We start from the raw sequence: 56,286 nt of genomic DNA, 5'->3' as shown, positions 1-56,286 counted from the left end.
TTCGTCGGCGTTGAGCCAGCGGGGTTCGGTCATGGCTACATTCTAGGAGACTGGAAGCTTGACGATTCAACTTCAGCCGGGGCAATTCCAGAAAAGTTCCCGCCTGTCCGCGGCCAGCTACCGGTAGGCTGGCCGCATGTACGTAGTCTCCCTGACATACAAAGTCCCCGAGGACATTGTGGAGTTCCATCTTCCGGCGCACGTGACGTGGCTGCAGGCAGCCTTCGACGACGGCGTCTTCATGGTCGCGGGGCGCAAAATACCCCGCACCGGCGGCCTGTTGCTCTCCAACGCGGATCGGGCCAGCCTTGACGCTGCCTTGGCCAAGGATCCGTTCTACGTCAATGGTGTGGCTGAATTCGAGGTCATGGAGTTCCACGCCAACAGGGTGGCTCCGGGCTACGAAAACCTGCTGGACAGCTGAGTCCCGGCGGCTACCCGGCGTCGCTGCTGGCGCGCTGGTCGTGCAGCAGTTTCTTCAGCCCGCCCTTGCGCGGGACCCGCACGGGTTCGGGCCAGCGCGGCCGGAGCTGATCGCCGAGGGTGACTCCGCGGAGCTTCCGCCCGAACAACGGCAGCACCCAGTCGCGGACCCAGCGTCGCTGCCGGCGTTCCCACTCCCGCAGGCCCGGTTTCACTGGCGGCTCCCACTCCCTGGGTTTAATCTTGTGCGGCACGCCGAGGTGGTCCAGGACCTGGGAGGCGAGGTATTTGTGGCCTGCCTTGGACATATGCAGCCGGTCCGAATCCCACATCCGCGGGTCATGGAATGCGTCGAAGCACCAGTAGTCCACCAGCACCGCGCCGTACTGGCCGGCGATCTCGCGGACGCGCCGGTTGTAGAAGGCGTTACGTTTCTTCAGCGGCTCCAGCAGCGCGGAGACCTTGACGTCGAAGCCGGTGAAGAGCACCAGCGTTGCCCCCGTGTCGGCGAGCGCAGCCACCAGGGATTCGTAGTCCCGCATGAGGGCCCCGATGTCCGTGCCGAAATCCAGGATGTCGTTTCCGCCCGCGTACAACGTGACGAGCGTCGGCTCCAGGGCCACGGCGGGACCGAGCTGTTCGCCGATGATGTGGCGTAGTCGTTTGCTGCGGATGGCCAGATTGGCGTACTCCCACCCCGGTTGCGCCTTGGCCAGCTTCTCCGCGACCCGGTCGGCCCAGCCCCGCACGCCGTTGGGGAAGCGGGGATCGTAGTCCCCCACGCCCTCAGTGAAGGAATCCCCCAAGGCAACAAAGACCCGCCGCCCGCCTCGATCCGGAAGCAAAGGAATTGAAGCCACCCCGTCACCCTACCCACCCCAAAAAGCCGGCAGGGAAAGGGAGAGTTAACCCAAGATGACCGGCAGAGTGAGCCGCAACTGGAGAGTGGCAATGGTGACACCCTGGACACACGAAGGTGAGCCGACCTCAAGACCGCTGCCGATGCTTTGCAAAGGAGCGCATCGCCGACCAGAGCGGAACGAGGCCGCTCGCGGCCGAGGGTAGCGGCGGGAGGTGTCTAAGCGACGGCAAAGCACCGGCAGCGGGCGAAGCCCGCACAACGGGCACGACGGCAAAGCACCGGCAGCGGGCGAAGCCACACACCGTGAGCGACGGAAAAACTGCGATAGCAGGCGTAAGCCCGGAAGAGGCCCGACGCCGAAGACTACAGCTCGGCTTTCCCCTGCCGCCAGTACCCCATGAACGCGACCTGTTTCCGGTCAATCCCCACGTCCCGCACCAAGTACCGCCGCAACTCCTTGACGGTGCCCGCTTCGCCGGCGACCCAGGCATAGAAGGGCAGCGCGCCGGCGGGCTTGTCGGGGTTCCGGCCGGCGCTGATCGCCGTGGCGTCCATCCGGGCGGGGGTCTCCCAGAGGATGTTCTGGTCCACGTTCACGTCATCGGGTTCCGGCCCTGCCCCGCCGGCGGCGGCCTTGATGCCCACCCAGCCGGGCTCGGGAACGGCGGCGCGGACCGCCTCCTGCAGGAGTTCGCCGTGCGGACGGGAGCGGCCGATCGAGGCGCCCCGTGCCAGCCAGGTGATTTCGACGTCGGCGTCCGAGGTCAGGTCCAGGAAGTCGCCGGCCTCGGGGACCTCCAGGAACGCGTGCCCGCTCATGTACGACGGCAGGCTTTCCAGGATGGCGCTGATGGCCGGGACAGCGGTCTCGTCACCTGCAAGAAGTACGCGCTGGGCCAGGCCCGGGCGCCATTCGATGCCGGAGTAGGTCCCGGCCGTGACGCAGTGCGCGGCCCGGTTGTTGGGTCCGATGATGGTGAGGGCGTCGCCGGGCTTGGCGTTCAGGGCCCAGTTCGCGGCGGGTCCGCCGTTGCCGACGGCGTCGAAGTGCATGACGAAGTCGACGTCAATCTCCGGGTAGACGGAGTCGAGGCGTTCCTGCCGCACGGTGTAGGTGCGCATGGAGCCGCGGGTCGCGGGATCCATGGCCAGCCATTCCTGGTACCAGCCGGCCTGCTCCATGTGGAACACCGGCAGCGGCAGCTGGGTGCCGTCCCCGGCAAGGGACGGGATCATCAGCTTCACACGCAGGTCCAGGGTTTCGCCGTGGACCCCGAAGTCGCGCAGGGAGTACCCTCCGAAGGTGACGCGGCGGAAGTTGGGGCTGAGCTCCTGCACCGCGGCGACCGTCACGTCGAACGCCAGGGTCATTGGTTCGGTGGTCGGGTGGTCCCGTACCGCCGAGGGCGCCCGGCGTGCCCGCGCCTGGGAGATGTCGGCTGCCTTCCTGTCCGTTGCACTGCTGGCTCTTGCACTGCTGCTAACTGCCCTCATGGGACCAACTCCAGGGTTGCTTTTTCGGCTTTTGGGAACTCGGCGTGGTGACGGCCGAGCGGGATGATCAGTGGCGTGCCGGAAATGGGGTCGGGAAGAACCCGCGAGTCCAGGCCAAAGACGTCACGGACCAGGTCCTCGGTGACGACGTCGACGGCGGTGCCCTCGGCCACGATCCCGCCGCCCTTCATGGCGATGACGTGGTCCGCGTACCGGGCCGCCAGGTTCAGGTCGTGCAGGACGATTGCCACGGTGGTGCCGCGCTGCCGGTTCAGGTCCGTGACCAGGTCCAGGACCTCCACCTGGTGGGCCAGGTCCAGGTAGGTGGTTGGCTCGTCGAGCAGCAGGACCTCGGTTTCCTGGGCCAGCGCCATCGCGATCCAGACGCGCTGGCGCTGCCCGCCCGAGAGTTCGTCGACATTGCGCTCGGCGAGCTCCAGCGTTTCGGTGGCTTCCAGCGCGCGCTGCACAGCGAGATCGTCACCTGTGCTCCAGCTGCGGAAGAAGCCCTGGTGCGGGTAGCGTCCGCGGCCCACGAGGTCCCGGACCAGGATGCCGTCGGGGGCAGTGGGGTGCTGCGGGAGCAGGCCGAGGATGCGGGCGAGTTCCTTGGCCGGGCGGGAATGGATGTCCTTGCCGTCCAGGGCCACGGTCCCGCCGGCCGGCTTCAGCAGCCTGGACAGGCCGCGGAGGAGCGTGGATTTGCCGCAGGCATTGGCGCCCACGATCATGGTCACCTTACCCTCCGGAATCTCCGCCGTGAGCTCTTCCACCACCCGGCGCTGGCCGTACTGCAGCGTCAGGTCCTTGGCGTTCAGAACGGCCATGTCAGGCGTCCTTTCGGTTGGCTGTGACCAGGAGCCACAGCAGGAACGGTGCCCCCAACGCGCCGGTGACCACACCGACGGGAAGGACGGTGCCGTCCAGCAGCGCGGGGGCGATGTTGGCGGCGAAGTAGTCGGCGGCGAGGACAATCAGGACGCCGACGAACGCGCCGGCCGGAAGACTCGCCTTGCCGGTGAAGCGGCGTGCGATGGGACCGGCCAGGAAGGCGACGAAGGCCACGGGCCCCGCGGCTGCAGTGGCGACGGCGGCCAGGGCGACGGCAACGGCCACCACGCCCAGCCGGGTGAGGCCCACCCGGATGCCGAGTCCGGCGGCGGCGTCGTCTCCCAGTTCCAGGATCCGGAGCGGGCCCGCGAGAAGGGCGACGGCGGGGAGCAGGACCAGCAGCGCCAGGGTCAGCACTCCGGCGCGGTCCCAGTTGGCGGAGTTCAAGGATCCGTTCAGCCAGATCAGGGCCTCGGCCGCGGTGCGGATATCGGTCCGCGTCATGAGGAAGTTGACCACGGCGTTCAGTGCCGCGGCGATGCCAATTCCGGCCAGGATGAGCCGGCTTCCGGCGGCGCTGCCGCGGTTGCCACCGCCTGATCCGAGGGAACCGCTCCGCGAGATTGTGTAAATCAGGACGGCTACGGCCACGGCCCCGCACAGTGCCGCACCGGAAACCGCCGCCCCGGAGGCGCCGAAAACGACGATGGCGGTGACGGCGGCCGCACTGGCCCCGTAGCTGATGCCGATCACGTCGGGGCTGGCCAGCGGATTGCGCAGCATGGTCTGGAACAGGGTGCCCGAGAGCCCGAAGGCAATCCCGATCATGGTGCCGATGACGGCCCGCGGCAGCTTGTTTTCCATCACGATGAAGCTGGCGCCGGGGGTTCTTTCGCCACCGGTGAGGTGGGCCGTGAGGATCCTGATGAAGTCCGGGACGGTGACGGTGTAGCTGCCCAGCAGGATGCTGACGGCGAGGAGCACCACGACGGCGAAGGCCAGCAGGGCCGTCCGGCCCATCAACACACCGTCCATCAACACACTGCCCTTCAAAACACTGCCCTTCGAAACACTGCCTCTCAAAACGCTGCGCAGCGGCCTCCCATCGGCGCGGACCGGGCCGGCGGGATCTGCCGGTTCGCGCTCCGCGGGAGCGTTGTCTCCCAGCTCGCGCCTGACGTTGGCGAGGTCTGCCCTGCTCACAGTCCGGCCCCCTTTCCGCGGCGGACCAGCCACACAAAAACGGGCGCACCCACCAGGGCCGTCATGATGCCCGCAGGGACTTCGCCGGGCAGCAGGATGACACGGCCCACCACGTCCGAAAGCAGGAGCAGCACGGGCGCCGAGACCAGCGAGAAGGGCAGGATCCAGCGGTAGTCCGGGCCGGTCAGGAAGCGGACGGCGTGCGGAACCACCAGGCCGACGAATCCGATCGGCCCGGCCAGCGCCGTGGCCGAGCCGCAGAGCAGCACGACGCCTAGGGCGGTGACGCCGCGGACCAGTCCGACGCGCTGGCCCAGGCCGCGGGCGATGTCGTCGCCGAGCGCCAGGCTGTTCAGGATCCGGCCGGTGAACAGGACGATCAGCGCCCCGGCGGCCAGGAATGGCAGCCCGGGCAGCACCACCGACCAGTCCCGGCCGGCGATCCCGCCGACCTGCCAGAAGCGGAACCGGTCCAGGGTGTCCTGGCTCGAAACCAGGACGACATTCATCAGCGAATACAGCCCCGCGCTCAGGGCCGCGCCGGCCAGGGCCAGTTTGACCGGCGTCGCCCCGTCCCGTCCCATGGACGCGATCAGATAGACGACGGCGGCGGCCACCGCGGAGCCGATGAACGCGAACCAGATGTAGCCGGTCAGGGACGAGACGCCGAAGACGTAGATCCCCGTGACGACGGCGAGGGCCGCGCCCGCGTTGACGCCGATGATGCCGGGATCGGCGAGCGGGTTGCGGGCCACGCCCTGCATGGCCGCACCCGCCAGCCCGAGGGCACCGCCGGCGAGCAGGCCCAGCACGGTGCGGGGGATGCGGGCGTGGATGACGGCGTGGTCGCCGTCGGTGGGGTCGAACTGCGTCAGCGCCTGCCAGACGGCGGCGAGGGGAACCCCGCGTGCACCGACGGCCAGGGACGCCGCGCAGACCAGGACAAGTACGACGACGGCGGCCAGCAGCCAGGCGGCCTGCTTGGCGGGGGCTTTCTTCCCGGCGGGCGCGGCCGGCGCGCCGGGCACACGGCTGGCGGGCGCCGTCGTCGTACTGTTCGTCATGGAAAGGGGCTACTTCGTTACGGTGACTTTGTCCGCCGCGGCGGCCAGCTGCGGCAGGAACGTGTCCAGGGACCAGGGCAGGCTCAGCGGCGAGGAAGCGGAGATGGACAGCGTCAGAGTGTTGTTCGAGTCGGCGACCAGGGCGCCGCTCTTGATGGCGGGGATCTGGCCCAGCAGGGGGTCGGCCTTGATGGAGCCGGTGGTGGCCGCATCCGGCACCCAGGTCACGAAGATGTCCGAGTTGAGCTCGTTGGCCTTTTCGGCGGACCACGGGATGAAGAATTCCTTGGAGCCCTTGGAGTTGTCCTCCACAACAGATGCGAGCTTCATGCCGATTTCGCTGAGGAAGCGCGGGCGGTTGTCGTTGGCCGTGTAGACGTTGACGCCGTCGCTCTTGTCCGGCTCCAGGTTGCCGTAGATGAAGGACTTTCCGGCGATCTGCGGGTACTTGGAGACCTTGTCCTTGATGGTGGCCTCGGTGTCGGCGACGAGCTTGGCGGCTTCGGATTCCTTGCCAAGGGCCTTGCCGATGATGGCGGTGGAGTCCTGCCAGGAGGTGCCGTAGGCGATTTCCGGCTGGGCCACGACGGGCGCGATCTCGCTGAGCTTCTTGTAGTCCTCCTCGGTCAGGCCGGAGTAGGCGCCGAGGATGACGTCCGGGTTCAGCTTGGCGATCTCGGTGAAGTTGATTCCGTCAGCCTCGGAAAATTGGACGGGCGCCTTCTCGGAACCGAAGCCGGCGCCGAGCTTCTCCAGCGCGGCGTCCTTCCACGGCGTGGAGCCCTTGTCATTGCCGCCCCATTCGTTCTTGGGGACGCCCGCGGGAACCACGCCGAGGGCGATCGCGACGTCGTCGTTGACCCAGGAAACGGTCACAACGCGCTTGGGCTGTTCCTTGATGGTGGTCTCGCCGAAGAGGTGCTTGATGGTGACCGGGAAGGCGATGCTGACCGGCTGGCTGGGGGCGTCCGTCGCCGTCGAATTTGCCGGTCCGGTAGAGCAGGCGGTCAGGGTCAGGGCGACGGCGGCCAGAAGGGCCGCGGCCCGCCCTGCGCTCTTGCGGAGGCGGCGACCGGCGGGGCGGCCGCCTGAACGGGGAAAGAGGGCGGAAGCCACGGAACTCCTTAGGTAAGTGATGCAAACCTAAGTAAGGCTAGCCTATCCTTTGTGTAATTAAGAAAGGTTTGAGTAACGTAATTGTCTCAATTGGCCTGTGAAGTGCATCGGGGCATCGCTGCGCCCCGCGTTGCGCCACTCAAGGCACAGCAGTCGGGTTCGGAATGTGAACTGGACACGAATCCCGGGCTTTGCGAGGATGGGCTCGCCGGACAATCGGAACCGGCGATGTGCTGGGACGGGAGAAGTGAGCATGGACATCGCGACGATGACTGCTGCCACGGTTAGCGGGGTGGCCTCTGTGGCCTGCAACGCGCCCGCGCTCCTGCCAGCCCCGCCCGCATAGGCCCTTCCTACATAGGGCCTTCCTGCACAGGCCCTTCGCGCCGAGTCCCGAACCACCACGGACTAGTTACGCGAGACGCCGTGCCCCACCGGAGTCGCAGGCTGGCAGTCTTCTGCCCACAATCCGCCCGGCGCGCCGCGCGCCCGCCTGGCCGGAGCCATCCGATTTTCGAAAGTGTCCGTCATGCAAAAAATCACGGCGCAGCAGATCCGCTCGTCTTTCATCAACGCGAGCCGGTCAGAAGCCGCCAAACTCACTCTCCCCAAAAGCTTCGACACCCTGGACTGGGAAACAATGGACTTCCTGGCCTGGCGGGACGCAAAGATGCCCCTCCGCGGCTATCTCGTGGTGCAGGGGCCGAAGGGTCCCACCGGCATCATGCTCCGGGCCCCTGAAGGCGGGGCCAAGAAGAACCGTTCCGTGCTCTGCGAGCTGTGCCGGGACGTCTTCTCCAAGGACGACGTCCTGCTGTGGGTGGCCAAGCGCGCCGGGCAGTCCGGCCGCAACGGCAACACCCTGGGCACCTTGATCTGCGCCGATTTCCTTTGCTGCCGCAATGTCAGGGTGGAGCCTCCGGCCAACGAGATCAACCCTGACCCCGCCGCGGTCGTGCTGCGGCAGATCGACGGGCTGGTGGCCCGCACGGCCCAGTTCGTGGACCGCGTCCAGGGCAGCTAGCCACCGGCTTCAAGCAACGCGGGGTCAGTTACGGCCCATTAAAGCGGCGTTTATGGGCCGTACGTGACCCCGCGTTGCTTTAAGGGGAGGGCTGGGGTCAGCGCAGGACGATGTCTACCGGGTTCGCCTCGGAGCGCCAGACGCCCTCCGTGCCGGGACGCGCGGCAATCACCGGAGCCGTCAGGACGCCGGAACGGTTGGTGCGCTTGTCCCGGAGGATCTCCGTCACCGAGCCGAGGTGCCGGGAGAGGTCGATGACGTTCTCCGGCGCGGCCAGCAGGAGCTGGAAGCCGAACTCGTGCAGCGCCTTGATGCCCGCGCCGGCGAATTCCTCCGAGGCGAGGACGAACGCCTCGTCCATCATGACCGTGCCGTACGTGGTGAAGCCCTGTTCCGCGATGCCCAGCTGGTAGCTCAGCGCCGCCGCCATGATGAACGCGGTGAAGCGCTGCCGCTCGCCACCGGACATGGAGCCGGTGTCCGCGTGCATGTAGACCTCGGTCTTCTTCGCACCCTTCGCCGCCCCCTTGGGACCGGTGCCCTTGGGACCGGCACCCTGGACTTCGCGGTGTTCCTTGCACTGGATGAACAGGTGGCCGCGGACGTCCAGCACTTCGGCCCGCCAGCGGCGGTCCTCCGGGGTCTGCGAGCCCAGCCGCTTCACGAGCGTTTCGAGCGACTTGTAGCGGCTGGTGAGCTCGGCGTCGTCGTCCCCCTCCGCCCCGGACGCAGCAGTGGACGTAGCAGCGACCGCTGCAGTAACAGTCTTGCCGGGCCGGGTGTGCCGGACCTTGAGCGCGTTGTGGATGGCGTCCTTGAACTGCTTCGCCGTCGCGGGCAGCGTCTGTTTGATGTCGAGTTCCAGGAAGCTGCCCTCGTGGAAGTTGACCTCGGACAGGATTCCGTTCAGCGGCAGGATGCGGCTCGTGATGGCGCGCCGCTCCTCGTCGAGCAGGTGCAGCAGGGTGGAAAAGGATTCGTGCGTCCGCTGGTTGAAGAACTGCCGGAACTCGGCCTCCTGGGCGGGCAGCCCGTCGCTGACAATCGCGTGGTACCGGGATTCGAACTCCCCCGAGGCGCCGATCGAGGTGCCGTGGTCCGCAGAAATCGCCGTGCCCCATTCCCGGACGAAGCCCTCGAAAATGCGGGTGAGGCGCTCCGAGGTGGCCTGCCCGCGGGACTCGGCGACGTGCAGTTCGGCCAGGAGCCGGGTGCGGACCTGGTTGGCGAGGTTGTCGAGCTCGTGCATCTCCAGGACATCGCCAAAGCCGGTGAAGTACGGTTCCAGCGCGGCGACGCCGGCGTCCGACGGCGGTGCCTGCGCGAGCCGGGTGCGTGCGGCGTCGAGCAGGGCATCAGCGGCGGTCATGCGGGCATCGAGGGCCTTGTACTCGCTCTGCAGCACGGCCGCGGACTCGGTGCTGGACTGGTGCTTGTGCCGCGCGGCTTCGATGCTGGCGCGCAGCGGTTCGAGGTCGGCCTGCGCGGCGAGGGCGTCCTTGAGGCGCTGCTCGATCCGGGCGAGCTCTTCCGCGGCCACGGCGGCCGAGACCTGTTCCCAGGGCCGGTGGTCCTCGGCCACCCGGCGCAGGGCTTCAAGCTGGCGGGTCATGCCCTGGTGTGACTCTTCCCGGCTTTGGGCCAGCTCGGCGGCCTTGGCCAGCTCCTGTTGCAGGTCCTCAACCTGGGCCGCGACCAGTTCGAGCTTGGCGGCGTTGTCGAACCCGAGGACGTAATCCTGGCGGGACGTGAACCGGTCATCTTTTTCCACCGTGTGGCGGTTGCGCTTGACCACGCCGCCCAGGCTCAGGCCCTTGTCCAGGCCGGCGAGCTCGTCCGGGTCTTCCACACACGGGTAGGCGAAGTCGAGGGCAATCCGTTCGCGGAGCCAGGCACTGGCCTGCGCAAGCGCCTGGGCGTGGGGACCGGCGGGCAGCCCGGCGTCGGTGAGGAAGCTGAGCTTGGTCAGCAGATCGCGATCGGCCACGTCCTCGACGGCCAGCGCGCCGCCGGCCAGCCGCCGGGAGACGTCCACGGCGCGCAGCGCCCCGCGCACGGAATGGTCGTTGAGGTACCGGGTGACGGCCGCGAAGTGCTCGCCCGGGACCAGCAGCGTGGTGGCCAGGCTCCGCAGGGCACGCTCGGCGGCCGGGCGCCACTGTTCCTGGCCCTCGGCCAGGTCGATCAGCTCGCCGCCGAAGGGCATCTGTTCCTCGGGCACGCCCGTGGCAGCGGCAATGGCGCTCCGGTTTTCAATGCTCGACGGCGGCAGCAGCGATTTGCGCGTCTTCAGCGAGACGAGCTCCTGCTGGGCCGCGGCGAGTTCACGCTTCCTGGTGGCGTGGCCGTCAAAGGCCTCGAAGCGCAGTTCCTTGAGCGCCTCGGAATCGTCCTGGAGCTCGGCCGAGCGCGCCGCGGCGTGCTCGTGGGCCTGTTCCCAGCCGGCGGCCGACCACTGGAGTTCCAGCCCGGCGTCGGTCAGCGCCTTGCGGGTCGATGCCTCCACCTCCTGCCGGAGCTTGAGCCCCACCCTTGCGTTTTCCAGGGACTGCTCGATCGCGGAAATCGCGTTGCCGCCCTGGTTGTTGTACTCCCCCTCCAGCTGGCGCAGTTCCTTGGCGAAGCCGTCCCGGACTGCGCGTTCGGCGGCCAGGTCAGTGGCCTTCGCGTGGGCCAGTTCCTTCAGCCGCGCCAGGGTCTTCTCATGGACCGTGACCGCGAGCTGCTGCTTGTAGGCCTCGAATTCCTCGCCGGACAGGTCCCGTAGCCGGTTCGCGTCCAGCAGCGCCTGCGCGTATTCCTTGTTCAACCCGGGGACGGGAGCCAGCTGGTCGCGCTGCTGCCGGACGTCCTCGAGGCGCTGCCGGATGGACATGAGGTTGCTGAATTCCTCGACGACGTCGTCCGCCGCGGCCAGCGTGGCAGGGGCATCGAGGACCTGGTCACGGAAGAAGGTGTTGACGCTGCCGCCGAGACCCTTGCCGGCCTGGATGACGCGCAGCAGCGGAAGGGCCTGATCCGAGTTGATGCCGAGAAGGCGGCGGAAACGTTCAGCGAAGGCCTTGTGGACGTCGAAGATCTGGGCGTCCGGGAAGATCGCGTCCAGCGCTGACTTGGTGAAGCGCTTCTCCGCGATGCCCTCGATCGCCGCGAGGTCCAGCGGCTTGTTATCGATCACGTAGTACCGGCCGACGCTGGATTCCGTGCCGTTCTTGGGCAGGTCGAACAGCGCCGAAACCGTCACCCGGGTGCCGGCGGCGTTGTCGAACGTCAGAGCGACGGCGGACCAGGTCGCGCCGGGGCGCTGGAACGCACTCGCCGAGCCCTCGCCCACGGCCTTGTCGCCCACCTTGCCGCGCATGTACGTGAACGTGGTGCGCTTATCCTCGACAGCGCCGCCGGCCCGCTGTGCCGCAGCTTCGTTGGAGCGGGGACGGGCGTCGAAGACCCGAAGCATGGCATCGAACAGCGTGGACTTTCCGACGCCCGAATTGCCGGTCAGCAGTGTGCCGTTGCGGTCCACGTGCATCGTGTGGGCGCCATGGAACGTGCCCCAATTGACCACCTGGACGAGGGCCAGGCGCATCTGGCCGGGGTTGGTGAGCTCGCCCATGGGCAGCATGGTTGCGATGCTCACTTGGTTTCCTCGGCTTCTTCAGTGCGGCTGGGTGACGACGACGGCGATGCCGCCCCCGCCCCTGCGCCGCGCAGCTGATCTTCGATCAGCTCAGCGCGCGGCTCCGACAGCGGCCCCGGACTTCCCAATGCTCGCAAGCTCGCATCGGGACCCTCGTCCGGTTCCTTGGATGCCACTCCCGGGGCGGCATCGCCGTCGTCGTCTTCGTTTGTCAGGTCGCCTTGGGCGACCGCGGCATCGGCGTCGTCGGTGGTCGGGCCATCTTCGGTGGCGGCATCGGCGTCGTCGTCCGTGTCGTCCTCCGCGTTTGCCGAGGTGTCTGCGTCGAGTTCCAGGAGTGGCTCCGTTCCCGACTGGTCTGTGCTGGCCGCTACCAAAGCTTCGATTTGGGCCGGGATGTCGCCGATGTTTTCGAACGGAAGGGCCAGCGGGAGGGCGTTGGAGATGGTGTAGACCTCGTCCAGGCCCGTGGCGAGGAGGAGCTGGCGGGCCAGGAGCTTGGTGATGGCGCGATTGACGACGTCGGCATCTCGCAGGGCGTCCTGCTGGCCGGTGGGCTGGTAGTGGGCGACGAGTTCGGCGATTTCCTCGCGCGTGATCGTCGGGTCCGTCTGGGCAGTGACGTGGCGGTCCAGGAGCAGGCGCAGGCGGAGCAGGACGATCGTCTCGACCCGGCTCAGGGCACGCTGCTGGCGCAGGATGCTGGAACGGGTACTGCCGCCGATCGCCTCGGGGTCCACGGGGCGCAGGACGGCGACCTTGCGTTCGTGGTCCAGCTGCAGGGTGAGGAAGAGCTCGGAGAGGCGGCTGCGCAGGATCAGCTGGTTGTCCAGGAGCGTGGTCCACAGCTTTTCGTCGCGGCCGCCGTCGATGTACGGGCCCTTGAGCAGCTTCACGAGCGCCTGCCGCACTTTCATGGGCAGCACGCCGGTGTCGCCCGGGAAGAGCGCGGCGCCGTCAACGAACGTGTCCCGGGGAGTGACGGTGAAAGGGTCGCTCCGGACGTGGGCGCCCTCGCTGTCCGCGGGTGCTGTGGCGGGCTCGGTCGCGGACTGCAGGTCCGCCGTCGCGGTCTCTGTCTCTGTTTCTGTCTCTGTCTCTGCCAGGGTCTCGGTCACAGTCTCTTCGGTCATGGTCAATCCTTCGCGAGCGTGACGACGGGCAGGTAGGCGGTGCGGGTGGTGCCGTCGATCTGTTCGAATTCGATGGGGCCCCAGGCCCCGCGGTCGAAGCCGGCGCCTTCGTGGAGGGTCTGCGAGAGGAGGGCCCGGATGGAGTTGATGTGGCGTTCCTCCGCCGGCAGCTGCGCCCAGGCCTCGGTGAGGGTTGCAGCCCCCGCGAGCGCGGCGCGGATGGCTTCCGGCTTGGCCTTGGCGGTCCGGGGCGAGCGCGCCCGGTCCGAGTCGGAGAACGCGATGGGGTCGGCCAGTTTGGGCGGCGCCGCGAATTCGTCAGGATCGAAGAGCTTGACCATGGCCAGGGACTCGAAGCCGGCACTGAACAGCACCGGGCCGCGGACCAGGCCGGGCCGTTCGCGCTCGTACGGCAGGGAGCGGATCGCCTGCTCGGCCTCGCGCAGGACCTTGCGGAGCCGGACCGACTGCCGGAAATCGTCACTTTGGACGTAGGTGTTGAGGCTCTCGCTGAGCTTGCCGTAGATCCGCTGGATCTGGCTGTGCTGGCTGCGGAGTTCGGCCACGAGGTTCTTGAGCGTCTCGCGTTCATCATGGCTGAGCTCGTCCGCGAATTGCCGGCTCAGCACTTCGCCGATCGCCGACCGGAACCTCAGCTGCTGTTGCGGGTCCTCCAGGAACGCGGTGAAGGAGCGGAACGTCCGGCCTTCGGGGCTTTGCCGCAGCCGCTTGTCGGCCTCGAGGACTTGCGCCATGGTGGCGCCCTTGCTGAGCGATTCCTCGATGATCTGGTTGCGCAGCTCCCCCACGAGCTCTTCGATCCGGTCACGCATCTTCTTGTAGTCCGCGGGCAGGCTGGCCGCGAGATCGAGGATGTTGCCGGCGGCCTCCACGGCCTCGTCGTCGTCGAGCAGTCCGTCGAAATCCCCGGAGCTGATGTCTTCCATCAGCTGGCGGCGTTCGTCGATCTCCTCTTCGAGGGATTCAATGCGTGCGCTCTGGTCCGGGTTAGTCTCGTTGGCGAGCTTCTCCACGTCGCCGAGCAGCGTGCCGAGCCGGGAGCCGTTCAGCGTGGACCGCTCGCTGGAGAGGCTGTCCAGGAAGGCCAGGACGCGGGCAGCAGGCTCGGTGACTTCGTAAACGATCTGGCCCGACTGGTTCCGGCGGGTCAGGAAGTTCTTGCGGGTCCATTCGTCCGCGTATTTCTTTCCGGAGAGTGTGCCGTTGGCCGAGCCGCTGTGCTGCTCTCCCGTGCCCGGGGCCTGCCGGCGGAGCTGTTCGAGGAAGGCGTCGACGTCGGCGTGGAACTGTTCCAGCGGCAGCTGAGCGCGCGTGCGGGTGAAGGAAGCCTGGAGCACGGCGATCACCCACGGCGCCGAGCGCGTCAGCGCCCAGGCAGGTCCCTTGGTGAGGAGCTCAAGGTCCCGGAGCCGGGCGCTGATGGCGTCGGCTGATGACACGGCGGAACGGGACACGCGCTCTCCTTCGGCTGCCAGGGGATGGTTTGGGGTGGCGTTACGGGGCAGCGATTCGAAAAACTGCCAGCTACAAGGTTAACGCAGGGCCCCGTCCGCATTCATCGTTGTCTGCTCCCCTATGTCGGCGCACACTTGAATGACCAGCTGAAAGGAGACGATCATGCGGAAGAGAACGATCTGGATCACGGGGGCGGCCTCTGCAGCGGTAGTGCTGGGGGGAGCGTCAATTGCGGTCGGGGCCACCCAGGCCAGGGATGTCTGGTCCGGAAGTGCGGGCGCCCTCACAGCCAAGATCGGGGACTTTGAGATCGGTGACGATTCCGACGGACCGGCACTCAGCGACGCCGACCGTGCCATGGCATCAAGTGCCGCGCTGGCGAAGGTAGGCCAGGGCAGCGTCACCGAAGTGGAGCGGGATGACGATTCCGGTGCGGCCTACGAGGTCGAGGTGCGCCTCAACGACGGGTCGCAGGTCGAAGTCGCCCTCGGCGCGGACTTCCAGGTCATGAGCCAGAGCGCCCCTGAATACGACGAAGACTGACGCAAGGGCAGCATCCCGGCACTGACAAGGGAGCGACACCCGCGATTGGTGAGGGTGCCGCAACTCCGCCGTGACCTACGCCCCGGTAGCATTTCGATCCCGTATCAAGAGGCCACGAACGTCCAAAGGACCCTAGTTCAGCACACCCCCGGCACCCTACGCTCGGGCTACTGGTTCAACCGGAGCAATGGTGCAGGGGGAAGAATGCAGTTCGACCTAAGCGCAGTGGAAACCGGCACGATGGTGGTCATTGGAACCCTCGTGTTTGCCGTGATGATCGGCGCCTTCATGATGGTGTCCGCGTTCGCGGCAATGGTTTTGGTCGGCGTTGGCCGACTCGCCTGGTACCTCGTGGCCGGCGCGGTAGTAGGCCTGGTCCACGGCATCAACCACGGTTGGGACCGGCTGGTCCACCACGCCTCAACGGTCGAGTTGCCCGCCGATTTCCAGGTCGACTTCGGCACGGACTTCCGGGCCGATTATCCGGGCCAGTCCTCCCCTAGCACAGGCACTTACCCGCGAGTAGTATTGCGGGACAGCTGAAGGGTCCTCCACCCGCGGCGGATCCAGGGCTCAAGCCGGTCACCCGGTTAGAGGAGATGCCCAGTGAGCTCCGCCATTGAAGACCCCGCCACCGCGTCAGGTATTCCAGCATCAGGTACTCCGACACCGGGTACTCCAACACCAGATACTCCGAGCCCGTCGGCCGCCGGGGCGCCTGAGCACGTCGGTCCCGACGCGACGGCCGCCGATGCCCGTGCCATTGCCGAGGCCGCCCGCGAAACCAGTTGGAGCCAGCCCAGCTTCGCGAAGGGCCTCTACCTTGGCAGCTTCGATTTGTCCCTGATTCACCCGTGGCCCGAGGCCCCTGCCGACGACGTCGAACGCGGCGAGGCGTTCATGGCCCGGCTGGCCGACTACTGCCGCACGATGTCCGGACGCACCATCGAACGTGACGACCGGATCCCGGACGACTATCTCAGGGGGCTCGCCGAGCTCGGTGCGTTCGGAATGAAAATTCCCCGCGAATACGGCGGACTGGGCCTCACGCTCGTCTACTACGGCCGCGCACTGGCCCTGCTTGGCTCGGTGCACCCAAGCCTCGGCGCCCTGCTCTCCGCGCACCAGTCGATCGGCGTGCCGGAGCCCGTCAAGGTCTTTGGCACTCCGGCCCAGAAGCGTGAATACCTGCCCCGCTGCGCCGCCGGCGCCATCACCGCTTTCCTGCTCACCGAGCCCGACGTCGGCAGCGACCCGGCGCGGATGGGCAGCACGGCCGTCCTCTCCGACGACGGCGAGTCGTATCTCCTGGACGGCGTCAAACTGTGGACCACCAACGGTGTTATCGCCGAACTCGTCGTGGTCATGGCCCTGGTGCCGCCGCACACCGATGCGGACGGGACCGCCCACAAAGGCGGCATCAGCGCTTTCGTGGTCGAAATGGACAGCCCCGGCATTACCGTGGAAAACCGCAACACCTTCATGGGGCTCCGCGGGATCGAAAACGGCGTCACCCGCTTCCACCAGGTCAGGGTCCCCGCGGCCAACCGGCTGGGCCGGGAAGGGCAGGGCCTGAAAATCGCCCTCACCACGCTGAACACCGGCCGGCTCTCAATCCCCGCGCTGTGCGTCGCCACGGGCCGGTGGAGCCTGAAGATCGCCCGCGAATGGTCCGAGGCCCGCACGCAGTGGGGCCGGCCGATCGGCCAGCATGAGGCCGTGGGCAAGAAGATCGCCTTCATCGCGGCCAGCGCCTTCGCCCTGGACGCCGTGTTTGAACTCTCCGCGGAAATGGCCGACGCCGGGCAGAAGGACATCCGGATCGAGGCGGCCCTGGCCAAGCTGTGGTCCACGGAGATCAGCTGCCTCATCGCGGACGAACTCGTGCAAATCCGCGGTGGCCGGGGCTTTGAAACGGCCGACTCACTCGAGGCCCGCGGCGAACGCGCCGTCGCCGCGGAACAGCAGCTCCGCGACATGAGGATCAACCGGATCTTCGAGGGGTCCTCGGAAATCATGCGGTTGCTGATCGCCCGCGAAGCTGTGGACGCGCACCTGGCGGCCGCGGGAGACCTCGCCTCGGAGGACGCCCGCCTCTCCGACAAGGCGAAGGCCGCCGTCGGCGCCTCGGGCTTCTACGCGAAGTGGCTGCCCAAACTCGTGGCGGGCGCCGGCATGGACCCGCGGTCCTACAGCGACTTCGGCCGGCTCGCGAAACAGCTGCGCTACGTGGAGCGCTCCTCGCGGCGCCTGGCGCGGCAGACCTTCTACGGAATGGGCCGCTGGCAGGCCAAACTTGAGCACAAGCAGGCGTTCCTGGGCCGGATCGTGGACATCGGTGCGGAGCTGTTTGCCATGGCAGCCTGCTGTTCGCGCGCCGAGATGCTGCTGCGGACTCAGCCGGAACGCGGCGCCTCCGCGTATGAACTCGCCGAGGCGTACTGCGAACAGGCCCGTGTTCGCGTCGACGAATATTTCGACCGGCTGTGGCGGAACACCGACGATGCCGACCATGCCCTGGCCCGCAAGACACTTGCCGGCGACTACGCCTGGCTGGAGGCCGGGATCCTCGACCAGTCCGAAGGAACCGGTCCGTGGATCGCGGACGCCAGCCGGCGGGCGTCCGTCCGGGAGGACCTGCACCGCAAGTACCGCTGACGGGCAGCCGCCACGGATAGTAAGCATCCTTGCTAACCGGATTCTGCCGTGGTTAGGTTGACGCCAGACCGGCACCTCCAGGGTGCCCGGTCATTCAGCGAAAGTGAGCAGCCCTCATGAGCAGCACCGCAGGCCCCGACGACAAGACAACACGCCCCGCCACGCAGGAAGACGCCACGACCCGCCCGGTGACGGCAGTCCGCCACGATGACCCCGTCCGCGACGCACCCGTCGGCGACGGGGTTGCCGACACTGTCGTGGATGAGATCCCCACACGCCAGACCGTCGTGGCCCGCGAGAAGGAACAGTTCGGCGGCATCAAGGTCGGCTCGGCATTCTTCGGCTGGCTGGCGGCGACGGGTACGGCCGTGCTGCTCACCGCACTGGTCGCTGCCGGCGGCACCGCCGTCGGACTGGCTACCAACACTGATGTGAACGACGCCGTAGACCAGGCCTCCAACAACCAAACTGTCGGGCTGACCGGCATCATCGTGCTGCTCGGGATCCTCCTGGTCTCCTATTACTGCGGCGGGTATGTCGCCGGGCGGATGGCCCGCTTCAACGGCGCCCGGCAGGGCTTCATGGTCTGGATCTGGGCCCTGATCGCCGCGATCGTCGTCGCCGCGCTGGGCCTGGTCGCCGGGCAGCGCTTCAACATCCTGGCCAACCTGAACAGCTTCCCGCGCATCCCAATCAACGAGGGCGAGTTGAACACCCTGAGCATCATCGCGGCGGTTGTCGTGGCCGCGGTGGCTTTGGTGGGCGCAGTGCTGGGCGGCCTCGCGGGCATGCGCTTCCACCGCAAGGTGGACCGGGCCGGCTTCAGCCCGGCGGCAACGGTTGAGAACCACCCCGTAGGGGACAACTCAGCCACGGACACCTCGGCCGGGCGCCGCTAGCCCGACGGCGCCCGCTCCGGAAGCGTCAGCCGGCCAGGCCGCCGGACTCGTAGCCGGACAGGTAATACCAGCGCCGGTCCACCCGCACAAAGCGGCTGGTTTCGCGGTGCAGGCCGCGTTCACCCTCGTGCCGGTAGTGCGCCGCGAACTCCACCACGCCGTCGCTGTCCAGCGGGCCGCCGCGGCTGGTGGAGAGGATATCCAGGCGCCGCCACTGCAGGCCGGAATCAAACTCCAGTTCCGCGGGGCGCGTGTCCGGATGCCAGGTCCGGAGCAGGTAGCCCACGTCCCGGACCACGAAGGCGCTGTACCGGGAGCGCATGAGCTGCTCCGCCGTCGGCGCCTCGGCGTCCCCGCGATGGAACCGGCCGCAGCAGTGCACATACGCCTCGCCCGACAGGCACGGGCAGTTCCCCTCATACGGCTCGGAATATGCCGCTTCCGGAATACTCACCGACCGGTCCGTGCCAGATGCTCCGGCGGGCTCGGAATCGGCTGCTGCGGCGTGCGTCACACGGTGTCCTTCCTGCGGGCCGGACGACGCCGGCGGGGCTGTCACTGACTATAGACGCCCGGCCGGGAGGGCCCGTGCCCCGCCCGCGGATAACGGCTTTGACACATCTTCGCCACGACTGCCGGGGGCGGCACGGGGCCGGCGAAAAGTACGTATTGTTAAGGGGGCTCCTGCCCGCCACGTGCTTGCGGCAGGGACCACGCTGAAGCAGGCCGGCAAGGAGAGGTGACATGGAAGATCCAACGACCATTGCGCTGAACCTGACTTTTTTCGGGACCCTCGGCGTGGCGTTCTTCATGTTCCTCGGCCTCTTCCTGGTTTTCGCCGCCACCCTCGTGCTCGCAGGGGTCGGCCGGCTGGCGGCAGTCGTCGTCCTGGCCGCCGCCGGGCTCCTCCGCCGCAGCCCCGTACTACGGGAACCAGGGGTTGGGGAAGATGCGGCACGGGAGAATGCGGCACAGGAGCCGACGCGGCACCAGCCGGCCAAGGCCGCGAAGCCCGCGCGCCCCGCCCGGAACGCAGGCAAGAAGGAACCGGCGCTGTCCCCGGAGTGGGCGGCCGCCGTGGCCCGGGCAGATGCCCGCGCCGCCGCGAGGGCCAGAGCCGAGGCCGGCCCGGCCGTCCGGGTCACCGTCCGGGACCTGCCCAACCCCCTGGCACCGGCACAGGACATCAAGGAAGTCTCTGCCCTCGTGCAGTCGGCCACGGACACCAATGGAACACTTGGCGCCGTCCCGCGGGCATTCAAAAAGCCGCCCATGCCCGCAGCGAAGTCCCTGCTGGACACCGGATCGCTCGTGTCCCTGCGCGGAACCCTGCCGCCCGGGAAGGCCAAACAGCCGGTCCAGGAGCGCAAGGCCGGCTGAGCCCTTACCCCGGGCAGGCAAGTCCGCTACGTTGGAACCCATGGAATTCAGATACCTCGGGAACAGCGGCTTCAAGATTTCAGCAATCACGTTTGGCAACTGGCTGACCCATGGCTCCCAGGTGGAGAACGACGTCGCCACCCAGTGCGTCCGGGCCGCGCTCGACGCCGGTATCAGCACCTTCGACACGGCCGATGTGTATGCCAACACCGTGGCGGAGACGGTCCTCGGAGCTGCTTTGAAGGACGAGCGCCGCGAGTCGCTGGAAATCTTCACGAAGGTCTTCGGCCCCACCGGGCCCAAAGGCCACAACGATCTTGGGCTGTCCCGCAAGCACATCATGGAATCCATCAACGGCTCCCTCACGCGGCTGCAGACCGACTACGTGGACCTCTACCAGGCCCACCGATACGACTACGAGACGCCGCTGGAAGAGACCATGCAGGCCTTCGCAGACATCGTGCGGCAGGGCAAGGCCCTGTACATCGGGGTCAGCGAGTGGACGGCCAACCAGATCCGCGACGGCCATGCCCTCGCCAAGGAGCTGGGCTTCCAGCTGATCTCCAACCAGCCGCAGTACTCCATGCTGTGGAGGGTGATCGAGGCCGAGGTGATTCCGGCGTCGGAAGAACTGGGCCTGTCCCAGATCGTCTGGTCCCCGATTGCCCAGGGCGTGTTGAGCGGCAAGTACCATCCCGGCAAGCCTGCCCCCGAGGGCAGCCGCGCCACGGACTCCAAGGGCGGCTCGCGGATGATCGAGCGCTGGATGTCCGACGAGGTCCTCACCGGCGTCCAGCAGCTCAAGCCGATCGCGGAGGAGGCCGGGCTGACCATGGCGCAGCTCAGCATCGCCTGGGTGCTGCAGAACAAGAACGTGGCCTCGGCGATCATGGGCGCGTCCCGGCCGGAGCAAATCGAGAAAAACGTCGCGGCAGCGGGTGTGAAGCTGGACGCGGTGATCATGGACAAGATCGACGCCGTCATCGGTTCGCTGGCCGAACGCGACCCCGCGCAGACCAAGTCGCCCGCCTCCCGCGAGGCCTAGGCCCATGCCCAACGCTCCCGAGCTTGCCGTCACCGGGTCCACCGGCCAACTGGGCGGCCTGGTGGCCAGGCTGCTGGCCCACGCAGGCAGCCAGCAACGGCTCCTGGTGCGGGACGCGTCCCGGGCACCTGAGCTCGAGGGCACCGTCCCTTTCGTGACCACCTACGCCGAACCGGAGCGGGCGAAGGCGGCGCTGGCCGGGGCGAAAACGTTGTTCATGGTCTCCGCAGCCGAGGCCGAGGACCGGCTGCAGCAGCACTACGCCTTCATCGATGCGGCGGCCGCAGCCGGCGTCCAGCACATTGTGTACACCTCGTTCTTCGGCGCGGCGCCGGACTCCACCTTCACACTGGGCCGGGACCACTTTGCGACGGAGGAGCGCATCAAGGCCTCCGGCATGGACTACACGTTCCTGCGGGACAACTTCTACCTGGACTTCCTGCCGCTGCTGGCCGGCGAGGACGGCGTGATCCGCGGCCCCGCCGGGGACGGCGTGATGGCGGCCGTGGCGCGGGCGGACGTTGCCCGCTCGGCTGTCACCGTGCTGCGGGACCCATCCCTGCACGTGGGACGGACCTATGACCTGACCGGCCCGGAAGATATCTCGCTGGCCCGCGGCGCCGAACTCCTGACCGCCGGTACCGGCCGGGCCATCACCTTCCACAACGAGACCCTGGCGGAGGCCTACGCGTCCCGCGCCTCCTACGGCGCCCCGCCATGGCAGGTGGACGCCTGGGTGAGCACCTACACGGCCATCGCCGCCGGTGAACTCGCCGGTCCGACGTCGGCGGTGCATGAGCTGACGGGCCGCGAACCGCTGAGCCTCGAGCAGTTCCTGGCCGAGGCGCACACGCTGTAGCCCCTGGGTCGGAAGAGACCGGACGGGACCGGCGCGACCCGGTGTTGACGGTTTCCGGGCTGCGGCGTAGACCTGAAACCAGGTGACACCTATAAAACCGGGCTGGTCCTCCACACGTCCGGGCTGGTCCTTCAGAAGAATCGCGGCGTGCCATGCCAAAGCAAATGTCCAGACACTCTTCTGTCCTGAAGAGTCCGCGCCGGCAGGCCGGACAACGGGCGCATCCCGGCGAACCGAGCCACGGCCCGCTGACGGCGGAGGAACTCCAGCTCGCCGTGCGGAACCATTCCATGCCGCTCGAGGCCCTGCGGAACGACACCACACCGCCCGGACTGCACTACGTGCTCACCCACTTCGACATCCCGTTCATCGACGCCGAACACTGGCATCTGTGGATCGGCGGCGCCGTGCAGCGGTCCTTCGAACTGAGCCTGCGGGCTTTGCTCCGGGCACCGAGCATCACCCTCCCTGTCACCCTGGAGTGCGCCGGCAACGGCCGGTCCCTCCTGCGGCCTCGTCCGCTGAGCCAGCCGTGGGTACTCGAGGGAGTGGGGACCGCCGCATGGACCGGTGTCCCGCTCGCCTACCTGCTGACGCGCGCCGGAGTAGAGGACGACGCCGTGGAGGTGCTCTTCACCGGGGCCGACGCCGGCAGCCAGGGCGGCGTCGCCCAGCAGTACGCGCGCAGCCTGCCGATCGAGGAGGCCCTGCGGCCCGACGTCGTGCTCGCCTACCGGATGAACGGCGCTGACCTGCCGCCGCAGCACGGCTATCCGCTCCGGCTCGTGGTGCCCGGCTGGTACGGCATGGCGAGCGTGAAGTGGCTGACCTCGATCAAGGTTCTGACCAAGCCCTATGACGGTTTCCAGCAGGCGGTGGCGTACCGCTACCAGCACGATGCCGAGGATCCCGGCACCCCGGTCAACTGGATCAAGGTCCGCTCGCTCATGGTTCCCCCGGGCGTCCCGGATTTCTTCACCCGGAGCCGGATCCTGCCCCCGGGACCGGTGATGCTGACCGGCCGGGCGTGGTCCGGGCAGGGCGCCGTGCAGCGCGTCGAGGTCGGGATCGACGGAAAGTGGGCCCCGGCCCATTTGGAGCACCCGGCTGCCCCGTTCGCGTGGTGTGCGTGGTCGATGCCGTGGGTGGCCGATCCCGGCGAACATGAGCTCTCCTGCCGTGCCACCGACGCCACCGGCGCCGAACAGCCGCTGGAACCGGAATGGAACTACCAGGGCATGGGCAACAACGTGGTGCAGCGGATCAAGGTCAGCGTGGCGTAACGGCCTGGACCCCCGGGCCCGTGCCTGGCCGGGCGGCCTGGGGCAGGGCTCAGCATCCCTCGTAGCCGGTGAGCACCTTCACCTTGTCCGCCGAGGCGGACGACGGATCGAAGGTGTAGCCGATCCACTCCCGCGCCAGCCGCCGTGCCAGTTCCAGCCCCACCACGCGCTGGCCCATCGTGAGGACCTGGCAGTTGTTGGAGAGCACGGAGCGCTCCACGCTGAAGGAGTCATGGGCGGTCGCGGCCCGGATGCCGTCCACCTTGTTGGCGGCGATGGCGACACCGATCCCGGTGCCGCAGAACAGGATGGCCCGGTCTGCCTGCCCGTCCCGGATCAATTCGCCCGCGGCGATGCCCACGTACGGGTAGGGCTTGGCGAACTCCTCCGGGGCGTCGGCCCGGTTGACGCCGATGTCGATGACCTCGGCCACCCGCGGGTCCGTCCGGAGGTCCGCCAGGATCTGGTCCTTGTAATCCACTCCGGCCTCGTCCGCACCCACAATGAGCCGGATCCCTGCTGCCGGGCTCACGGGCGTGCCCCTGCAGCCTGCCGCACACCGGCAAGGTGCGGACCGAACACAGTGAACACCATTGCCAGGGACGTGGCTCCGGGGTCGGGTGTGCCCACGCTCTTTTCCGCCAGGGGCCGCGCCCGGCCCTTCAGCGGGCGCAGGGCCGCGGTGGCCTGCGCCGCGGAGGCAGCCTCCCGTGCAGCTTCCGCCCAGCCGGCATCCGCCCCCGCCCCTTCGCTGGTGAGCCGGCTGAAAGTCTCGGCAAACGGGACCAGCGCGTCCACCATAGTCTTGTCGCCGACCTCGGCCTTGCCGAGCTCGGCGATCCGGGCGGCAAAGGCTGCCACCGCTGCCGCAAGTTCGGCTGCACTGGGTGCCTGGTCGTTGCCGACGGCCTCGCCAAAGGCCCGCAGGCCGGCGCCCCACAGCACCCCGGAGGTGCCGCCGGCGTTGTCCGCCCACGCATCGCCGGCGGCGGCCAGAGCGGCACCGGCACCGGCACCGCGGGACGCAGCGTCTGCGACGGCGGCACTGGCCGCATCAATCCCGCGCACCATGCCCCGCCCGTGGTCTCCGTCGCCGGCGATGGCATCGAGGTCGCCAAGGAACTTCTCGGCGTCGTGGATGGCTTCGCGGGCTGCCGCCAGGGCGGCAACGCACTGCTGTGCATAGTCGCGTGAAGCTTCTGCCGCGGCGAAGGCCTCCGGCGCCTCCGTGTCCTCGGCCGTGGCCGACTCGTCCGCCTCGCCGCCGGGGAGTGCGGCATTCCCGCGCCGGTAGGCGGGGGTCTCGGCGGGAGCTGTCCAGAGCGGCTCGAGTTCGTCATCGAGCCACGTCACGGTCAGGGACACACCGGCCATATCCAGGCTTGTGACCAGTTCGCCGACTTCCGGCATCACCAGTGTGTAGCCGGCGGCGCGAAGCAGCGTTGCGACGCTGAGCCAGAGGACGAAGAGTTCTTCGTGCTTAGTGGAACCGAGCCCATTGAGAATGACGGCGATGCGGTCTCCCGCACCATGCGGCGTCTCAGCAAGCAGCCGGGACACGAACTCCTGTCCCAGCTCCTTCGCGGGCGGCAGATCCGTGTCAAACAGGCCGGGTTCGCCGTGAATGCCCAGGCCGAGGCCCATCTGCCGGTCCTCGAGGGTGAACAGCGGCGCCTCGGCGCCGGGGAAGGTGCAGCCGTGGAAGGCAGTGCCGATGGTGCGGGTCAGGTCGTTGGCCTTCCGGCCCAGGCGCACCACCTCGGCCAGGTCGGCGCCGGCTTCGGCGGCCGCGCCCATGATCTTGAAGACCGTGAAATCACCAGCAATGCCGCGGCGTTTTTCCGACTCCGACGGCGGCGCGCTGGCGACGTCGTCGGTCACCAGGACGTTCTCCACTTCGATCCCCTCGGCGGCGAGCCGTTCGCTGGCCATCCCGAAGTTCATGACGTCGCCCGCGTAGTTGCCATAGGTGAAGACCACCCCGGCGCCGGAATCCGCTGCCTTGGCCACGGAGTACGCCTGCTGGGCCGACGGCGAAGTGAAGATATTCCCGACGACGGCGCCGTCGGCCAGTCCGGTGCCGATCAGCCCGGCGAAGGCCGGGTAGTGCCCCGAGCCGCCGCCGGCCAGCACGGCCACCTTCGGTTGGCGGGGCCGGTGCCGCCGGACGGCGCCGCCGGGAACCTGGCGCACCAGGTTCGCATGGACGTCGCAGAAGCCGGCGAGGGCTTCCTCGGCGAAATCGGACGGGTTGTTAAATATTCTGGTCATCGTGGGCTCTTTCAGCTGCTCGCGGTCTTCTCAACGGCGGGACGGCTAGTGGATGTGGCTTCCGCCGTTGATATCGATGGTGGTGCCGGTGAGGTAGGCGGATTCCTCGGAGGACAGGAACGTGATGACGGCCGCGATTTCCTCGGTACTCGCGTTGCGCCCCAGCGGAATGCCGGCGTTGATGGCCGCTTCCTGCTCTTCGGTGCTGCCCACACGGATGTTCGTGTCCACGGCGCCGGGGGTGATGGCGTTGACGGTCACGCCGGTGCTGCCTATTTCGCGGGCCAGGGCCTTGGTGAAGCCCAGGATGGCGGCCTTGGCTGCGGAGTACGGGACCTTGCCGAAGACGCCGCCGCCGCGCTGGGCGGAAACCGAGGACATGTTCACGATCCGGCCCCAGCCGCTGGCGATCATGTCCGGCAGGAAGGCCCGGGTGACGAGGTAGGTTCCCGTCGCGTTCACGGCCATGACCTTGTTCCAGAGCTCCAGTGTGGTCTCGAGGAACGGCACCGGGGAGGTGATGCCGGCGATATTGGCCAGGGCCCCGACGGCGGGAAGGCTGCCGGAGCGGACTTCGGCGGCCACTGCGTTGTACGCGGCTGTCACGGAGTCCTCGCTGGCGACGTCGATCTCGAAGCCAAACGCGGGAACGGTGAACTCGTTGCCGATCTCCGCTGCGACCTTGGCAGACTTCTCGCCGTCGAGGTCCAGGATCACCACGGCCCAGCCCTGGCTGGCGTAGCGGCGTGCAGTGGTGATGCCGATGCCCCGGTCCGAGGTTGCCCCGGTGAGGACGGCGGTGCGCTGGATGGTGCTCATGATGCTCCTTGGGTTGGTGTTGTGTCTTGGATTGAATCGATTGCTCCAGCAGCGCCGTTTTGGGGGTCCAAAAGGGCCGTTTCGGAGCAATCGATGGTTCAGATGAGGTCTGTGATGAAGCTCGCGGCCTTGGCGGCCGCCGCGGGGCGCTCCCCGTGGGTGACGTCCCGGGTCTCCAGCTCCAGGGAGAAGTGGCCGGTGTAGCCGTCAGCCGCGAGGGCCTCCAGGCCGGCGGCGAAATCGGCCTGGCCGTTGCCGATGCTGAGGTTGATGTTCCCCGGCACTGCATCGCGCAAGTGGACGTGGGCGATCCGGCCCCGATGGCGCTTGAGGTAGTCCAACGGATCCTCGCCGGCGGCCACGATATGGCTGAAGTCCATGACGATCCCGACCCCGGAACCGGCCAGCCGCCCGGCCAGCTCTTCCGCGCGCTCAAGGTTCCAGCAGAACCTCAGGAAGTGCAGGGACTCGGTCCAGAGCTCGACGCCGAACACGTCGGCCCGCCGCTTGGCGGCGGTGAGTTGCGCGGCAATGGTGTCCAGGTCCTCGTCGAGGCTGCGGACCGGGTCGTGGCCGAGGGCGCCGCAGGGCAGGACTAGCGCCTTCGCGCCCGTGCCGGCCGCCAATGCGAGCAGCGCGTCAAGGTGCCGGTTCCGTGCTGACTGTGCGTCGGCGTCGAGCAAGGCGTTCAGGTCCCCGACGTCCCCGTTAACCGACCGGACCCGCAGCCCGGAGGGAACCACCTCGGCCGTGACGGCGGCGACGGCATCGGCGTCGAGGTCGTAGGGAACGTGGTCGCACACTCCGGGCAGGGCACCGAGATCTATTTCCTCAAAGCCGAGGCCCTCAATGGTGCGCAGGGCCTCTGGCAGGCTCTGGTGGCGGAAGCTGATGGACGAGCAGCCGAGTCGGGAATTGAACATCGTCGTTGATCCTCTGGTCGCGCCCGGAGGCGGTGGTGATATGGACCACACTACAAAATTCGACTGTCAACAGTCAACCTTTGAAGTTGACTGTTGACATTGCCTTATGGCGCGGGTCACACTGGCGTATCATCTGTTAACAGTCGACAGTGTCGGTGCGGAAGCGTCGGCAGCTCTCTTCGAAAGGGATTGACATGAGCAACGAAGCTCTGACCATGCGGGGCCCGGTGCACGGCACCAGGGAAGCGAAACGGGTCGCGATCGGCTCCAGCGTCGGCGCGGTCATCGAAACCTATGACTTCATCGGATTCGGCACGGCGGCTGCCCTGTACTTCGGTACGGCCTTCTTCCCCACCGGCGATCCCGTGACCGGAACCCTGGCTGCCTTCGCCACCCTGGGTGTCGGATTCGCGGCCCGCCCGATCGGCGGCATCATCGGCGGGCACCTCGGTGACAAAGTCGGCCGCAAGCCGGTCCTGGTGGCCTCCCTCATCCTCATGGGCATCGCCACTTTCGTCATCGGCCTGCTCCCCACCTACACCCAAGTGGGTCTGTTGGCTCCGGCTCTGCTGGTGTTCGTCCGCATCATCCAGGGCCTGGCCTTCGGCGCGGAGTGGGGCGGCGCCATCCTCATGAGCTACGAACACGCACCCTGGAAATCGAAGGGAAAGTACACCGGCATGGTTCAGGCCGGCTTCCCGGTCGGGCTGCTGCTGGCCAACCTCGTGTTCCTCTTCAGCGTCCAGCTCGGCGGCGAACTCGCCTGGCGCATTCCCTTCCTCGCCAGCATCGTGCTGGTCGTCGTCGGACTGATCATCCGTTCCAAGGTCCCCGAGTCCCCCGTCTTCGACGAGGTCAAGGACAGCGGCGACATCGTCAAGTCGCCCATCACGGAGGTCCTGAAGACCGACTGGCGCAACATCGTCAAGGGCATCGGCCTGCGCATCGCCGAGACCGCCGGCTACGCCGTGTCCATCACGTACATGATTTCCTACCTGAACAGCCAGCACCTGGCCGATAAGTCCCAGACGCTCGTGGCCTTGTGCATCGCCTCCGCAATCGGCATCTTCGCCACCCAGGCCTGGGCGCGGCTGACGGACAGGATCGGCCGGCGCCCGCTCTACATCTGGTCCTGCGCCTTCGCCGTGGCCTTCGCGGTGCCGATGTTCCTGCTGGTCAACACCGGACTGTTCATCTTCATCATCGCCACCCTCGTGATTTCCTACGCCGTCTGCCAGAACTCCCTGGCCGGAGCCCAGGGCCCGTGGTTCCCGGAGCTGTTCCAGGCCAAGACACGCGCCTCCGGCGCCTCGCTGGCCTACCAGATCTCGGCCATGGTCTCAGGGTTCACCCCGTTCATCACCACCTTGCTCTTCGTCAGCTTCGGCTGGATGGGACCGGCACTGCTCTTCGGCACCTATGCCGCCATCGGACTGTGGGCCGCCGTTGCCACCCGTGAAACCTGGGGCAAGCGCGAACGTGAACTCGCTGCCGAGGCCACCAAAAGCACCCCCACCCACGTGAGCGCGTAGAAACGCACCGCCCCGGAAGCCGTCGAAGGCATCCCGCAGCAGCTCGTCACGTCATATTTGAAAGGCAGAATTGTGGTTTCAACACAGGAAATAACAACCCGAGGCAAGGCCTCCGACGTCGAGGCAGAACGCCTGGCACGGGTCGAAGCGGCCGCCTACCGGATCCGCCACCATGCCCTGAACATGGGCGAAGTCCAGGGCCAAGGCTACGTGGGCCAGGCCCTCGGCGCGGCCGACATGCTCGCCGCGGTCTACGCGGACCAGCTCCGGTTCCGCGCCGACGATCCTGGGTGGGAGGACCGCGACCGGTTCCTGCTCTCCACCGGCCACTACGCGATCGGCCACTACGCGGCCCTCGCCGAGGCTGGAATCATCCCCGTCAAGGAACTGGAGACCTACGGCTCGGACGACTCCCGGCTGCCGATGTCCGGGATGTCCACCTACACCCCCGGTATGGAGATTTCCGGCGGCTCCCTCGGACACGGCCTCTCCATCGCCGTCGGCGCCGCCCTGGGCCTGCGCTACCAGGGTTCGGGTTCCCGGGTCTACAACTTCCTCTCCGACGGCGAACTCGACGAGGGCTCCACGTGGGAGGCCGCGATGGGCGCCCACCACCACCAGCTCGGCAACCTCACCGCCATGGTGGACATCAACGCCCTGCAGGCCGACGGCAAGACCGACACCGTGCTGCGCACCGAGCCCGTCACCGAAAAGTGGCAGGCGTTTGGCTGGTACGCCCAGCGCGTGAACGGGAACGACGTCGGCGCGCTGCTGGCCGCGTTCGACAACGCGGCCGCCCAGGCGGCCGCCGTCGGACGTCCCTCCGTGATCCTGTGCGACACGAAGGTGGGCCGCGGCGTGCCGCTGCTCGAGGACCGCGAAAAAGCCCACTTCATGCGCATCGAAGAACACGAATGGCAGCTCTGCCGCGAGCAGCTGACCGCAGGTTTCGAAGGAAAGGCCGCACGATGAGTACCGCAACAACACCGAAACTGAAGACCTCTGCCATGATCGCCTCCTTCGCGGACCCGGGCCAGAAGACCGCGTCCGCGCCGTTCGGGCACGCCCTGGTCAAGGCCGCGCAGGAGAACGACAAGATCGTGGGACTGACCGCGGACCTGGGCAAGTACACGGACATGCACATTTTCGCCCAGGCCTTCCCGGAACGCTTCTTCCAGATGGGCATGGCCGAACAGCTGCTCTTCGGCGCCGCGGCCGGCCTGGCTGAGACCGGCCTGGTCCCGTTCGCCTCGACGTACTCGGTGTTCGCTGCCCGGCGCGCCTACGATTTCCTGTGCCTGGATGCCGCCGAGCCGAACCTCAACGTCAATATCGTCGGCGGGCTCCCGGGGCTGACCACCGGGTACGGTCCAAGCCACCAGGCGACCGAGGACATGGCGATCTTCCGCGGGATGCCCAACCTGACCATCGTGGATCCCTGCGACTCGCTGGACATCGAGCAGGCGGTCCCGCAGCTGGCAGCCAGCGAGGGGCCCACATACCTGCGTCTGCTGCGCGGCAACGTCCCCACCGTGCTGGACGAGTACGACTACACCTTCGAGCTCGGCAAGGCGAAAGTCCTGCGTGGAGGCCGTGACGTCGTCTTCATCTCCAGCGGGCTCATGACCATGCGGGCCCTCCAGGCGGCCGAGGCGCTGGCAGCGCACCACGTGGATGTCGCGGTCGTCCACGCCCCCACCATCAAGCCGTTCGACACCGCGACGGTCCTCGCCGAGCTGAACACCGACCGCCTGGCGGTCACGTTGGAGAACCACAGTGTGGTGGGCGGGTTGTTCGAGACCGTGGCCTCGGCCGTGGTCACCGCGGGACTGGGCAAACGGGTGGTGCCGGTGGCGCTGCCGGACGAATTCCTGGACGCCGGCGCACTGCCCACCCTGCACGAACGCTACGGCCTCTCGGTGCAGAGGATCGTCGCCAAGGTGCTCGCCGAACTGGGCTGAGGATGTTGCGGGGCCGGGAGTCACCGGCCCCGCCCGTGCCGTACCATCAACTGTTAACACACCAACTGTAGACAGTTGACCACTGACAGGCAGTTGACCACTGAGCGTGAGGACTAACGATGGCCGGAGCAACAGCCCCGCTTCTCGGACTGGAAAAGAAGAGCCTCCGCGAGCAGGCGCTATCCGCCCTGCGCACGGCCATCACGAGCGGAGAGCTGGAGCCGGGGCGGCATCTGGTGGAGACCGAACTCTCCGACATGCTCCAGATCAGCCGCGGGACACTGCGCGAGGCCCTGCGTCAGCTGGAGCAGGAAGGACTCCTGTCGGCCGGACCGCGCGGCAGGCTGTCCGTGCGGCACCTGGACGGCAAGGAAATCCGGGACATCTTCGCCGTCCGGGCCGCGCTCGAATCGCTTGCGGTCCGGACGCTGTGTGAGTTGCCGGACCGGGCCTCCGTGATTACGTCCCTGCGCTCGGCCGTCGATGCCATGGCCGCGGCCGCCGAGGCCAGCCTGGAGGAACGGATTGAATCCGATCTGGAGTTCCACCGGACACTGTGCCGGCTCACCGGAAACGAGACCCTGCTGCACTCCTGGGAGTCGCTTGAGGGCTCCATTCGGATGTCCATCATGTTTGCCGGGATCGAGAGGGCCGTCAAGAACATGAGCGTGGACCGGCACCACGACATCGTCGCCGCGATCGAGACCGGCAACGCGACACTGGCCCGCACGACGGTCCTCGAGCACATGGACGTCGCCGCAGCCAACCTGGTGGCCTAAGCGGTCAGTAGTCCACGATCGCGCCGGCGGAGATGTTGACGGTCGCGTCCGTGATGGCCGCCGCCTTGTCCGAGACGATGAAGGATGCCACGTTACCGACATCCGCCAGCGTGGCCGTGCGGTTCAGGTGCGCGGCCCTGGCAATCTCCACCACGATCTCCTCGCGGCCCTCGGCCTGCCACGGGATGGTTTCGATAATGCCGCCGGTGACCATGGTGACCACCCTGATGCCGTGTTTTCCCAGTTCCAGGGCCCACTGCCGGCGCAGCCCCTCCATCGCGTCGAGCGCCACCTTGAAACCGCCCAGGCCGGGGATCGTCTGCGGCCCCGAGCCCCCGAACATGAGCACGACGCCGGAGCGCTGCTTAACCATGTAGGCGGCGGCCGCGCGGGTGGTCAGGAAGTGCGTCCGCGCGGCCAGGGTGATGGGCTGGGTGAAGTCATCCACATCAATTTCCATGAGTGGCTGCTGGACGTCGCCGAACGAGATCACGTTGAAGGAGATGTCGATCCTCTTGGTCTTCTTCGCCACCCGGCTTACGAAGGCATCCACCTGCTCTTCGTCCAGGGCATCGACGACGGCGGTTTCGGCGGTGCCGCCTGCCTCGCGAATGTCATTGGCAACTTTTTCCAGCCGTGATTCCGTCCTCCCGGCAATGTGCACCGTGGCGCCGTCGGCCGCGAAAGCCCTTGCCACCGCCCCGCCGACCGCTCCGCCGCCGCCGTAGATCAGGGCGGTCTTGCCGTGAAGCAAGCCGCTTTCAGGAATCCCGATGTTCACCATGGTCGCCTGCCTTGTGCCGCGGAGTACGTGAATTCCCTCAACTATGTTCTTGCGGCGGGCCGGTGGCAAGAGGACCGGGAGCAGCGCGGCATTAGCTTCTGGGCGGCCCTCCGGGTCCGGCGGCTGGTCCAGGCCCGGCGGATCCGGGTCCGGCAGGCCCGGCGGCGGGTCCTGGTCCGACCGCGGGGCCGGGTCCTGCGGGGCCTGGCCCGACCGCGGGGCCGGGTCCGGCGTATGTAGGCACCGGCAGCTCGCCCGGATCGACCGGACCCATATCGAGGTGGAACGGCGGATATTCGTCGCGCATGAGGGCGACGTAGGCCATGACGCGGTGGATCCAGCGGTTCAGGCCGAGCAGGAGGTCGAAGAGCCCCTGCCGGTATTGGCCCGTGAATAACAGGATCACGCCGGCAATGAGGACCAGCAGCCCCAGGAGAGAGATGCCCACTCCATGCTGCACCCACTCGCCGTTCCGGTACTCCCACGTCCTCGCGGTCCCCGTCAGCAGGCTGATAATCAGCAGCTGCGGAATGGCCAGCAGCCACGATTTCACCAGCACCAGGCCGCGGGACAGCCGTTCGGGATAGTCGACGTCGAAGTCCGCCGGGTAATCGGTGCGGGCCAGCGTGAAGGGGGGATAGACGTCCGTGCCGATCGCGCTGAAGGCGTAGAAGGCCACGCGCCAGTTCCAGCGGATCACGCCGACATTGAAATTGAACAGCGAGCGCGGGTAGCGCCCCGTGAACAGGATCGCGAACCACGCCACGATCGTGACCACTCCGAAGGCGAACCAGAGGATGAACAGGACGAAGTAGTGCGGGATGGCCAGGAACCACTTCACGAGCCACTTCCACCGTGACAGGTTCGGGTCGAGGTAGCCGTGGAGGCGGGCGGGGTAGACGTATGGGGTCGTCGCACCCGGCGCCACCGGATACGGAGTCCCCGGCGGGGCAGCGTAGGCCGCTACGGCACCCGGCGGGGCAGCACTGTTCTGCTGGCCCGGGGTGGCCCTGGGCGGGTAGGGACCCGCGGGATACGGCTGACCGGGCTGGCCCGGCTGGGCCGGCAGGTAGCCGGGAGGGACACCGCTGCCCGTCCCGCCTTTGCCCGGGCCGCCACGGCCGAGTCCAACGGCGCCCAGCACGATCAGGGGCACCCCGATCAGCAGCATCACAAGGCCGCCGACCAGCAGACCAATGAACACCGGCAGGAGCAGATCGGTGCGCGCCCCGGCCTGCAGATTCACGCTCACCGGAGAGGTCGCGTCGGCATTCATGACCACCACTGCCCAGGCTCCGGAGCGGAGGTCCCAGGTCAGTTCCTGTTCCCCCGGGCCCGTGGCAGTCGCGGCCCAGAAGGTCTGCTGTGCCGGATTGGACGGGATTTGGGAACCGGCCACTTCGCGGTACTGCGCATGGAAGGGGTTGAACCTGACGTCGACGATTTCGGTGCGCCGGACACCGGCCAGGTACGTCGCGACGTCGGCCCGCGGGGCAATTCCGATGAAGATTTCCTTGCCGGGATCGGTGGAGGAACCGCGGAGCAGCACGCTGCCCGCAAAGTCCACTGGAACGCCGTCGTCCACCCCGCCGCCGGTCATGAGGTCCAGCCGGGGGGTCGTTAGCGCGTAGGAATTGCCTGAAAACGGCGCCGACGGCGTGATGAAGTACCTGCCGTCGCGTTGCTGGTAGTTTACCCAGCCCGCAAAGCCGGCGCCCGCCAACAATCCCAAACCGACCAGCGCGCACAGCGAGCCGATCACCAGCATGACAATCCGGCCTGCTTTCATGGCCGCCGTCCTTTCAGATGGTCCGTTTGCCACGCCCGGCCGGGCGTGGCTTCCGGAAGCTGGCGGCCCGGGCCGCTACGGCCCGAGCGAGATCACGAACGGCTTGGCTTCGGCGATGATGCCGGCACCGCCGGCGTGGAGGACAACGAACGCGTTCATGCCGTGATGACGACTTTGAGGGCCTTCGTCTCCGCGGCGCGGGCGAAAGTGTCGTACGCCTCCATGAACTCGTCGAAGGTGAAGTGGTGGGTGGCGAAACTGTCCGCGGGGATCTTTTGCTGTGCCACGAGCTTGAGCAGCATGGGGGTGGTGTTGGTGTTGACCAGGCCCATGCTGATGTTGATGTTCCGGATCCAGAGGTCTTCGACGTGCAGTTCCACGGCTTTGCCGTGCACGCCCACGTTGGCAACGGTGCCACCGGGACGCACGATGTCGGTGCACATCGTGAAGGTCGCCGGGACGCCGACGGCCTCGATCGCCACGTCGACGCCCTGCCCGTCGGTCAGGAGCATGAGCTGCTCCTTCCAGTCGGCATCGGAAGAGAGGACCACATCGGTGGCGCCGAATTCGCGGGATTTCTCAAGCCGGTTCGCGTCGAGGTCGACGGCGATGATCGTCGCGGCGCCGTAGAGGCCGGCGGTGGAGATCGCGGCAAGTCCCACGGGGCCCGCGCCGATGACGGCGACCGTGTCGCCGGGCTTGACCCGGCCGTACTGCACGCCGATCTCAAAGCCGGTGGGGAGGATGTCGGAGAGCATGACGGCCTGTTGGTCGCTGACCCCCTCAGGCAGGAGGTGCAGGGAGTTCTCGGCGTAGGGGACGCGGACGAACTCGGCCTGCGTGCCGTCGATTAGATGTCCGAAAACCCAGCCGATGCCAGAGGTTCCCTCCTCCCCCAGGCAGTGCGAGTACAGACCTGTCTTGCAGTTGGCGCAGTGCCCGCAGGACTTGATGCACGAAATGATGACGCGGTCCCCGACCTTGAGGCTGGTCACGGACGCACCGATCTCCGTGATGGTGCCGACCCCTTCGTGGCCCAGGATGCGGCCCTTGGCCACCGCGGGAACATCGCCTTTGAGGATGTGCAGATCGGTCCCGCAGATGGTGGTGGTGTCCACTTTGACGATCACATCGCTGGGATTCTGGATTGTGGGATCAGGGACCTCGGTCCACGATTTCTCCCCGGGACCGCCATAGACGAGGGCTTTCATACGTGCTCCTTGGTTTTGAGGATGACCAGCGGGTCCACGAGGCGCAAACGGCACGGAGTCTCCGTGCCATCGATCCCCGAATACAGCAACGAGGCGCGGGCACGCTCACGGAGTTCCTCGATCGCGGCGGCCGACACCCGGGCATGGGCGAGGTCGAGCACGAGTTCGAACCCGGGAAGCTTGGTCGTGACGCGGCGGCAAACGACATACAGTGCCCGCACGTTGGCTACGGTCACCACACCATGCACCTCGATCCGAGCTGTTTCGGCGTCGGCGTTCAGGCGGATGAGCACCTTGAGTTTAGGGTCCCCCGAATGGTGATGGATACTCATGTGGCCGTGGTCTCCTGCCTTTTCCTGCTGAAGCCGGAAAGTGCAAAACGCCATTTCCTTCCCCAATTCGCGGTGAGACCCGTGCCGTATTGCGTGAAGGGTTCTTCGCTCAACACGGCCCCCAACTGGCCGTGCAGCAACCTCCCCACACACACTCAGCTTGGGGGGCGCTCGTGGCGGGGGTAAGGGGCGAAAGTCCCGTGTGCGCCTTTTGGGTCCTGCGGCGTGGCACGCCTAGCCTTGTTCTATGTCTGATCCGCTCGATCCCTGCCGCGCCCCGGATCTCGTGCTGGCCTCCGTGCGGCACCCCGGGGAGGAAATATGCCTCGACGTTCATCTTCGCGCCGGGGCCGTGTCGGCGATCATCCCGTCGCGCCGGGACTCGAGTGCGCTCCCCGCTGCAACCCGGGTGGTGGACCTGGACGGCCGCTACGTCATTCCTGGGCTGTGGGACGAGCATGTCCACATGACGCAGTGGGCGCTGGCCTCCAACCGGCTTGACCTCTCCGGTGCCGGTTCGGCGCGCGAGGCGGCCGCCGTCGTCGGGGCCCATATGGCCGGGGACACTAGCGCCGGGGCCGGAAACGGCGCCGGCGCTCCGGGTCCCATCCAGACGCTGGTGGGCGTCGGATTCCGCGATGCCATCTGGCCGGACCTGCCCAGCCTGGACCTCCTGGACGGCGTGACGCGTGGCCGGCCGACGGCGCTGATCAGCCACGACCTCCACAGTGTCTGGCTCAACTCCGCAGCCGCCCAACAGTACGGCGTGCCGGTGGATGCGGGCGGCCTGCTCCGGGAAGAACCGGCGTTCGACCTGACCCGGGAGCTCGGCCAGCTGCCGGATGCGGTGGTGGACCCATGGGTCTGGCAGGCAGGTCAGGCTGCGGCCGCGCGGGGCGTGGTCGGGATCGTGGACTTCGAGATGACGTGGAACCCCGACGCCTGGCTGCGGAGGATCTCCGGCGGCTTCGCGGCCCTGCGGGTTGAGGCGGGCGTCTATCCGCAGGATCTGGACCGGGCCGTGGCCGAGGGACTGCGGACAGGTTTGTCGGTGGCCGGCGCCGGCGGGCTCCTGAGCGTGGGCCCCCTGAAGGTGTTGATCGACGGCTCGCTCAATACCCGCACAGCGTACTGCGTTGACCCGTATCCGAACGGCGGCCACGGGCTGCTGACGGTGAGCGAGGCGGAGCTGCTCGCCCTGCTGGTCCGGGCGCGGCAGGCAGGTTTTGTGCCGGCGGTCCACGCGATTGGCGACGCGGCCAACCAAGTCGCCTTGGATGCGTTTGAGGCTGCGGGCATCGCCGGACGGGTGGAGCATGCCCAGTTTGTCCGGAGCGAGGATTTCGCCCGCTTCGGCCGGTTGGGCGTGACCGCGAGCGTCCAGCCTGCGCATGCCCTCGATGACCGGGACGCCGCCGAGGCGAACTGGCCGGGGCGCACGGACCGGTCCTTCCCGCTCCGTTCATTGCTGGCCGCCGGGGCGACTCTCGCCTTGGGCTCGGACGCTCCGGTGGCCCCGCTGGACCCGTGGATTGCCATGTCCGCCGCCACGGCGCGGGCCCGGCTGGATGGCCGCGGGCCATGGCATGCCGAGCAGGCCCTCACGCGGCAGGAGGCCCTCACGTCCTCGTCCCGCGGCCGCGGCCGTCTCCGGGTCGGGGACCCCGCCGATATTGCAGTGCTCGACGGCGACCCGCTGACCGTGTCGGATGCGGAGTTTGCGGCGATGCCGGTGGCGGCCACGTTGGTGGCGGGGCGGTTCACGTACGGCGGCTAAGCACCGTTGACGCGCGCCTGGACCAAGTTGGCGTACGGCAGGCGGCCGTATTCTTCGACGAATGCGGCATGGTACCGGGCTTCGGCCGCGTTGAGTTGCTCAACGGGCAGCTCTTTCCACGCGATGATCAGGGACCCGGGCACGGCGAGCTGCCAGATGAGCCGGCCGTCCCAGTGGCCCGGCGGCTTGCCTTCGCCGAAGTCGACGAATTCCTGGATCTGCCGGCGCAGTCCGCGGTTGCCCTTGCTTCCGGGGCCGGCTTTTCCCACGAAGAGGACATCGGCGCCGTCCACCCATTCGGCGTCGAGAGCTTCCGTCGTCAGGGTGGGGTTCTTCTTCTTGAAGATGCCGGCGGTGCTCTTGGCCAGGAACTGCGGCCGGAAGCCCTCGGGCCGCAGCACCACGAAGATCCCGGGCTTCTGCGGGATCCGGTTGATGTCAAGGTCCTGGAGGGGCCGGAAACCGGTGAATCCGTCCTGTTTCAGCGACTGTGTGTTGATGGGCATGGGTTCCTTGGATCGGGGCTCGTGGCGTTCCTTTGAAGCTTACGGAAGAAGCTCACTCACTGAAGTCCGGGCTCAGCCGCGGATGAAGGTGCCCAGCCCGGTCTGATCGTAGAAATCAAGCCTGACGCTCGACGCCGTGCTGCCTCCGGCTGCGGCGTCCGCACCAGGGGCAGCGTCCGCGCCGGGGGCGAAGATTGCCCCGGCAAGACCGTTGGCGTTCTCGCCGATGGATTCAAAGCTGAAGGTGTCGCCGTCGAAATGAGTGAGCGGGAACTTGGTGGTCCTGCCGGCCGGGCCCAGCTCAAGGGTCAGCACGTCGTTCTCCACCAAGACGGTGAGCGGGCCATAGTAGGAGTTCGTGTAACTGCCGACGTAGAAATCGTTGCCCTGCGCCGGTTTGGCCTGCGCCGGCGCCTTGGAATAGTCGACTTTTGGCTTCTCCGCCTCATCGATCTTCTGGAAGACGCCCGAGGTGAATCCGATCCAGTCCACTGTCGGGGCGCCGTTCTGGGCCGTGTCCAGGAATGCGGCGCAGATGGCTTCGGGGATGCCCTGCGGGCGGCCGTTCGTTAGGGCCACAATGCCCAGCTGCTCGCCGGGGAGCAGGGAGACGGCGGTCGCGGCCCCAAGGTTGAAGGCTCCCGAGTGCCCGAGCATGAGCCGGGCGTGGTCGTCGTAGGAGACGTTCCAACCCAAGCCGTAGAAGCGGGTACGGGCGCCCGGCGTCGCCGGTGGGCCCGAGACGGCATGCGGGATATGCGTGACGCCAAGCGCGTCCGGGTCGATAACCTCGCTTCCCTCAAAGCTGCCGTTGGCGAGCTGCAGGCGGATCCAGCGCGCCACGTCGCGCACGGAGGAGCTGGCCCCGCCGGCGGGTGCTTCGGCGTCGGCATCCCGGGTGTATTTGGCCACCCAGGTCTTGTTACCGGCGGGGACGTGGATCAGAGCCTTGTTCGTCGCTTTTTGGTAGTCACCGTGGCGATAGCTCGTGGAGGTCATGCCCAGGGGCTTGAACAAGACTTCTTCGGCGAGGTCTGCCCAAGGTTTGTTCATGGCATCGGCGACAGCCTGTGCACCAGCCGTGTAGCCGAAGTTGCTGTAGTTGTAGCTCGACCGGAATGAGTCCAGCGGCTGCTGGTTGAGGTGGCTGAGAATATAGGACTGGTCGAATCCGAGGTCTTCCAACAGATCGCCCGCCCCCGTGCTGAGGCCGCCTTGATGTGACAGCAGGTCGGCCACCGTGGCATTCCGCGTGACGTAGGGGTCTTTCAGGGCGAAGCCGGGGGTGTGGTTGATCACCGGTTCCGTCCAGGAGATGGCCTTGCGGCCCACGGCCACGGCCGCCACCGTGGAGGCCAAGGGTTTGGACACCGAGGCCACTTGGAAGACGGTATCGGCGTCCACTGTCTCGGGTCTGCCCGATTCCCGCACGCCGAAGCCCTTGGCGTACACCATTTGGTCCTTGTAGACCACGGCCACCGCGACGCCGGGAACACCGGTACTTTCCATCACGCCCTGGACCATCCCATCCAGCTTTGCCAAGGCGACGTTGACCTTCTCTTGGTCCAGGAGCGGTTTGACCTGCGGTTCCGGCGCCGGAAGCAGCGACGGAGACGGCGTACCGGAGGCGCCAGGGGCACTACTTCCGGCACCGCCGGGGACACTTTGGGCCGTGCAGGCGGCCAGCAGCGGCATGCCCGCTATCCCCGCGGCCCCGACGCCGACCGCTCTAAGTAGCGAGCGGCGGTCCGAAGGCAGCGAGCTGATCCTCGTCGCGATAGATTCCCTCTGGTTCATGGACAATCCTCCGCCCGATTCCGCCTGGGGCGCAACGCTAACGCCCTCTCCCATGATGGACCCCGCGCCGGTGTTTGAGACAGGGGCGGGGCGGCCGGGTGGGGTCTTCGGACGCCGGGAACTCGCGGCCGCACCTCCACAACCGCCAACGAAACCCCAACCCCGCTGACCTCGCGACCTCCATCTGGTTGCCCCTTTAAGTGTCAGACCCCCGGAGGAGACTCGATTCATGGACGGCAATCAGGGGCCCGAAGTGGTTCCGGCGGGACACGGCGACGGCGGCTTCGGCCGCGACGGGGGCCGCGCGGGCGCCGGCGGGCGGGGTCCCGGAGTCTGTCATGCCGCCATCGGTGTGGTGACCACCCACGGGTTCCCGCGGTCTGTCCGCCGGCCTCGGCCTCCCGTTAGTGTCGTACCCCCGGAGGAGACTGGATTCATGGACGGCAATCAGGGGCCCGAAGTGGTTCCGGCAGGACACGGCGACGGCGGCCTCAGCCGCGCCGGGAGCCGCGCGGGCGCCGTTCCGGTCAGTGCTCCGGTGGCCGTCGAGGACCTAGTCCGCATGATGTCGGAGATCCTTCCGGCCACGGACAGTGCCGGGATGATCGACCAGCTTCGCGAGCTTGAGGACATGAAGTCGGCCGCGGCCGCCCTGCAGGCCCGGATAGCGTTCGACTTTGATGCACGGCAGCGCCGCGCCCAGACCGCCGCCGGAATTCCCGTGGAGAAGCTCGGCGCCGGGATCGGCGCGCAGCTCGCCCTCGCCCGGCGCGAATCCCCCGCCAAGGGCGGCCGGCTCCTGGGCCTGGCCAGGGCCCTCGTGACCGAAATGCCGCACACCCTCGCCGCGCTGCAAACCGGGCAGCTGAACGAATGGCGCGCCACCCTGCTCGTGCGCGAAACCGCCTGCCTGACCGCCGCCGACCGGGCCGCCGTCGACGCCGAACTCGCGGCCGACGCCGGGACGTTCGCCGGCGCCGGGGACCGGTCCCTGATCGCCGCGGCCCGGGCCGCCGCCTACCGGCGTGACCCCCGCTCCGTGACCGAACGTGCCGCGCACGCCGCCTCCGAGCGGCACGTCAGCCTCCGCCCGGCCCCCGACACCATGTGCCACCTCACCGCCCTGCTGCCCGTGACCGCCGGCGTCGCCGTCTACAAGGCCCTTAGCGGGCACGCCGACACCCTCCGGGGTGGCGGGGATCCGAGGGGCCGCGGGCAGCTGATGGCCGATGCCCTGGTCGAACGCACCACCGGCACCCCCGGCGGGATCAGCGGCGTCGAGATCCAGGTCGTCATGACCGACCGCACCCTGTTCCAGGCCGACGCCGAACCCGCCCGGCTCCCCGGCTACGGCACCGTCCCCGCCGGCTGGGCCCGCACCCTCATCAAAGGCACCACTCCGGGTCCAGGCGGAGGCAGTCCACCTCGGCCCGGCGGCCCGCCTCAACCGGGCGGCACCGCCGGAGTGGTCGACGATCCCGCGTTCCGGCTCTGGCTGCGCCGGCTCTATACCCACCCCGGCAGCGGCGAGCTCGTCGCCATGGATTCCCGCGCCCGGATCTTCCCACCCGGACTGCGCCGCTTCATCCAAGCCAGGGACGACACCTGCCGCACCCCGTACTGCGACGCCCCCATCCGCCACCTGGACCACATCATTCCCTGGCACCACGGCGGAGAAACAACGAGCACCAACGCCGCCGGCCTCTGCGAAGCCTGCAACCACACCAAAGAAACCCCCGGCTGGAACGCACGCCCCGCACCCCGTCCCCGCCACACCCTTGAACTGACAACACCGACCGGCCACAGGTACTACTCCACATCACCACCCCTGCCGGGCACTCCGCCTCGCCCATCGGCCACATCGCTCCACCGGCGCAAACTCCGGTACGTCGCCATGGCGCCCAAGCACGCCAGGCTTGGCGCCGCGGCAGCGGCAGCGGCCTGAGACAACCACCTGAGGCCGGTCTGGCTTAATTCGCTGTGATGCGGGCCTGAACAAGGTTGGCGAACGGCAGCCGGCCGTGGAACGCACGAAAATCCTCCTGATAACGTGCTTCCGCTGCGTTCACTAGTTCCGGAGGTAGTTCCTTCCAAGCAACCATCAAGGCCTGCGAATCTGCGAGTTGCCACAGCAGCCTGCCACCCCAATGGCCCACCGGGACACCGCGTCCGAAGTCCGCAAATTCCTGGATCCTTTTTCGAAGGCCGCGCTTACCCGTCCTCCCGGCGCCTGCCTTGCCGATATAGAGGACCTCAGCCCCGGCAACCCATTCGGCAGACAAGGCGGCCTGAGGAAGAGAAGGATCCTTGCCCTTGAAGTGACCTCCCGTGCTTCCCGCCAGAAACCGCGGCGTAAAGCCCTCCGGCATCAGCACCGCGTAGATACCGGGGGCCTGCGGGATCTCATTCAGCTCGAGTTCCGCGAACGACCGGAAACCGGTAAAGCCAGCGGCGGTGAGCGTCTGCACATCGAAGTCCATGACGCCACTTTCGCAGAAACTCCTCGGGGTACGGCCCACCAACCACGGAATGCCATAACTCGGCCGTCCTGGCTTCGGGGCTCCGCCCCCGGTCACAGAGCAAATCAGAGCAGTTCGACGGTGGAAAAGAAAAGCGTCCGCCCACCGAAGCGGCGGCGGACGTCAGGCCTGCAGGTACCTTCGCGATCTCGCTAAGAGACGGCTCGGACACTTCCATGTCCCGAACAACCCGGAGTCATCAGATGGTTACCTGCAGGCGCTTTAAGACTACGCCCGCCTCACGGCCGTCACCAGAGGACCATTGACTCTGGGCAAACCCCGCGCAGCCCGGCCGAATAGGTCCCAGCCGAAACACCCCCTGCCGCGAAAGCGTAGAGTGGAGGAAGCCGCCTGATTCTGGACGCCAAGTGCTGAGGGAGAAATCGTGACGATTGACTGGGACGAAAAGAAGACCCTGCTGCAGGAGCCGAACATCGCCGCGGTGACGCAGCTGTGCGACGAACTCATGGAAAAGAAGCCTGGATCCGTGGTCCCGTACATCGACCCCATCCATGACGAGGACGAATGCCGGATCGTCAGCCTGCATGTCAGCCCGGGCAAGGGCACCGAATCGGGCTTTGTCTCGCACTTCAACGACGATGAAGCCGCCCGCCGCGCCACCTCCATTTACGAGGCCGCAGAGCTGGACCCCCGCTATGTGATGCCGTGGAACGCCTACCCGTGGATCCGCGATCCGGAGGCGTCCTCGGCCCTGAACGTCCAGGAGAAGACGGACGGCCTGCGGCCCTTCCGCCAGTTCCTCAAGATCAACAAGCGCGTCTCGGCCGTTATTGCGCACGGCGCGGACGCCCACTCTTTCCTGACGCTTTTCGAGAAGACCTACCATTCCTCGCTGAAGAACCATGGTGTCAAGATCTACAAGGCCACCGCACTTGGCGGCCGCGCCTTCGCAGTATCTCCGGCCAAGCAAGAAGAGCTGCTCGCCAAAAACGTTGAGGTCTACAAAGACGCCATGCAGCGCGCGGGCATCCAGCACCTCTGAGGCTCCACGCGGCGGCATCGGTCAGCAGCACCTGGCCCAGACGCAAGCCGAGCGGGCGCCAACGGCATCACGCGGCCAGCAGCCTGCGCCGGTGCTTGAGTTCCTTGACCCAGTCGCGGGTGACCATCGCTGAAAACGGCGAGGCGCCGTCGTCGGTCATGGAGCGGAACGCCGTGCCCGCCTGAAGGTCCGCCAGCAGCGGTTCCGAGGCCCTCAACGCCAGTTCCAGCACCTGGACGGCGGCACGTTCAGTCAGCCCCATCCCCGCGGCCCAGCCCAGGAAATGCTTCCGGGAAATCCCTGTCCGCTTGCCGTCCAGGGTCAGGGCGAGTGTCTTGTCCCCGTAGACGACCGTGGACGGGATGTCGTATACCGGCGCGATTGACCACTCCCCGGCCGGCTGCTGCACCATGGAAACGTTCTTCGCGTGCAGGTCACCGTTGCCCGTCAGCCACGCAAATGCCGCTTGGAGGGCCAAATTCCGCACCGCGGGCAGCGGCGCCGCACAATACGCCGCAAGCGCATGGCACACCTGCCCGTATCCCACGTTGTACTTGTCTGCCGGGTAAAGGCCCAGCACCTGCGCACCGTCCTCGACGGCGAGCCGCTGCACCGCCCCCGGCGACCCGGCCGCCGCCGTAGGCCCAGACACACCGGCGACTGGCACACGGTCGAAGCGTTCCACGAGCAACCCGGGCCGGCCGGCGACGTCGCGGATCAGCTGGACCCGGCTCAGTGGGATCCGCAGCCGCGCCGCGTACCGGAACATCGCGAACTCGTTTTCGACGACGTGCGGGAACTCGGGCGCGTTGAGTTTGAGGATGTACCGCCGGCCGGCGCTGGCCACCGGCATGGAGATCATTCCCGCGGACAGCTTGTCCTGCACGCCCGCCAGTGCCACCGGGTCGATCAGCCCGGAGTCGCCCAGCAAGGCCTCGAAATCCACGGGCGTTCCGGGGTCAAGCTCGACGGCGTGCTCGTCCGGGTCGAGCTTCTCGCCGTGGCCAACGATTTGCACGTCACCCACCGGGTTGGCGCCGGCGGCGATGAGCAGTGACAGCTCATCGTCCACGCTGGTCTTGATGGAACGGCGCAACGCATTCAGCCGCCGGCCCTCCGGCAGAAGCCCGGTGAAATACGGCGGGGCGGCCCCCGCCGCGGACAGGACGGGTTCCGGAGTTAGCGGCAGGGAGCTCGCGACGGCGGGGCCCCCGGACGCCAGATAGGCCGGCAGGTAGCTGAACCTGGTGCCGCCGTCGTGCCGTTCCAGCCGCGCCGCCAGCACGCCGGCCTTGTAGATGTCCGCGATGCGGTGCCTCATGGCCGGGCTTCCGGGCCGTCCCGCAGTTCTTCGTCGGACCGCAGGCCGGCCACCGGGCCGGCGAGGGCCCGGGCTGCGGCGCTGGTCCGGGTCTGGATCCGGAGTTCCAGCCCCAGCGTGTCCAGGAGCGCCAGCAGGGAGTCCAGCTGCACCGTGCGTTTGCCCTGTTCGACGAACCGGACGAAGCGCTCTGATACTCCGGCCAGTTCGGCCAGCTCACGCTGGCTCAGCCGGAGCGACCCGCGCCGGGCACGGGCTTCGGCAGCGAGTTCGACCGGAAATGCGTTCCCCATGGCCACCTCCGTTGATCAAGACACGTCCCAGTGACCTGCGCTGCAGACAAAAGCGATAGGTACGAACGTGCCGCTTTGCGGTCAATTCCAGTATAGAACGGGCCGAGACGCCTGAACAGGGAAATAACGGCACGTTCGTACCGGCGCCGTGGCTGGCGGGGGCAACTGGCCGGCGATCGAAGGCACCCGCCGTCACAGCCCGGCCGGCGCAGCCCTGCCGCCACAGGTTGGGCGGTTCTGCCGCGCGCGAGCGTGACGGTTCGCAATGGCCCGTAAGATTTAAGGGACTTAAGCGACAACCAGACCCCCAAGGAATCCGGAAAGGACTGCACACGATGACGCGCGCTTCCTTCCGGCTGTTCCGCACCGGCCTGATCGGATCACTCATCGTGGCGCTGGCCGCCGGCGGCCACCTGGCCGGCGGCGGACGGCTGCCCGAGCCGGCGATCGTGACGGCGTTATGTGCCGTGGCGATGATCCCCGTGGCCGTCCTGACCCGCGTCCGCCTGTCCTTTCCTGCCCTGGCCGGCCTGATCGGCGTAGGGCAGCTGTGGCTGCACTGGTCCTTCGGCGCACTGTCCTCAGGGGCGCCCGCGTCCCTCCAGGCGCGGTTGGCGGAGGGCCATCCGGGCCATCCGGGCCATTCGGCGGCAGCCATGGCCCCGGCGATGCCCGGCCCTTCCATGGCGGGTGCCGCGGCCGACATGGGCGGTGCCATGTTCGCCGCACACGCGTTGGCAACGCTCGGCACGGCACTGCTGCTCGCCCACAGCGAGCGTGCCCTGTCCGCGCTAGCTTCCTGGCTGCGCCCCCTCGTGCAGCTGCCCCGGCCCTCCGCCGCCATGCCCCTGCGCGTGCCCGGCCCCTGCGCGCTCAACCTGGTCCTCCCCAAAGCCCGGGTTGGCCTCCGCCTGCCGACAAGGCGCGGCCCGCCGGAACTGTCGCCCGCCGCCTGGCATTAGTCCCTTTCACCTACGGACGGGGACGGCAGGCGGCCACCCGCTGCTACCGCCGGCCGGACACCCCACCGGGCGGCCCCCACCGAAGATCCGTCAGTGAAAGGCACCTTTGCCATGAAATCCTCCCTTCGCCGTACCCTCAAGACCGCCGCTGCCGCTACGATGACCGCTGGCCTGCTCGCCGCCGGCGCAGCAGCGGCCTCCGCCCACGTCCACGTCGACACCGATGATCCGGCCGCGGGCGGCTACAGCCACCTGACGTTCAATGTCCCGAACGAGTCCGACTCGGCCAAGACCAGCAAACTCGAAGTCACGCTGCCCACGGACACCCCGTTCACCTCGGTGTCGGTGAAGCCCGTCGAGGGCTGGAAGGCCGTCATCACCACGAACGAACTGCCGAAGCCGATCACGATCGCCGGCGCCACGGTCACCAAGGCCCCGAGTTCCGTGGTCTGGACCGCTGACGAGGCCCACCAGATCGGACCGGACGAGTACCAGGCATTCTCACTGTCCGTCGGCGTCATGCCGGACGCTGGAACCACCGTGACGCTGCCGACGGCCCAGACCTACACCGATGGAACCGTCGTGAAGTGGGACGAGAAGACGGTCGAGGGACAGGCCGAACCCGAGCACCCGGCGCCCTCCTTCGTGACGACGGCCAAGGACGCCGACGCCCACGGCGCAGCCGTCCCCGCCGCAGCCACGACGGCGGCACCCTCGGCGGCACCGGCACCGGCAGCGGCAGCGAGCACGACCAGTGACGGCGGATCCGCCGCCGGCTGGATCGGGCTGGCCGCAGGCCTGGTCGGACTGGCCGCGGGCGTCACGGCACTGGTCCGCACCCGCCCGTCCAAGGTCCAGTAATCCCGGCAAATAGCCCGGATACAAACCCAAGCAAGTAGCCCGCCGCCGGACCTTCGGCCCGAGCGACGACGGCGGCCCCGTACACCCCGGGGCCGCCGTCACACTTGACACCCCGGTGTGATCTCTGCCATGTTTTAAAGCGTGAACCTGTCAGACAGCCGGACAGCAGGACAGCCTTTGGCTCGCCTCAGCGCCGCCGAAGCCGTTTTCAACGTCCTCCGCGCCGAAATCGAATCCGGCAAGCTCAGCGTCGGCGCCAAGCTGAACTCCGAGGCCACCCTTGCCCAGCAGTACGGCGTGAGCCGCTCCGTGATCCGCGAGGCTTTGCGCTCCTGCACCGCCCTTGGCCTGACGGTCACCAGGACCGGGCGGGGCACGTTCGTCGTCGCCAACCGCGTGGCCAAGGACCTGGTCCTGGGCCAATACTCGGCCCGCGACCTCACGGAGGCACGCCCCCATATCGAAGTTCCTGCCGCCGGGCTGGCAGCAGAACGCCGTTCGGCCGAGGAGCTGGCAACGCTGCGCGACATCGTTGCCGCGATGAGCGGCGAGGACGACCCCGAAGTGTGGGTGGGCCTGGACTCCAGCTTCCACGCGTTGATCGCGCGGGCCAGCCGGAACAAGGTCTTCGAAAACGTCGTCGCCGACATCCGGGACGCCCTCGCCCACCAGTCCGAGACCCTGAACATGGTGGCGGACCGCCAGCACGCGTCCGACGAGGAGCACCGGCGCATCCTGGCCGCGATCGAAGCCGGCGACGCGGCGACGGCCCGCATCGCCATGAGCCAGCATCTGCACGCCGTTGGCATTGCTCTCGACTCGATCCTCAACGCCTGACGTCAGGCTCCTGGTGCCGCGAGCAATGCCGTCAGCAATGGGTCAGCACCAACCAAGCCAGCACCAACAGCGTGACCAGCCACCACAGCCGCATCGATCTCCACCGACAAAGGACGCAATGACTTCCCCTGCCCTCGCCAACACCCCGACCCCGCTGGCCCCGGAGCGGCTGCCGCAGCACGTCCCGCTGGCGGTCCAGACCCGGGACGGCCTGGTCGAGAGTGTCCACTACGGCTCGGTCATCGCCACCGCAGCGGACGGCCAGATCCTTCTGACTGCCGGGGAGCCCCTCGCCCCGTTCTACCCTCGGTCCGCCCTGAAGCCCCTGCAGGCCGTCGCCATGGTCCGCGCCGGGCTGGACCTCACGGACGAACTCCTCGCCCTCGCCGCCGCCAGCCATTCCGGCGCAGCCAGCCACCGTGAGGGCGCCCGGCGCATCCTGGATCTGCACGGCCTGACGCCCGCGGACCTCGAGAACAGCACCGACCTCCCCTACGGCGCCCGCGAGCGCGAAGACTGGCTCGGCGGCGGCGGCCAGGCCACCCAACTGACCCAGAACTGTTCCGGAAAGCATGCCGCCATGGCGGCCACCTGCGTCATCAACGGCTGGCCGGTCCAAGGCTACCTGGACCCGGGGCACCCGCTGCAGCAACTGGTGGCCCGGACCGTGGCGGACCTGACCGGCGAGGATCCCCAGCGCACCACCACTGACGGCTGCGGCACCCCGCTCTTCGCGCTCACGCTGCGCGGCATGGCCCGCGCCTTCGGTCATCTGGCGGCGAGCGCCGAGGGCGGATCCGGCGAAGCGGAAGCCGCCGTCGGCCGCGCCATGCGCCGCCACCCCGAGATGGTTGCGGGCGAGGACCGGGACGTCACCGCGCTGATGCGCCTGGTCCCCGGTCTGCTTGCCAAGGACGGCTTCGAGGGCGTCCAGCTGGTGGGCCTCCCGGACGGCCGCGCCCTCGCCGTGAAGGTCTCCGACGGCGGAGACCGCGCCAGGATGCCCGTCACCGTCCGGGTCCTGGCCGCGCTCGGCGTCGACACCTCCCCCTTGGCGCGCCTCGCCGCCACCCCAGTCCTGGGCGGCGGCCGGCCCGTCGGGCTGCTGCAGGCCACCGATTTCCTCGCAGCCCCCAAGATCTCCCCCGCCCCCGAAGACCTTTAAGGACCGCCATGACCTCGCTCGACGAACGCGCAGAATTCCGCTCCGAACACGACCTTCTGGGTGACCGGGACGTTCCCGCCGACGCCTACTGGGGCGTCCACACCCTCCGGGCCGTGGAGAACTTCCCCATCACCGGCCAGCCGCTTTCCTCCAACATGTACCTGGTCCGCGGGCTCGCCGCCGTGAAACTCGCCGCCGCCCGCACCAACCACGAGCTCGGACTGCTTGACGCCGGGCGTGCCGCCGCCATCGGGGAAGCCTGCACCGAGGTCATGAACGGCAAGCTCAGCGAGCAATTCGTCGTCGACGTCATCCAGGGCGGCGCCGGGACCTCCTCAAACATGAACGCCAACGAGGTCATCGCCAACCGGGCCCTGGAAATCCTCGGGCACCCGAAGGGCGACTATGCCCGGCTGCACCCCAACGACCACGTCAACCTCAGCCAGTCCACCAACGACGTCTACCCCACAGCGGTCAAGCTCGGCACGATCTTCGCGGCCCGGGAACTGCTCCAGGCCCTCACCGAACTCGAAGACGCCTTCGCCGCCAAAGCCCTCGAGTTCCGCACGGTGGTGAAGATGGGCCGCACCCAGCTCCAGGACGCCGTCCCCATGACGCTCGGCCAGGAATTCGGCACCTACGCCGTCACGATCGGCGAGGACCGGCTCCGCCTGGCCGAAGCCGACCTGCTGATCCACGAAATCAACCTCGGCGCCACCGCGATCGGCACGGGCCTCAACGCCCCCGCCGGGTACGCCGAGGCCGCCTGCCGGCACCTGGCCGAGATCACGGGCCTGCCGCTGATCACCGCAGTGGACCTGATCGAGGCCACGCAGGACGTCGGCGCCTTCGTGCACCTCTCCGGCGTGCTCAAGCGCGTCGCCGTGAAACTCTCCAAGATCTGCAACGACCTCCGGCTGCTCTCCTCCGGCCCGCGGGCCGGCTTCGGCGAGATCAACCTCCCCGCGGTGCAGTCCGGCTCCTCGATCATGCCCGGCAAGATCAACCCGGTCATCCCGGAAGTGGTCAGCCAGGTGGCCTACGAGGTGATCGGCAACGACGTCACCATCACCATGGCCGCCGAGGCCGGCCAGCTCCAGCTCAACGCCTTCGAACCCATCATCGTCCACAGCCTCCACAAGAGCATCTCCCACCTGGAAGCCGCCTGCCGCACCCTCACGGCCCGCTGCGTCCGGGGCATCACCGCCAACACCGAACACCTCCGCCTCACCGTGGAACAATCCATCGGCCTCGTCACCGCCCTGAACCCGCAACTCGGCTACGCCACGGCCACGGCCATCGCCCAGGAAGCCCTCGCCACCGGCAAAGGCGTCGCGGAACTCGTGCTCGAACACGGCCTGCTCACCGCCGAGCAGCTCGCCAGCCTCCTCAGCCCGCAACGCCTGGCCAACCTGAGCAAGTAGCGCACCTCCGAACCCCGAAGGACCCCCATGACTTCTCCTGACACTGCCCGCGCCCAAAATCAGCCCGCCCAACAACAGCAATCCCGGCAGCAGACGGTCTCCGACCACACCATTCCGGCACACGCCCACGCCTCGGAGGCCGCGCTCCACGCCGAGGACCAGGGCTATCACAAGGGCCTGAAACCCCGGCAGGTCCAGATGATCGCGATCGGCGGCGCCATCGGTACCGGCCTGTTCATGGGTGCCGGCGGCCGGCTCGCCACCGCCGGACCGGCCCTAATCATCAGCTATGCCGTCTGCGGGTTCTTCGCCTTCATGATCCTGCGCGCTCTGGGCGAACTCGTGATGCACCGGCCGTCGTCGGGCTCCTTCGTCTCCTACGCCCGCGAATTCTTCGGCGAGAAGGCCGCGTTCGTCACCGGCTGGCTGTACTGGCTGAACTGGGCCATGACCGCGATCGTGGACATCACCGCCGTCGCGCTGTACATGAACTTCTTCAAGAAGTACTGGGCGCCTATCGCGGACGTGCCGCAGTGGGCGTGGGCGCTGGCCGCCCTGATCCTGGTCCTGGGCCTGAACCTGATCAGCGTGAAGGTGTTCGGCGAGCTGGAATTCTGGTTCGCGCTCATCAAGGTCGTGGCGCTCGTGTCCTTCCTGCTCGTCGGCATCTACTTCGTCATCTTCGGCACGCCCGTGGCCGGCCAGGAGGTCGGTTTCAGCCTCATCGCGGACAACGGCGGCATGTTCCCCAACGGCCTCCTGCCGGCCATCGTGGTGATGCAGGGCGTCGTGTTCGCCTACGCCTCGATCGAACTGATCGGCACCGCCGCCGGCGAGACCGAAAACCCCGAGAAGATCATGCCGCGGGCCATCAACACGGTGATCGTTCGCATCGCGGTGTTCTACGTCGGCTCGCTCGTGCTGCTCTCCCTGTTGCTGCCATACAGCTCCTACAAGGCCGGCGAAAGCCCCTTCGTGACGTTCTTCGGCTCCATCGGGGTGGACGGTGTGGACGCCATCATGAACCTCGTGGTCCTCACCGCTGCGCTGTCCTCGCTCAACGCGGGCCTCTACTCCACCGGACGGATCATGCGTTCAATGTCCATTTCCGGTTCAGCACCGAAATTCGCGGCCCGGATGAACAAGTCCGGCGTCCCCTACGGCGGCATCGCCCTCACGGCCGCCGTGGCTGTCCTGGGCGTGATCCTGAACGCCTTGGTGCCGGCCGAGGCCTTCGAGATCGTCCTGAACGTCGCATCGCTGGGCATCATCAGCACCTGGGCCATGATCGTCCTGTGCCAGATGCAGCTTGCCCGGCTTGCAGCCCGCGGGGAGCTGCTTCGGCCCGCGTTCCGGATGCCGGGCGCCCCCGTCACGGGCTGGATCACCCTGGCCTTCCTCTTGGCGGTGCTGGTCCTCATGGCATTCGACTCGCCCGTGGGAACGTGGACCATCGCCTCCCTCGTGGTCATCGTCCCGCTCCTGATGTTGGGCTGGCGCCTCTGCCGGCACCGCATCCTGGAAATCGCGGCCTCCGCGTAACGCAACGTCCCCGCAACCTCTCGTGCACGCGGTTCGCATATGCTCAGCGGAAGACTCAACATGGCTCAGCGACGAACCACCCGGGAGACAGCTCATGACCAACTGGCGGATCAGGGATTTCCATTCGGCCGATCTTGACGGCATCCTGCACCTCTGGGAATCCCTCAAAGAATCAAACGTGGAGCCCGTCTACGCGCTCTCGGAGGTTCTGGCCTCCTGCGAAAAGGACCACGCCGTCGTCGCAGTCCAGGGCGAGCAGGTGGTGGGTGCCGCCGTCGGACGGGCCGCCCACGACCAGGGCTGGATCGTCTTCCTGGCCACCCTTCCGGAATACCGCGGCCGCGGGATCGGCACCTCGCTGCTCGCCGCCGTCGAAAACCGGATGGCCCCGCACGGGCTCAACAAGCTCTCCGCGCTGATGCCGGAATCCGAGACCCGGGTGGAGGCCTTCCTGGGCCGCGGCTTCGCCCTGAAGAAGAACCTGCGGTACTTCGAACGGAAAATCCCGGTCCAGCGCCAGGAACTTGAGCCGCTCAGCCAGCTTGGCGGCCGGATCCTGGCCCGTGACCTCTGGGAAAACGTGGCGGGCATGCGCAACGAGAAGGAACTGCTGGAACGCCGGCTGGTGCTGCCTCTCGCCGAGGCCGACCTCGCCGACGAATACGGGGTGGTGCCGCCGCGCGCAGTGGTCCTTTTCGGCCCTCCCGGCACCGGCAAGACGACCTTCGCGAAGGCCATCGCCTCCCGTCTGGAGTGGCCGTTCGTGGAGGTTTTCCCCTCCCGGCTGGCCTCCGACCCCAAGGGGCTGGCCGGGGCGCTACGCGAGACCTTCCTGGAGATCGCCGAACTCGAGCACGCCGTCGTGTTCATCGATGAGGTGGAGGAGATCGCCTCCCAGCGTTCCGGCGAACCGCCGTCGCCGCTGCAGGGCGTCACCAACGAGCTCCTCAAGATCATCCCGGCGTTCCGCGAACAGCCCGGGCGCCTGCTGGTCTGTGCCACCAACTTCATCCGCGCCCTGGACTCCGCATTCCTGCGGCACGGCCGCTTCGACTACGTCATTCCGATCGGCCTGCCGGACCGCCAGGCCCGCGAGGCCATGTGGCAGCGCTTCATCCCCGCCACCGTGGTGGACGACGTCGACGTTGAGCTCTTGGTGGAACGCACCGAGGGGTTCTCCCCCGCGGACATCGAGTACGCCGCCCGCAGCGCCTCCCAGCGGGCGCTCGAAAAAGCGGTGTACGACGACGGCGGCTTGGCGTCCGGCGGCAGCGCCTCAGTTCGCGAGGCGGTCCGGAAGGGCCCCGCCACCCAGGACTACCTCGATGCGATCGCCGACACCCGCACCACGGTCAGCCCCGAAGTGCACCAGCAGTTCCTCGAGGACATCGACGACCTGGGGCGCGTCTAGATGGACTCCGTCAGCAGCTTGTGAGGGGCCACGCCGCGATCACGACCCACAGCGGCGGTATTCTGGTGACTGGGGCCACGTGGGCCCCACTTCTGCTTGTCGACAATGGAGCCACCGTGCGTAATCCCCGGTCGCTATTTCCAACCCCGGCGACGGACCCGGCGCCGTCTGCTGCCAGGCGCGTGACAGCGTCGAACCAGCCCGGCATCAGATCCGGGCAGGGGCCGCTGCGCAGAATCATTGAAGAGTCCTGGAAGCGTTCGCTCCGGCTACAGGCCAACCCTGACATACCGCCTTCCTCGTTACTCGTCGAGGGTGAGGCCCTTGAGGAGTACCGCCGCGGTCACCCGCTGGCGTCCATCATGCCGGTGATTAACAAACTGCTGATTCAGCCCAGTACCGAACAAGGCTTGCTGGTGGCTGTCGGGGATGAACTGGGCAGGCTCCTGTGGGTCGACGGGGATGCTTCCCTGCGCCGGCGTGCCGAGGGCATGCTGTTCGTTGAGGGCGCGGACTGGTCCGAGGCCAGCGTGGGCACCAGCGCTCCTGGAACCGCCCTGGCACTGGGCCGCAGCATCCAGGTCTCCGGTCCCGAACATTTCAACCGGGCTGTTCACGCGTGGAGCTGCACGGCGGTGCCGTTCCATGATCCAGACACCGGTGCCGTGATCGGAGTCCTGGATATTACCGGGACCGAGATGGCAGTCGCCCCGCATACCCTTTCCCTCGTAGAGGCTGCGGTTGCGGCTGCCCAGTCGCAGCTGCGCGTGGAGCGTCTTCTGCTGGCCGCCGCGACGCGCGACCGGCTCGCCCGGCGGCGAAAACCTGCTTCCGCCACCAGGCCCAGAACGGTTCCCGGCAGCCCGGCCCGAAGCCTCTATCGCAACAGCCTGCAGCTGCTCGGCCGCGACCACGCGCTGCTCAGCATCGACGGAAGGACGGTATCGCTGTCTCCTCGGCACAGTGAGATGCTGGCCCTGTTGAGCATCCATCCGGATGGTCTCAGTGGCGAAGAGCTGGGCAGCATGCTGTCCGGGGAAGTCTCAGCCATGACACTTCGGGCGGAGATGGTCCGGTTGAGGAAAGTCCTTCAGCAGTTCAATCCTGCCGCCGTGCCGGAATCCCGGCCCTACAGACTCACCGTGGACGTGCTGCCGGACGCCGGACAGGTTCTCAGTTGCCTCCAGCGCGGGGCGCACAGGGTCGCCCTGGAAATCTATCGCGGCCCGGTGTTGCCCCACTCCGAGGCCCCGGGTGTGGTGACGCTGCGGAGGCGCGTCTCCACACTTCTTCGGGAGGCAGTTCTAACCGACGGCAGCGCGGAAGCCCTGCTCCAGTATGCAGAACTCCCCGAAGCGAGCGATGACATTGCCGTCCGCATGGCGGCGCTGAAGCTGTTGCCGCCCCGCTCACCCAAGAGGGCTGCCGTGGTGGCCGACTTGGAGCGCCTGGAATCCGAACTCGGAACACCCCAGCCCAGGTGACCTGACTCACAAGGCTGCAACCTCATCGCAACCCTCCCTTCCCTAGGCTTTCGGCAACAGCCATCATCCTGCTCAGCACAAGTGCCAGCGGTGGTTGTGCAACAAACTCCAGACCAGAACGGCTTGGGTCACGTTCCACGGCAACGACGCGCGGACTGGAACTGTGACGGGTTATCCACACCCTGACAATCCGCGGCCTCACCCGTACCCCGGTGAGGCTTCGGCGGACAACGGGCATCACGCCCGGCTTCTGGCCTGATGTTCAATTCATGCCTGCGCATTATTTGCTGCGGCCACAAAGACGACGAAGGAATATCGACAATGACGACGATGAGAGCAGCTGTAGTTACTGAATTTGGCAAGGATCTTCAGATCAAGGACCTTCCTGTCCCTACGCCGGGACGCGGCGAGGCACTGGTCAAGGTCCTCACCACCGGGGTCTGCCACACCGACCTGCACGCCGCGGAGGGAGACTGGCCGGTCAAGCCGTCCCCGCCGTTCATTCCCGGCCACGAAGGCGTCGGCGAGGTCGTTGCCCTCGGTGAGGGCGTCACTGATCTGGCCGTCGGCGACCTCGTCGGCAATGCGTGGCTCTGGTCGGCCTGCGGCGACTGCCAGTACTGCCGCACGGGCTGGGAAACCCTGTGCGAGGCGCAGCAGAACGCCGGCTACAGCGTCGACGGTTCCTTCGGCGAGTACATGCTGGTGGACACCCGCTTCGCCGCCCGCATTCCGGCCGGCTCGGACCCCGTGGAGGTGGCTCCGGTTCTCTGCGCCGGCGTGACGGTCTACAAGGGCCTGAAAATGACCGAGGCCCGGCCGGGCCAGTGGGTCACCATCTCCGGCATCGGCGGACTCGGGCATATCGCTGTCCAGTACGCCGTGGCGATGGGGTTGCGGGTCGCGGCGGTGGACATCGCCGATGACAAGCTCGCCCTGGCCAAGAAGCACGGTGCGGAGCTGACGGTCAACGCCCTGCACGAAGACCCTGTCGAAGTCATCCAGCGCGAAACCGGAGGTTGCCATGGAGTCCTGGTCACGGCTGTGCACCCGTCAGCATTCGGCCAGGCGATCGGGATGGCCCGCCGCGGCGGAACGATCGTGTTCAACGGCCTGCCGCCGGGGGACTTCCCGGCGCCGATCTTCGAGATTGTGCTCAAGGGCCTGACGGTCCGCGGCTCGATCGTCGGAACCCGGCAGGACCTGGAGGAAGCACTCGACTTCTACGCCCAGGGAAAGATCCACCCCACGGTATCCACGAGGGAACTCTCCGAAGTCAATGCCGTCCTCGACGAGATGAAGCACGCCAAGATCGACGGCCGCGTGGTCATCAAGTACTGATCAATCCCGACTGCCTGCGGCGGCGGCGTATCCCTAGAGCGCTGAGGGATACGCCGCCGCTGCTGGGATTCTGGCCCGGCCCAGGGCGGGGCCCTGAGCGGCACCCCGACTGCCGGCGCACGCACGAATTTTTTCACCTCAGAATATGTAAAGAACAGGGGTTACCCATGTCCAACGCCCTTACCGCGTCATCATCCAGCCCTATCCAGGCAGGCGATGCCTTCGAAAACCTGTCCCAGGAGAACCGCCGGTTTGCGCCGTCGGCCGGGTTCGCGGCGAACGCGGTGGTCACCGCCGCCGAGTACGCCGAGGCCGACGCCGACCGTCCCGCGTTCTGGGCGAAGCAGGCCCGCGAGCTGCTGAGCTGGTCCAAGGACTTCAGCCAGGCGCTGGACTGGTCCGACCCGCCGTTCGCGAAGTGGTTCGTCGGCGGCGAGGTCAACGCGGCCTACAACGCGCTGGATCGGCACGTCGAGGCCGGCAACGGGGACCGGGTGGCCATCTACTTCGAGGGCGAGCCGGGAGATACCCGCACGTACACGTACGCGCAGCTGACCGAGGAAGTGAAGAAGGCCGCGAACGCGTTCGAGTCCCTCGGCGTGGCCAAGGGCGACCGCGTGGCCGTGTACCTGCCCATGATTCCCGAGGCCGTCATCACGCTGCTGGCCTGCGCCCGGATCGGCGCGATCCATTCCGTGGTCTTCGGCGGCTT

51 protein-coding genes and 1 pseudogene (1 of these 52 only partly in view) are annotated in these 56,286 nt (G+C 67.7%); 27 read left to right on the top strand and 25 right to left on the bottom strand.

Features of this window, described 5'->3' with window-relative positions; all coding sequences use genetic code 11:
* Positions 1 to 33, bottom strand: partial view of a MarR family winged helix-turn-helix transcriptional regulator gene (locus C566_RS0119840; RefSeq protein WP_018776103.1) — the 5' end (the start) only. It extends 447 nt beyond the left edge of the window; 33 of the gene's 480 nt are visible here — the first part of the coding sequence; its start codon is at positions 31 to 33; the stop codon falls past the left edge of the window.
* Between the two features lie 103 nt (positions 34 to 136).
* On the opposite strand from C566_RS0119840, the gene C566_RS0119835 reads away from it, so the two are divergent.
* Entirely contained in the window at positions 137 to 424 is a 288-nt protein-coding gene (locus C566_RS0119835; RefSeq protein WP_018776102.1) for a YciI family protein, read from the top strand.
* A gap of 10 nt (positions 425 to 434) precedes the next feature.
* Here the strand turns inward: C566_RS0119835 and C566_RS0119830 are convergent, their stop codons facing one another.
* The 6 genes from C566_RS0119830 to C566_RS0119805 all read right to left on the bottom strand — a co-directional run bounded on the left by C566_RS0119830 (position 435) and on the right by C566_RS0119805 (position 6,993).
* The gene (locus C566_RS0119830) at positions 435 to 1,283 is read right to left on the bottom strand and encodes an SGNH/GDSL hydrolase family protein (RefSeq protein ID WP_081627388.1); all 849 of its coding nucleotides are present in this window, start codon (positions 1,281 to 1,283) and stop codon (positions 435 to 437) included.
* Positions 1,284 to 1,648: 365 nt separating this feature from the next.
* Positions 1,649 to 2,656, bottom strand: coding sequence for a siderophore-interacting protein (locus C566_RS0119825; RefSeq protein WP_018776100.1), 1,008 nt, complete (start codon positions 2,654 to 2,656; stop codon positions 1,649 to 1,651).
* Between the two features lie 119 nt (positions 2,657 to 2,775).
* A complete protein-coding gene (locus tag C566_RS0119820) occupies positions 2,776 to 3,606 on the bottom strand; it encodes an ABC transporter ATP-binding protein (protein ID WP_018776099.1) in 831 nt (276 codons plus the stop codon).
* Between the two features lies 1 nt (position 3,607).
* On the bottom strand, positions 3,608 to 4,645 hold the full coding sequence (locus C566_RS0119815) for a FecCD family ABC transporter permease (RefSeq protein WP_018776098.1): 1,038 nt from the start codon (positions 4,643 to 4,645) through the stop codon (positions 3,608 to 3,610).
* Positions 4,646 to 4,809: 164 nt separating this feature from the next.
* Positions 4,810 to 5,877: a FecCD family ABC transporter permease gene (locus C566_RS0119810; protein WP_018776097.1), complete on the bottom strand. Its 1,068-nt coding sequence runs from the start codon at positions 5,875 to 5,877 to the stop codon at positions 4,810 to 4,812.
* 9 nt (positions 5,878 to 5,886) lie between these two features.
* A complete protein-coding gene (locus C566_RS0119805; protein WP_018776096.1) occupies positions 5,887 to 6,993 on the bottom strand; it encodes an iron-siderophore ABC transporter substrate-binding protein in 1,107 nt (368 codons plus the stop codon).
* 529 nt (positions 6,994 to 7,522) lie between these two features.
* Here C566_RS0119805 and C566_RS0119800 point away from each other — a divergent pair.
* Positions 7,523 to 8,017: an FBP domain-containing protein gene (locus C566_RS0119800; RefSeq protein ID WP_018776095.1), complete on the top strand. Its 495-nt coding sequence runs from the start codon at positions 7,523 to 7,525 to the stop codon at positions 8,015 to 8,017.
* 97 nt (positions 8,018 to 8,114) lie between these two features.
* Here C566_RS0119800 and C566_RS0119795 read toward each other — a convergent pair whose 3' ends face one another.
* From C566_RS0119795 to C566_RS0119785, 3 genes and pseudogenes are all read right to left on the bottom strand, one after another.
* The gene (locus tag C566_RS0119795; RefSeq protein ID WP_018776094.1) at positions 8,115 to 11,654 is read right to left on the bottom strand and encodes an ATP-binding protein; all 3,540 of its coding nucleotides are present in this window, start codon (positions 11,652 to 11,654) and stop codon (positions 8,115 to 8,117) included.
* A gap of 257 nt (positions 11,655 to 11,911) precedes the next feature.
* A pseudogene (locus tag C566_RS21860) lies at positions 11,912 to 12,787 on the bottom strand (DUF4194 domain-containing protein); the annotation flags it as partial.
* Between the two features lie 2 nt (positions 12,788 to 12,789).
* Positions 12,790 to 14,262 (bottom strand): DUF3375 family protein, encoded by a 1,473-nt coding sequence (locus tag C566_RS0119785; RefSeq protein ID WP_018776092.1) that lies wholly within the window; start codon positions 14,260 to 14,262, stop codon positions 12,790 to 12,792.
* Between the two features lie 163 nt (positions 14,263 to 14,425).
* Between C566_RS0119785 and C566_RS0119775 the strand changes: the two genes are divergently transcribed.
* The 4 genes from C566_RS0119775 (at position 14,426) to C566_RS21855 (ending at position 18,363) form a co-directional block, all read left to right on the top strand.
* Complete coding sequence (locus C566_RS0119775) at positions 14,426 to 14,806, top strand: PepSY domain-containing protein (protein WP_026537886.1); 381 nt, start codon at positions 14,426 to 14,428, stop codon at positions 14,804 to 14,806.
* 204 nt (positions 14,807 to 15,010) lie between these two features.
* Positions 15,011 to 15,349, top strand: a complete 339-nt coding sequence (locus C566_RS0119770; protein ID WP_018776089.1) for a hypothetical protein — start codon at positions 15,011 to 15,013, stop codon at positions 15,347 to 15,349.
* A gap of 63 nt (positions 15,350 to 15,412) precedes the next feature.
* On the top strand, positions 15,413 to 17,464 hold the full coding sequence (locus C566_RS0119765) for an acyl-CoA dehydrogenase family protein (RefSeq protein ID WP_026266885.1): 2,052 nt from the start codon (positions 15,413 to 15,415) through the stop codon (positions 17,462 to 17,464).
* Positions 17,465 to 17,580: 116 nt separating this feature from the next.
* Positions 17,581 to 18,363, top strand: coding sequence for a hypothetical protein (locus tag C566_RS21855; RefSeq protein ID WP_018776087.1), 783 nt, complete (start codon positions 17,581 to 17,583; stop codon positions 18,361 to 18,363).
* A 25-nt stretch (positions 18,364 to 18,388) separates the two neighbouring features.
* Here the strand turns inward: C566_RS21855 and C566_RS0119755 are convergent, their stop codons facing one another.
* The gene (locus tag C566_RS0119755) at positions 18,389 to 18,817 is read right to left on the bottom strand and encodes a YchJ family protein (protein ID WP_051082382.1); all 429 of its coding nucleotides are present in this window, start codon (positions 18,815 to 18,817) and stop codon (positions 18,389 to 18,391) included.
* Positions 18,818 to 19,107: 290 nt separating this feature from the next.
* Between C566_RS0119755 and C566_RS0119750 the strand changes: the two genes are divergently transcribed.
* From C566_RS0119750 to C566_RS0119735, 4 genes are all read left to right on the top strand, one after another.
* Positions 19,108 to 19,743, top strand: coding sequence for a hypothetical protein (locus C566_RS0119750; protein ID WP_026266884.1), 636 nt, complete (start codon positions 19,108 to 19,110; stop codon positions 19,741 to 19,743).
* A 40-nt stretch (positions 19,744 to 19,783) separates the two neighbouring features.
* Positions 19,784 to 20,788 (top strand): aldo/keto reductase family protein, encoded by a 1,005-nt coding sequence (locus C566_RS0119745; RefSeq protein ID WP_018776085.1) that lies wholly within the window; start codon positions 19,784 to 19,786, stop codon positions 20,786 to 20,788.
* A gap of 4 nt (positions 20,789 to 20,792) precedes the next feature.
* On the top strand, positions 20,793 to 21,647 hold the full coding sequence (locus C566_RS0119740) for an SDR family oxidoreductase (protein WP_018776084.1): 855 nt from the start codon (positions 20,793 to 20,795) through the stop codon (positions 21,645 to 21,647).
* A 164-nt stretch (positions 21,648 to 21,811) separates the two neighbouring features.
* Positions 21,812 to 22,930: a sulfite oxidase gene (locus tag C566_RS0119735; protein WP_018776083.1), complete on the top strand. Its 1,119-nt coding sequence runs from the start codon at positions 21,812 to 21,814 to the stop codon at positions 22,928 to 22,930.
* 49 nt (positions 22,931 to 22,979) lie between these two features.
* Here the strand turns inward: C566_RS0119735 and C566_RS0119730 are convergent, their stop codons facing one another.
* From C566_RS0119730 to C566_RS0119715, 4 genes are all read right to left on the bottom strand, one after another.
* Positions 22,980 to 23,444 (bottom strand): ribose-5-phosphate isomerase, encoded by a 465-nt coding sequence (locus C566_RS0119730; protein WP_026266883.1) that lies wholly within the window; start codon positions 23,442 to 23,444, stop codon positions 22,980 to 22,982.
* Between the two features lie 14 nt (positions 23,445 to 23,458).
* Positions 23,459 to 25,201: a dihydroxyacetone kinase family protein gene (locus C566_RS0119725; RefSeq protein ID WP_018776081.1), complete on the bottom strand. Its 1,743-nt coding sequence runs from the start codon at positions 25,199 to 25,201 to the stop codon at positions 23,459 to 23,461.
* A 45-nt stretch (positions 25,202 to 25,246) separates the two neighbouring features.
* Positions 25,247 to 26,020: an SDR family NAD(P)-dependent oxidoreductase gene (locus C566_RS0119720; protein WP_018776080.1), complete on the bottom strand. Its 774-nt coding sequence runs from the start codon at positions 26,018 to 26,020 to the stop codon at positions 25,247 to 25,249.
* A 98-nt stretch (positions 26,021 to 26,118) separates the two neighbouring features.
* A complete protein-coding gene (locus C566_RS0119715; RefSeq protein WP_018776079.1) occupies positions 26,119 to 26,943 on the bottom strand; it encodes a sugar phosphate isomerase/epimerase family protein in 825 nt (274 codons plus the stop codon).
* A 194-nt stretch (positions 26,944 to 27,137) separates the two neighbouring features.
* On the opposite strand from C566_RS0119715, the gene C566_RS0119710 reads away from it, so the two are divergent.
* The 4 genes from C566_RS0119710 (at position 27,138) to C566_RS0119695 (ending at position 31,215) form a co-directional block, all read left to right on the top strand.
* Positions 27,138 to 28,475: an MFS transporter gene (locus C566_RS0119710; RefSeq protein ID WP_018776078.1), complete on the top strand. Its 1,338-nt coding sequence runs from the start codon at positions 27,138 to 27,140 to the stop codon at positions 28,473 to 28,475.
* Positions 28,476 to 28,547: 72 nt separating this feature from the next.
* A complete protein-coding gene (locus C566_RS0119705) occupies positions 28,548 to 29,447 on the top strand; it encodes a transketolase (RefSeq protein WP_018776077.1) in 900 nt (299 codons plus the stop codon).
* Positions 29,444 to 30,436 (top strand): transketolase family protein, encoded by a 993-nt coding sequence (locus C566_RS0119700; RefSeq protein ID WP_018776076.1) that lies wholly within the window; start codon positions 29,444 to 29,446, stop codon positions 30,434 to 30,436. Before C566_RS0119705 ends, C566_RS0119700 begins: the two co-directional genes overlap by 4 nt.
* Positions 30,437 to 30,555: 119 nt before the next feature.
* Positions 30,556 to 31,215, top strand: a complete 660-nt coding sequence (locus C566_RS0119695) for a GntR family transcriptional regulator (protein WP_018776075.1) — start codon at positions 30,556 to 30,558, stop codon at positions 31,213 to 31,215.
* Positions 31,216 to 31,219: 4 nt separating this feature from the next.
* Here C566_RS0119695 and C566_RS0119690 read toward each other — a convergent pair whose 3' ends face one another.
* The 4 genes from C566_RS0119690 to C566_RS0119670 all read right to left on the bottom strand — a co-directional run bounded on the left by C566_RS0119690 (position 31,220) and on the right by C566_RS0119670 (position 35,331).
* A complete protein-coding gene (locus tag C566_RS0119690) occupies positions 31,220 to 31,999 on the bottom strand; it encodes an SDR family NAD(P)-dependent oxidoreductase (protein WP_018776074.1) in 780 nt (259 codons plus the stop codon).
* Between the two features lie 91 nt (positions 32,000 to 32,090).
* Complete coding sequence (locus C566_RS0119685; protein WP_018776073.1) at positions 32,091 to 33,788, bottom strand: DUF4389 domain-containing protein; 1,698 nt, start codon at positions 33,786 to 33,788, stop codon at positions 32,091 to 32,093.
* 155 nt (positions 33,789 to 33,943) lie between these two features.
* Positions 33,944 to 34,999: a zinc-dependent alcohol dehydrogenase family protein gene (locus C566_RS0119675; RefSeq protein WP_018776072.1), complete on the bottom strand. Its 1,056-nt coding sequence runs from the start codon at positions 34,997 to 34,999 to the stop codon at positions 33,944 to 33,946.
* A complete protein-coding gene (locus C566_RS0119670) occupies positions 34,996 to 35,331 on the bottom strand; it encodes a hypothetical protein (RefSeq protein ID WP_026266881.1) in 336 nt (111 codons plus the stop codon). Before C566_RS0119670 ends, C566_RS0119675 begins: the two co-directional genes overlap by 4 nt.
* Before the next feature lie 247 nt (positions 35,332 to 35,578).
* Between C566_RS0119670 and C566_RS0119665 the strand changes: the two genes are divergently transcribed.
* Complete coding sequence (locus C566_RS0119665) at positions 35,579 to 37,108, top strand: amidohydrolase (RefSeq protein ID WP_026266880.1); 1,530 nt, start codon at positions 35,579 to 35,581, stop codon at positions 37,106 to 37,108.
* Here C566_RS0119665 and C566_RS0119660 read toward each other — a convergent pair.
* Both C566_RS0119660 and C566_RS0119655 read right to left on the bottom strand, forming a co-directional pair.
* Positions 37,105 to 37,614, bottom strand: coding sequence for a hypothetical protein (locus C566_RS0119660; protein ID WP_018776069.1), 510 nt, complete (start codon positions 37,612 to 37,614; stop codon positions 37,105 to 37,107). The two genes, C566_RS0119665 and C566_RS0119660, sit on opposite strands and share 4 nt — an antisense overlap.
* A 72-nt stretch (positions 37,615 to 37,686) precedes the next feature.
* A complete protein-coding gene (locus tag C566_RS0119655; protein WP_155846955.1) occupies positions 37,687 to 39,411 on the bottom strand; it encodes a serine hydrolase in 1,725 nt (574 codons plus the stop codon).
* Positions 39,412 to 39,847: 436 nt separating this feature from the next.
* Between C566_RS0119655 and C566_RS21850 the strand changes: the two genes are divergently transcribed.
* Positions 39,848 to 41,356 (top strand): HNH endonuclease, encoded by a 1,509-nt coding sequence (locus tag C566_RS21850; RefSeq protein WP_018776066.1) that lies wholly within the window; start codon positions 39,848 to 39,850, stop codon positions 41,354 to 41,356.
* A gap of 25 nt (positions 41,357 to 41,381) precedes the next feature.
* Here C566_RS21850 and C566_RS0119640 read toward each other — a convergent pair whose 3' ends face one another.
* Positions 41,382 to 41,891, bottom strand: coding sequence for a hypothetical protein (locus tag C566_RS0119640; RefSeq protein ID WP_018776065.1), 510 nt, complete (start codon positions 41,889 to 41,891; stop codon positions 41,382 to 41,384).
* A gap of 424 nt (positions 41,892 to 42,315) precedes the next feature.
* Between C566_RS0119640 and C566_RS0119635 the strand changes: the two genes are divergently transcribed.
* On the top strand, positions 42,316 to 42,933 hold the full coding sequence (locus C566_RS0119635) for a uracil-DNA glycosylase (RefSeq protein WP_018776064.1): 618 nt from the start codon (positions 42,316 to 42,318) through the stop codon (positions 42,931 to 42,933).
* Between the two features lie 67 nt (positions 42,934 to 43,000).
* On the opposite strand, the gene C566_RS0119630 is transcribed toward C566_RS0119635, so the two are convergent.
* Entirely contained in the window at positions 43,001 to 44,254 is a 1,254-nt protein-coding gene (locus tag C566_RS0119630) for a type II toxin-antitoxin system HipA family toxin (RefSeq protein ID WP_018776063.1), read from the bottom strand.
* On the bottom strand, positions 44,251 to 44,547 hold the full coding sequence (locus C566_RS0119625; protein ID WP_018776062.1) for a type II toxin-antitoxin system Y4mF family antitoxin: 297 nt from the start codon (positions 44,545 to 44,547) through the stop codon (positions 44,251 to 44,253). The genes C566_RS0119630 and C566_RS0119625 overlap by 4 nt, the downstream gene beginning before the upstream one ends.
* A 335-nt stretch (positions 44,548 to 44,882) precedes the next feature.
* On the opposite strand from C566_RS0119625, the gene C566_RS0119620 reads away from it, so the two are divergent.
* The 9 genes from C566_RS0119620 (at position 44,883) to adhP (ending at position 55,574) form a co-directional block, all read left to right on the top strand.
* The gene (locus C566_RS0119620) at positions 44,883 to 45,509 is read left to right on the top strand and encodes a hypothetical protein (RefSeq protein ID WP_018776061.1); all 627 of its coding nucleotides are present in this window, start codon (positions 44,883 to 44,885) and stop codon (positions 45,507 to 45,509) included.
* Between the two features lie 111 nt (positions 45,510 to 45,620).
* Positions 45,621 to 46,370: a YcnI family copper-binding membrane protein gene (locus C566_RS0119615; protein WP_026266879.1), complete on the top strand. Its 750-nt coding sequence runs from the start codon at positions 45,621 to 45,623 to the stop codon at positions 46,368 to 46,370.
* 141 nt (positions 46,371 to 46,511) lie between these two features.
* Entirely contained in the window at positions 46,512 to 47,207 is a 696-nt protein-coding gene (locus C566_RS0119610) for a FadR/GntR family transcriptional regulator (protein WP_026266878.1), read from the top strand.
* A gap of 118 nt (positions 47,208 to 47,325) precedes the next feature.
* A complete protein-coding gene (locus C566_RS0119605) occupies positions 47,326 to 48,372 on the top strand; it encodes an asparaginase (protein ID WP_018776058.1) in 1,047 nt (348 codons plus the stop codon).
* Between the two features lie 8 nt (positions 48,373 to 48,380).
* Positions 48,381 to 49,796: an aspartate ammonia-lyase gene (locus C566_RS0119600; RefSeq protein WP_018776057.1), complete on the top strand. Its 1,416-nt coding sequence runs from the start codon at positions 48,381 to 48,383 to the stop codon at positions 49,794 to 49,796.
* Positions 49,797 to 49,823: 27 nt separating this feature from the next.
* The gene (locus tag C566_RS0119595; protein WP_018776056.1) at positions 49,824 to 51,338 is read left to right on the top strand and encodes an amino acid permease; all 1,515 of its coding nucleotides are present in this window, start codon (positions 49,824 to 49,826) and stop codon (positions 51,336 to 51,338) included.
* Positions 51,339 to 51,432: 94 nt separating this feature from the next.
* Complete coding sequence (locus C566_RS0119590) at positions 51,433 to 52,749, top strand: ATP-binding protein (protein ID WP_018776055.1); 1,317 nt, start codon at positions 51,433 to 51,435, stop codon at positions 52,747 to 52,749.
* A gap of 182 nt (positions 52,750 to 52,931) precedes the next feature.
* The gene (locus tag C566_RS0119585) at positions 52,932 to 54,233 is read left to right on the top strand and encodes a GAF domain-containing protein (protein WP_018776054.1); all 1,302 of its coding nucleotides are present in this window, start codon (positions 52,932 to 52,934) and stop codon (positions 54,231 to 54,233) included.
* Between the two features lie 330 nt (positions 54,234 to 54,563).
* The gene (gene adhP / locus C566_RS0119580) at positions 54,564 to 55,574 is read left to right on the top strand and encodes an alcohol dehydrogenase AdhP (RefSeq protein WP_026266877.1); all 1,011 of its coding nucleotides are present in this window, start codon (positions 54,564 to 54,566) and stop codon (positions 55,572 to 55,574) included.
* Here the strand turns inward: adhP and C566_RS23500 are convergent.
* Positions 55,564 to 55,695 carry an MYXO-CTERM sorting domain-containing protein gene (locus tag C566_RS23500; protein WP_442852623.1) on the bottom strand — a complete coding sequence of 44 codons (132 nt, stop codon included), beginning with the start codon at positions 55,693 to 55,695 and terminating at the stop codon, positions 55,564 to 55,566. The genes adhP and C566_RS23500 overlap by 11 nt on opposite strands.
* A gap of 46 nt (positions 55,696 to 55,741) precedes the next feature.
* On the opposite strand from C566_RS23500, the gene C566_RS21845 reads away from it, so the two are divergent.
* Positions 55,742 to 56,286, top strand: a 545-nt coding sequence (locus C566_RS21845; RefSeq protein WP_043467532.1) for an AMP-binding protein, incomplete at its 3' end; no start/stop codon positions are given.

This window comes from Arthrobacter sp. 131MFCol6.1 (assembly GCF_000374925.1).
Taxonomy (GTDB): Bacteria; Actinomycetota; Actinomycetes; order Actinomycetales; family Micrococcaceae; genus Arthrobacter.
Note: the sequence above shows the minus strand (reverse complement) of the source record. Positions and strands in the feature narration are given on the sequence as shown.

Excerpts from the sequence above, each read along its gene's own strand:
- C566_RS0119735 (WP_018776083.1), top strand. The coding sequence starts at position 21,812 with ATGTCCAGACACTCTTCTGTCCTGAAGAGTCCGCGCCGGCAGGCCGGA.
- C566_RS0119810 (WP_018776097.1), bottom strand. The coding sequence starts at position 5,877 with ATGACGAACAGTACGACGACGGCGCCCGCCAGCCGTGTGCCCGGCGCG.
- C566_RS0119655 (WP_155846955.1), bottom strand. The coding sequence starts at position 39,411 with ATGAACCAGAGGGAATCTATCGCGACGAGGATCAGCTCGCTGCCTTCG.
- C566_RS0119595 (WP_018776056.1), top strand. The coding sequence starts at position 49,824 with ATGACTTCTCCTGACACTGCCCGCGCCCAAAATCAGCCCGCCCAACAA.
- C566_RS0119720 (WP_018776080.1), bottom strand. The coding sequence starts at position 26,020 with ATGAGCACCATCCAGCGCACCGCCGTCCTCACCGGGGCAACCTCGGAC.
- C566_RS0119715 (WP_018776079.1), bottom strand. The coding sequence starts at position 26,943 with ATGTTCAATTCCCGACTCGGCTGCTCGTCCATCAGCTTCCGCCACCAG.
- C566_RS0119775 (WP_026537886.1), top strand. The coding sequence starts at position 14,426 with ATGCGGAAGAGAACGATCTGGATCACGGGGGCGGCCTCTGCAGCGGTA.
- adhP (WP_026266877.1), top strand. The coding sequence starts at position 54,564 with ATGAGAGCAGCTGTAGTTACTGAATTTGGCAAGGATCTTCAGATCAAG.
- C566_RS0119685 (WP_018776073.1), bottom strand. The coding sequence starts at position 33,788 with ATGAAAGCAGGCCGGATTGTCATGCTGGTGATCGGCTCGCTGTGCGCG.
- C566_RS0119770 (WP_018776089.1), top strand. The coding sequence starts at position 15,011 with ATGCAGTTCGACCTAAGCGCAGTGGAAACCGGCACGATGGTGGTCATT.
- C566_RS0119640 (WP_018776065.1), bottom strand. The coding sequence starts at position 41,891 with ATGGACTTCGATGTGCAGACGCTCACCGCCGCTGGCTTTACCGGTTTC.
- C566_RS0119660 (WP_018776069.1), bottom strand. The coding sequence starts at position 37,614 with ATGCCCATCAACACACAGTCGCTGAAACAGGACGGATTCACCGGTTTC.
- C566_RS0119600 (WP_018776057.1), top strand. The coding sequence starts at position 48,381 with ATGACCTCGCTCGACGAACGCGCAGAATTCCGCTCCGAACACGACCTT.
- C566_RS0119605 (WP_018776058.1), top strand. The coding sequence starts at position 47,326 with ATGACTTCCCCTGCCCTCGCCAACACCCCGACCCCGCTGGCCCCGGAG.
- C566_RS0119835 (WP_018776102.1), top strand. The coding sequence starts at position 137 with ATGTACGTAGTCTCCCTGACATACAAAGTCCCCGAGGACATTGTGGAG.
- C566_RS0119615 (WP_026266879.1), top strand. The coding sequence starts at position 45,621 with ATGAAATCCTCCCTTCGCCGTACCCTCAAGACCGCCGCTGCCGCTACG.
- C566_RS0119700 (WP_018776076.1), top strand. The coding sequence starts at position 29,444 with ATGAGTACCGCAACAACACCGAAACTGAAGACCTCTGCCATGATCGCC.
- C566_RS0119740 (WP_018776084.1), top strand. The coding sequence starts at position 20,793 with ATGCCCAACGCTCCCGAGCTTGCCGTCACCGGGTCCACCGGCCAACTG.
- C566_RS21855 (WP_018776087.1), top strand. The coding sequence starts at position 17,581 with ATGAGCAGCACCGCAGGCCCCGACGACAAGACAACACGCCCCGCCACG.
- C566_RS0119750 (WP_026266884.1), top strand. The coding sequence starts at position 19,108 with ATGGAAGATCCAACGACCATTGCGCTGAACCTGACTTTTTTCGGGACC.
- C566_RS0119630 (WP_018776063.1), bottom strand. The coding sequence starts at position 44,254 with ATGAGGCACCGCATCGCGGACATCTACAAGGCCGGCGTGCTGGCGGCG.
- C566_RS0119620 (WP_018776061.1), top strand. The coding sequence starts at position 44,883 with ATGACGCGCGCTTCCTTCCGGCTGTTCCGCACCGGCCTGATCGGATCA.
- C566_RS0119665 (WP_026266880.1), top strand. The coding sequence starts at position 35,579 with ATGTCTGATCCGCTCGATCCCTGCCGCGCCCCGGATCTCGTGCTGGCC.
- C566_RS0119625 (WP_018776062.1), bottom strand. The coding sequence starts at position 44,547 with ATGGGGAACGCATTTCCGGTCGAACTCGCTGCCGAAGCCCGTGCCCGG.
- C566_RS0119590 (WP_018776055.1), top strand. The coding sequence starts at position 51,433 with ATGACCAACTGGCGGATCAGGGATTTCCATTCGGCCGATCTTGACGGC.
- C566_RS0119690 (WP_018776074.1), bottom strand. The coding sequence starts at position 31,999 with ATGGTGAACATCGGGATTCCTGAAAGCGGCTTGCTTCACGGCAAGACC.
- C566_RS0119695 (WP_018776075.1), top strand. The coding sequence starts at position 30,556 with ATGGCCGGAGCAACAGCCCCGCTTCTCGGACTGGAAAAGAAGAGCCTC.
- C566_RS21850 (WP_018776066.1), top strand. The coding sequence starts at position 39,848 with ATGGACGGCAATCAGGGGCCCGAAGTGGTTCCGGCAGGACACGGCGAC.
- C566_RS0119675 (WP_018776072.1), bottom strand. The coding sequence starts at position 34,999 with ATGAAAGCCCTCGTCTATGGCGGTCCCGGGGAGAAATCGTGGACCGAG.
- C566_RS0119710 (WP_018776078.1), top strand. The coding sequence starts at position 27,138 with ATGAGCAACGAAGCTCTGACCATGCGGGGCCCGGTGCACGGCACCAGG.
- C566_RS0119725 (WP_018776081.1), bottom strand. The coding sequence starts at position 25,201 with ATGACCAGAATATTTAACAACCCGTCCGATTTCGCCGAGGAAGCCCTC.
- C566_RS0119825 (WP_018776100.1), bottom strand. The coding sequence starts at position 2,656 with ATGACCCTGGCGTTCGACGTGACGGTCGCCGCGGTGCAGGAGCTCAGC.
- C566_RS0119815 (WP_018776098.1), bottom strand. The coding sequence starts at position 4,645 with ATGGACGGTGTGTTGATGGGCCGGACGGCCCTGCTGGCCTTCGCCGTC.
- C566_RS0119800 (WP_018776095.1), top strand. The coding sequence starts at position 7,523 with ATGCAAAAAATCACGGCGCAGCAGATCCGCTCGTCTTTCATCAACGCG.
- C566_RS0119820 (WP_018776099.1), bottom strand. The coding sequence starts at position 3,606 with ATGGCCGTTCTGAACGCCAAGGACCTGACGCTGCAGTACGGCCAGCGC.
- C566_RS0119745 (WP_018776085.1), top strand. The coding sequence starts at position 19,784 with ATGGAATTCAGATACCTCGGGAACAGCGGCTTCAAGATTTCAGCAATC.
- C566_RS0119670 (WP_026266881.1), bottom strand. The coding sequence starts at position 35,331 with ATGAGTATCCATCACCATTCGGGGGACCCTAAACTCAAGGTGCTCATC.